This window comes from Paenibacillus sp. J14 (assembly GCF_000518465.1).
Taxonomy (GTDB): domain Bacteria; phylum Bacillota; class Bacilli; order Paenibacillales; family Paenibacillaceae; genus Fontibacillus; species Fontibacillus barengoltzii.
The window spans coordinates 1-57671 of sequence record NZ_JADQ01000010.1 but is presented as its reverse complement, the minus strand read 5'-3'; the positions used below and the strand labels follow the sequence as shown (position 1 = coordinate 57671).

Here is a 57671-nt window from a genome sequence, read left to right as displayed (position 1 = left end):
TCACGTTATTTCCGACGCTTAGCACATCATTTATCGTCATTAGTGCCGTGCTGGTAGCGATCGGGTGGGGGCTTATCATTAAAGGGAAACGGGAAGCTCACAAGAAGACGATGATTGCGGCGGCTGTGGCTGCGCTTCTGTTCTTCCTGATCTATATGTCGCGAACTGTATTTATCGGCAATACGTCGTGGGGCGGACCGGATAGCCTCAAAGGCTATTATCAGACGTTCCTCACCTTCCATATCGTTCTAGCGACCGTTGCAGCCGTATTTGGCATCACCACATTGGTGCTTGGCTTTAAGGAGAAGTACGCCAAACACCGCAAATGGGGACGGGTCACCTCGGTCATCTGGTTTTGCACGGCGATTACGGGGGTTGTCGTTTATGTGCTGCTGTATTTGCTGTATCCAGGCGGCCATACGAAGCCGGTATGGGAAGTTATTTTGGGTATGTAAATCATCGTAAGTATACTGGATCTATCTACGGCCAATGGCCGATTCGTAAAGAATCGCGCTGTTGGCTTTTTTTTGTGGATGAAAGAAGCATTGACATCGAAATAAGCAAAGATTATACTGTGTATAAAGATATAAACAGTAAGCACAGTGGCCATCACAGCCTGTCGATGATCGAAGGACGAAGATGGGAATGAAAGAGGTTGATGAACGATGGATAATTGGAAAGGCGCTTGGGTGATCTTCAGAAGAGATTTGCAAAGCGATCGAATGTATCTCATTTGGAATGTCATCTTTATGCTGTACATTGCGCTGATGCTCGGCATCTTTATTGGAACACAAGAGCATGTCCAGTACGTGATAAATCCAATGAGCGACTTCCTGATGTTGATCATGGTTCCTTTCACAGGGTTCTTTTTTACTCGGCGCTCATTTAACTATATTCGGGAAAATTCGTATACCCAAATGCTGCGATATTATCGCGTGTTGCCAATTTCGGTGAAGACGGTGCTGAGAAGCAGGCTGATTCAACTGGGAGCGGCGATGCTGCTCAACGGGATTCTGTTCTACGGCGGTCTTTATCTGGTCACGTATCTGATGAATAGTATGGTGTGGGAATTTGGAGCCTTTCTTGTGTTTTGCTTCACCTGGACGGGATACAGCTTACTGATTAACGGATTGTTTATTTATTGCGAGCTTCTGATGAGCGGCAAAGTATATTTAGGGTTAACATTCCTGCTCATGCTGTTGCTGGCGGGAGCCGCTTTTGTCATGAATTGGCTTGACGTCAACCTGCTGGCGTTCATCTTGGAAAACTCCCGGCGTTACACCATACTCTCACCAATGATGTGGTGCTCCATAGCTGTCGGCGGTCTCGGGTTCACTTACCTGTTATCGCTGACGCGGCGAAGACTAATGAAGCGGGATTTGACTTAAGGATGGCAGAGAAATACGGGAGTAAGGCGGAGGTGAGCAAGAAAGGTGTGGATTCCCATTCAAATCAACGAAAATAGTGCAGCGCCGCTGTATCATCAAATTGAGTCGCAGCTTCGCTCCCTAATCGTCAGCGGCCAGATCGCAGAAGGTACGTTGTTACCTTCGATTCGGGAATTCGCCGGCGCCTTAAACTGCAGCGTCATTACCGTCCGCCGGGTCTATCAAGATTTGGAGGCGGAGGGACTGCTTCGGACGCGGCAGGGAACAGGAACGTTTGTCGCCAAGGTCGGCGCGGACGAACGGGATGAATACCGCACCGCTGTAGTGAAGGAAGCGTTGGAGAAGGCGGTAGATACCGGAAAATCGATGCAATACGGGGCGGAAGAGTTGAAGCAGCTATTTTTGCAGGTTATGCAACAGAAATATAACTCAAATCCAGACAAGGAGGGGACGGATGAATGACACAACCGATGGCGATTGAGCTGATTGGAGCGCTGAAACGGGGACGCCGTAAAACGATCGGGCCGTTACATTTGCAAGTGCCGAAGGGGTATATCGTGGCTCTCGTAGGGCCTAACGGCTCTGGCAAAAGCACGATGATGCAATTAATTCAGCAAATGCTGCAGCCAGATGCGGGGGAAATTCGTTGGTTCGGCCAGTCGTGCTCCGGTGAGTTGTCCCTTGAGCTGCGCCAACAAATCGGATATGTCTCGGAAGCGCCCGAACCGGAAGAAAATTATATGACCGCCGAGCGCGCAGCGGAGTTCCGATCACAATGGTATCCAACTTGGGATCAGCAGCTCTTTGAGGATCTCATGAACCGGTTTGACGTCCCGAGAAATGAACGGTTAAACCGGATGTCCAAGGGGGAGCGGCGGAAATACGAGATCGCGGCAGCGTTGGCTGCCCGGCCGAAGCTGCTATTGCTCGACGAGCCCTCCTCAGGGCTGGATCCCTTCGCATGGAAGGGCATGATCGACGAGCTCCGGGACTTTATGGAGGGCGAGGACATGACGATCTTGATCGCGACCCATATCGTGGAGGAAGTGAAGCGGCTGGCTGACTACATTGCTTTGATTCACCAGGGGAAGATACTCGGAATGGCCGAGAAGGATCAGTTATTTAGCAGCTGGAAGGAGATTTGGATCCGCAGCAGCGATTGCTCGCCGGGCGACCTGCCCGAGGGAACGATTCTTCGCGTAGATGGACCGCAGGTGACGAAGCTGATCGTTCAAGAGCAGTACGAAGGAGAACTGCAGCAGAGTCTAGCCGCCAAAGGCCTGCAGGTGATGCAAACCCGCAGCCTCGAGTTAGATGAGATTTTGCAGTTGTGGATTCAAGGGCATTCACCGGCGAAGCTGGTAACCCCATCCACGGCGACATTGGTTTAATCGCATCAATTATTTTGTAGCGAAGAAGGAGAGGGAATATGGCGAAACCATTGGTACTGGACAATGTCATGAAGCAGTTTGGCGAGAAAACGGCGGTCAACAACATTTCGCTTCAGGTAGAGGAAGGCGAGATTTACGGTTTGCTGGGCGCCAACGGTGCCGGGAAGACGACAACGATGCGGATGGTGCTGGGGTTGATCTATCCGGACGGCGGACAAATTCTGTACAACGGCAAGCCTTACAGCCGGGAGCTGCAATCGCAAATGGGGTATTTGCCGGAGGAACGCGGGTTGTATCCAAAGGTGAAGGTCAGCGACCAAATCATCTACCTGGCCCGCTTGCGCGGCATGTCTGCAGCAGAGGCTGACAAGAGCCTGAAATACTGGCTCGAGCGATTTGAAGTGCCGGAATACTACGATAAGAAAATTGAGGAGCTGTCCAAAGGCAATCAGCAAAAAATGGGCTTTATCGCCGCGGTTGTTCATAAACCTAAAATTGTTATTATGGACGAAGCGTTTAGCGGCTTGGACCCGGTTAACGTCGAGCTGCTGAAGGCGACGGTGAAGGAGCTGCGCGATCAAGGCACCAGCATTCTGTTCTCCACTCACCGGATGGAGCATGTGGAGGAGCTGTGCCGGAACATCACGATTTTGCACCGTTCAAATACCGTGCTGCAGGGCAATCTGCAAGAGATCAAAAAACGTTATCCTCGCGAAGAAGTGCTCCTGCATACAGCCGGAGAAGTAACAGGGCTCGAGCGGATCGCAGGCGTGGAGAAGGTGGAGCGGAAAGAACGCGGCTATCTGGTACGGATCTCGCAGGTATCGGCAGCACAAGAGATTTTGCGTAGAGCGATGGAGGTCAGCGAAGTAGAGCATTTTGAAATTAAGGAGCCTACGCTGAATCAGATCTTTATTAAAGAGGTAGGTGAATCCAATGAATAAAATGGGGACGGTCGTTGGCTTTACGTTCATGAATAAAGTGCGTACAAAATCTTTTATCATTACGACGCTGGTCTTGGCGCTGCTGGTGACGATCGGGCTGCATGTGCCTTATTTTATCGATAAATTTACCGGCGGGGATGATCAACCAACGAAGATTGGCCTTGTGTACGAAGGGCAACCGGAGTTGGCGAAGTCGCTGGAAGTCTATACAGAGAAGCAGCCGGCAGCAGGCTACACGTTGGTTCCTTACGAGCAAGCGGACAAAGCCAAGCTGCAAGCGGCAATTGAAGCCGGGGAGATCGATGGGTATCTGCAGTTTGCTGAAGGAGACGGCGGTGTCTTCCCAGCAGTAACCTACACCTCGAAGAAAGACAGTTTGGGAATGGGGCTGCAAAATGCGCTGCAAGCGGCACTCCAGAACGTCAAGGCGGAGTATATCACGAAAGGCATGCTGACAGAAGAGCAAATCGCTGCGTTAAGCACGCCGATCCAAATCAATGCGGTGAAGGCTTCACCGGATTCTGGTGCGGGTGAAAGCGGCAATCCGACGGAAGCGATGGGGGCAATTAATTACGTTATCGTATATGTACTCATCATCCTGTTCTTCATGACCATAATGATGACGGGGAATATGATCTCGGCGGAAGTCACTGCAGAGAAAAGCTCGCGCATTATGGAGATTCTTATCACCAGCGTATCGCCGCTCGCGCAAATGTTCGGGAAGATTATTGGGATGTTTTTTATCGGGCTGCTGCAAATTGCTGTTTTTGCCGCAGTGATTGCGATTAATATCTCGCTGCCGTACAACCAGCCGGTGTTGGCGGATTTCAATCTGCATCTGTCTGATATCCGCGTGGAAGTATTAGTGCTTGGCCTAGTATTCTATATCTTGGGTTACTTCTTGTATGCTACACTGTTTGCCGCGGTCGGCTCGCTGGTCAGCCGGACCGAAGAGCTGGGGCAAGCGGTGATGCCGATTACGATGCTGTCGCTGGCGGCATTCTATATCGGGATCTTCAGCTTGGGCACGCCTAACTCGCTGCTCATGAAGGTCAGCTCCTTCATCCCGTTCGTTTCACCGGTGTCGATGATCGTACGGATTGGCCTCGGGGAGCCGCCAATTTGGGAAATTGCGGCTTCGCTGATCGTCCTGGCTATTGCGATCTTCGTGTTCGGCTGGCTGTCGGCGAAGATTTACCGCACCGGTGTCCTGCTGTACGGTAAGCGTCCAACCTTCAAAGAGCTGCGCAAAGCAATGAAAGCCTATAAGATCTAGTTCATAAGTGCAATAAGCCTTGGTAGACTTACGTTCGTCTATCAAGGCTTTTCTTTTAAGCAAAGTTATGTGGTGCAAGGCACATCAGATGCTGAACCGTCATTATTTGGGGAAAATCGCTTTACAGGTTGGTGAAGACTTCACAGCCTGATTGTCAATGTTAGATAGAAAACCAATGCATAGAACTAACGGGATACCTGAGCAGAGGCTTTCTGCGATCAGCGGAGCGCCTCTTTTTTTTTCTTGGTCACGTCAAGTTCACACGGCAGACACATCACTGCTTTATACTTGGTTTTGCAAGGAGAAATGGAGGTGTCGACCGAGTTCATAGAAGGGGAATGAATAGGCTAGAATAGGAGCAAGGTGATGTCGGGATGAAACGAAGTATATTGCTGGTGGAAGACGACGCACTGATGCGTGAGTTTATCACCGATTATTTTAAAAAAGAACAATGGGAAGTCCACGAAGCCGAGAACGGCCGCATCGCGCTGGACATTTTCGAGCAGACCCCTGTTGATCTGGTCGTGCTGGACATCATGATGCCTGAAATGGACGGTTGGTCCGTCTGCCGGCGAATTCGCGGCAAATCGGATGTACCGATCATCATTATGACGGCTCGAACCGAGGACGACGATCAGCTGCTCGGATTCGAGCTGGGCGCCGACGAATATGTGACAAAGCCGCTGAGCCCCCGGGTGCTCGTCGCCCGCGCCACGGCCTTGATGAAACGAAAGGAAGGCACGGTTGGCCGGGCCAGCGAGGTGCAAGTGTTCGGCGACTTGTCGATCAATCGCGAAGCACATGTCGTGGCCGTCAAAGGGACCGCGGTGAATTTAACGCCCAAGGAGTATGAGTTGCTGATCTTTCTGGTCAAGCATGCTGGCAAGGTGTTAACCCGGGAGGCCATTTTGGATGCGGTCTGGGGATACGATTATTTGGGCGACTCACGTACCGTGGATACCCATATCAAAAAATTAAGAGCCAAGCTGGGAGACGAAGGTCGGTACATCGTTACCGTGATCCGGTCAGGCTATAAATTCGATGTGAACATATGAGAAGGCATAGCGTTGTTTTTAAGTTGTTCATTGTCACTTCGGTGCTGGTGTTATTGGCCTTCTCGGTCGTCATGGTGGCTGAAGGCATGTTCTTCGAGCGCTTCTATCGGGAGACCAAAATCAACCGGTTGGTCGAGAGCATGCGGAGCTTTGCCAAGCAGTTCAGCGAGCATCCCAACGATGACCAGCAAGTCTCCCGGCTGTTAGGCGAATACATGAACCGGCACGACGCCAGTATCGCTATATTAAGTCGAGAATTTGTGCAGCTTCACTATGAACCTTATTATATCGATTTGCAGACGTTAAGCGGGAAGAAGATCAAGGTCGTCATTCCGACGGAAGGGACAACCTGGGAAGAGATTCCGAAATTTGTGAAAGGCGATCAGCTGACGGTCGACGGGATGTTTATGGATCAGCTGGATACGATTATGAATCCCGTGGAGATTCATTTGTCGGCAGAAGCGAGTCGTGAGCCTGATCTCGGGCTGGTGCGGGTGGAAGGCAAGGTAGAGGATCTGTTGCTGCCGGAGCCCCATTCTCGCTCATATAATCCGTTTTATCAGGATTCGTTGATCGATGATGCGGTTCAAGCTTGGAGAGAGCAAATTTACAGAACTAATTCCTCCGAAACGGAGCTGCTTCAAGAGGGACTCGTTCGATTCGAATGGCGGGATCCGTGGAGCGGTGTCGAGTACGCTGTACTGCTTCAGCCGCTCGCCAACGAAGAGCAGAGGGGTCCGCATTACATGATCGCATTAAGCTCATTGCAGCCGGTTGGAGAAGCCGTGGACATTCTTCAAAATTATGTGATTGTGCTGGCTCCGCTGATCCTTGTGCTGGTCGTTCTGCTGTCCCTGATCTTTTCGCGGCTGGTGTCCCGTCCGTTGCTTGCCTTGAATCGTACGGCTGCCCGCCTGGCGGAGTTGGATTTCTCTGTAGTGCCGGAAGCTCGGTCCAAGGACGAGTTCGGCGAGCTGTCCCGCAATCTGGCCCGGCTGTCGCGCAATTTGGACGAAGCGTTGAAGGAGCTGACCCTGGCTAATCGTCAATTGCAGCAGGATGTAGAGGAGAAGCGGAAAGCAGAGGAGCTGCGCAAAGAGCTCGTCGCCAACATATCTCACGAGCTGAAAACACCTCTAGGCATCGTTAAGGGGTTTGCGGAAGGGCTGCAGGACGGAGTGGCAGACGACAAAAAAGAGCGTTATCTGGCATTGATCGTCAGCGAAACCGATCGAATGAACGCCTTGATTATGGATATGCTGGAGCTGTCCAAATTTGAGGTGAAGAAGATCCAACTGCAACCGCGCAGCTTCTCCTTGTCCCGCCTCGTCAAGCGGGTAGCCGAGTCCTTTGATCAGCAGCTGGAAGCCAAGGGGCTTCAAATCAAGTTGACACTTAGTTATGAGAAAAGCGGACTGCATTCATCCCATGTGGAGGAGATGACGGTTTGGGCCGATCCGAGACGGATTGAGCAGGTAGTCCTGAACTTACTAAGCAACGCCGTTCGCCACGCCCGGGAGGAAAGCATCATCTGCATTGAACTGCATCGGGAAGTGAATGGAAAGATCACGGCGACGATCGAAAATGTAGGCCCCACGATTCCTGAGGCGGATCTGGCCCGGATTTGGGACCAATTTTACCGGGCAGAACGTTCGAGGGACCGCAAATCCGGCGGGACCGGGCTGGGGCTGGCGATCGTGAAGCATATTTTGGAGCTGCATGGCAGTGAATACGGTGCTCGGAATACGGAGCAAGGTGTAGCGTTCTATTTTACCTTAGCCCATCAAGATCACATAAACGGAGGAGAAACTCATGATGAAAAATAAAACACTGGTACTTTTGATGGCAGCTCTGACTGCGGTATTGATGCTGAGCGCATGCGGGAATAAATCATTAAGTGGAGCGCCGCAAGAGCCAACAACAAACGACAATTCTGCCAATACGTCTGATGATAACGCCAGCACGGAGAATGCGGCCAACGGCGACATTCTGATCGTCATCGATCAAACCCCGAAACCGCTGGCTGAAGGGGGAAGCTTTGACTTCACGGTCAAAAAAGCACCGGAAGGCTACATGCTGAAGGAGATCCATTGGACATCCGAGAAAAACAACATCGTAAATACGTTGGAGGAAGCCATTAAGCATGGTCAAGAAGGCGGAAACGGATTCTATATCAGCGGTAACGGACAGTTTATGGGCTTCATTTATCCTGACGAAATGAAAGACGAAACTGGCAAGGTCACCTTTGTTTTCGCGAATGATCAAGGTAAGGAAGTGACCTGGGAGAAAGAAATTACGTTAAAATAAAAAGAAGACCCAAGCCATCATTGGAATGAATGGAGGCTTGGGTCTTCTTTTTGGAAAAGCACAACGGTGTACCGTTCGGCTTAAGCCTTGACAGCTCCTTGCGTAATCCCGCTAATGATCCATTTCTGAAGGAACAGATAAACGATAACCATCGGCAACAGCGCCAGTAAATAGGAGGCGAAGGCCAGATTATAGTCCGTGCTGAATTGGCCTTGGAACACGTATTGCACGAGCGGCAGTGTATATTGAGTTGGATCAGCCAGCAAAATGAGCGGCAACAGGAAGTCGTTCCACGTTGACAGGCAGGACAGAATCGCAACCGTAGCACTGATTGGCGCCAGCAGCGGGAAGATGATCCGCCAGAAGGTCCCCCAGGTAGACGTCCCGTCGACTGTCGCTGCTTCCTCCAGCTCAATAGGTATGGAGCGGATGTAACCGACATACACGAAGACGTTAAACGGCAGACCATAAACGATGTACAGGATGATCAGACCGGGAATGTTATTCATGCTTAAGTCAGTTGTTACTTTAACGACAGGCAGCATAATAATTTGAAACGGAATGAACATCGCACTGATAAAGTAAAGGTACAGCCCTTTGAAGAACCTGCGGTTCATGTTCCGGGCGATCGCATAAGAAACTAGCGAGTTGGTCAATAGAATAAAAACAACCGATACGGCAGTAATGACAAAGCTATTGCCGAGGGCTTGAAAGAAATTGGTGGCTTCGATAGCCCGTTTAAAATTGCTGAAATGGAGGCCTGTCGGCAACGAGAATATTGAGCCAGCCATTTCCTCCGGATTTTTCAAAGCGATGCTCACGGTCATATATAGCGGGAACAAAATGAAAAGGGAGCCAAGCGCAATGAGTATCGTTGCGAGCCAATTGGTTTTCTTAGTCATAGTTGATCCAACTCCCGTCTTTGTAGAACTTTAATTTGGAACAGAGAAATGGCGACGATCACGATAAAGTAGATGACCGCATTTGCTGATTGATAAGCGAATTCACCGCCAGTAAAGCCACCTTGGTAAATCAATAACGCGATTGATCGGGTGGCTGTACCCGGTCCGCCTCCGGTTAATGCAACGATTTGGTCAAAGACCATTAACCCGCCCTTCATAGCCAGGACCATGTTGATGGTGAAGAACGAGGCCAGCATTGGAAAAGTGATTTTCCAGAACTCCTTCCATTTGGAGGCACCATCGAGACTCGAAGCCTCATACAGGTCGGCAGGAATCGTCTGCAAGCCGGCCAAGTAAAGAATCGTATTGTAGGCTATGGCTTGCCAGACCCCGACGATGACGACACCAACCCAGGCCCAGTCCGGTTTCCCAAGAAGGTTGGTCGAGAGAAAATCAATGCCTAACTTCTCACCTAAGATCGGGAAGGCGTTGGAGAACAGGTAGTTAAAGATATAACCGATGATCAAAACACCAAGGACGTTGGGCAGAAAATAGAAGGCGCGAAAGAAATTTTTAGCCTTAATTTTTGCATTTAACCCCAGTGCAATCAACAGGCTGAGTACGTTAATAAGGATCGTGGCTGTAATCGCATATTTGAACGTAAAGATATATGAATCCAGGACATTCGAATCTTTAAATACATTAATAAAATTCTTCAGACCGATGAAATCATAACTTTTGCTGAAGCCGTCCCAGTTTGTGAAAGCATAGAAAATGCCTTGAAGCGCTGGGTAGGTGTGAAAAGCAAAAAACAACACGAGAGCGGGTAAAGTCATCCAATAAAAGGCCGTACGGCGTTTCGTCATGTTTATTCCTCCTTAAAAAATGCTTGAATCCTTAGTTGCTAGTAAACGTTTACGTACCCTTGAAAAAAAGAACGTGAGCGAGCACTTAGATCATTGACCATCAGGCTATCGCTTACGTTTTTGGATTATGGATATCCCGCTTGTCATGGGAGCTAATCGCCCGTACCGTCTGTCTTTCGACGATGGAATGGGCTACGATGCAGCTGCTTTCGGCTTTCCCCGTTTTGATCATGTGAATCAGTTTCTGAGAGGCTAGATTGCCCATATCGTACAATGGTTGTCGTACGGTAGTCAAAGGGGGAACCGACATCTGGGCCAGCTTCAGATCATCGTATCCGATAATGGACAACTCATCAGGCACCTTAATTCCATACTTGGCAGCTACAGAGATTGCAGCAATTGCCATCTCGTCGCTCGCCGCAAAGATGGCGGTGATATCAGGGGCCCGGCTTAAGAGTTCTTCCATCGCTTTATAGCTTACGTCGAATAAGAAATCTCCATAGGCGATATAAGATTCGTTAATCGGTATGCCGTGGTTCTCAAGGGCTTTCTTGTAACCTTCAATTCTTGGAATCCCGGCGATCGTATCGTGCTTAGTACCGCTCAGCAAAGCGATTTTGCGATGGCCGAATCGAATCAAATACTCTACGGCATCATAAGCGGCCTGAAAATCGTTGACCTTGATATACGGTACATGATCATAGCCGGATTCCGTCGAGACGAGGACATAAGGAATTCGCATTTGCTGAAGTGTCTGATAGTATTCTTCTTTCAGGACTTCGCTGGAAAAGATCAAACCATCAACCTGCTTCTCACGCAATACCTGTAAGTATTTGAGAGTCCGCTTTCCGTCTGAATCGGTATTGCATACCATAACGCTGTATCCGTTATCCTGAGCAAAGTCCTCCACACCGTGGAGAATCTCAGAAGAGAACAGGCTTGATACAGTCGGAAACATCACGCCGATCGTCTGGGTTTTCTTATTGATCAGTCCCCGGGCGATGGCGTTAGGCTGATATCCGATTTCCTCGATGGCTCGGTATACTTTGGCTTTCGTTTGCTCCGAATAGCCTTGCAAATTATTGAGTACACGGGATACGGTAGCTATGGATACATTGGCCTTTTTGGCAACATCTTTGATGGTAGGGTTCATGATATTACCCGCCTCATTCGTTTCAATATGGTTCTACTCTGATAGTAGACAACGTAAACGCTTACTCGATTTTAGAACTTGTGCTCCTATTTGTCAACGATATTTTTAGGGGAGAGGGGGAATTGTCTTGTAGGATCGAAGGCGAAAAAAATGCTTGATCAAAATTATTGACAAACCTATCACACAGGGATATATTTAGGTAAGCGTTTACGTTTCCGAGCGTTTGATTTGAAATGAGCGCAAATGGAAGAACTAATGGCTTTCATTGTCTCAGTTCGTAAACGTTTACCTTGCAGAGATGAAACCAACGCAAAGAGGTGAAGTCCGGAACTAGGTGAAGTCAACGAAGGATTCATGGTTACTCACGAGAAGGGGCTTAAGTAGTGGCTGAATGGGTACATATTGAGTAAAAAGTAAACGTTTACGTATCCTGATAACCTCTATTTTCTGTCCTACGCCAACAGTGAAAATTTTACGATCAGGGGGATAAAACATGATGAAAAAAATCATAGCACCCGTATTAGCAGGGTTGTTAGCTGCTTCGATGCTTAGCGCTTGCGGTAATGGTGGAGGAAATAACGCAGGAACGGCATCCAACAACGGATCAACTGCCACTTCCGACAAGCAAGTTGAAATCGAATTTTTCCAAAATAAAACGGAAGCGAAGGATACCTTCGACAAGCTGATTGCGAAGTTTAACGAAGCGAATCCTAATATCAAGGTGACGCAAGTAAACCCGCCTGACGCGGAAACCGTATTGAAGACAAGAGCGGCAAAGGATGAAATTCCGGATGTTATTGGTATGGGGGCAACGGATACTTACAAGTCGTTGGCTGCCGGAGGGGTGTTCAAAGACTTCACAGGTGATGCAATTCTCTCCTCGATTCAACCAGCTTATATTCAAATGATGAACGATTTGACCGGATCGGATGTAGTGAACGGCATCCCATTCTCGGCGAACGCCAGCGGCGTGATTTATAACAAAGCGATCTTTGCCGAAGCCGGCGTAGAAGTACCAAAAACCTGGGATGAGTTTATTGCTGCGGCAGAGACGTTCAAATCTCAAGGGATAAATCCTTTTTATCTGACCTATAAAGATGCATGGACCGTGTTAGTGCCGTTCAATGCTTTGGAACCAAGTATCGTGGGTACGGAAATCTTCAAACAACGCCAAGAGGGTTCGGTGAAGTTTGCTGACGCCTTTAAAGAAGTGGCTGAGAAACAGTTGAAGCTTCTGGACTACGGGCAAAAAGACATTTTTGGCAAAGGTTATAATGATGGAAATGCCGGGTTCGCTAAAGGCGAGTCTGCAATGTATATGCAAGGGGTATGGGCAATTCCGGAAATTCAGAAGGCGAACCCTTCCATCGAGTTGGGCGTGTTCCCGATGCCGGCCACCAATGACCCGACGAAGAACAAAGTCATTTCCGGCGTGGATACGCTGTTGACGGTTGCTAAAAATACCAAACATCCGGAAGAAGCTATGAAGTTTGTCCAATTCTTGCTGGAACCGGAAAATGTACAACAATATATCGATGAACAAAAAGCGTTCCCGGCGATCACCGGCGTATCGCAAAGTGATCCAATTATGGACGGTTTCAAAGAAGCCTTTGCAGCTGGACAAATCTCTGATTTTGCAGATCACTATATTCCAAGTGCCATGAAGCTTGACGCTTTGGTTCAAGAGTTCCTGCTTAAGAAGGATGTCAATGCATTCCTGAAAAACTTGGATACGGAATGGGATAAAGTTGCCAATCGGAAATAAGCCGAATATGTAATCATGCTGAAGGGCGGAGATTAGTCTCCGCCCTTTTTGTATTTCGCTCACCGTGCAAGGTTGACGAGGGGGTGACTTTCATCTATCATGTATACCCGTGGGGGTATCCACTTGAACGAGATGTCAGGCACGATGAATGATGGAAAGGAGTGCAGGACATGGCTGAGGAACATCTCTATGCGGAAGAAGTCAAACGGAGATTGAAACGAATCGAAGGTCAGGTGCGCGGAGTGCTTCGTATGATGGAGGAAGGGAAGCCCTGCAAGGAAGTGGTAGTTCAGCTTTCTGCAGTGCGGAGTGCTACGGATAAGGCTTTGGCCCAGATCGTTGCGGATAACTTGCAGCAGTGTATCTTGGAGGAGCAGGCTCAAGGGGGCGACACCGCCCATTTGGTGAAGGAAGCGGTAGAGCTGCTGGTCAAGAGCCGGTAATTTGAAAAGGAGACGATAACGATGGCGTTTCAGCCACAGAAGGAAATAACCCCGGACGAGCTGGCCGCGCGGTTGAAGCGGGGCGAGCAGGTCCATGTGCTGGATGTGCGTGAGCCATTGGAGTGGGCTGAAGGCCACATTCCAGGGGCTAAGCATATTCCGTTGGGACAGCTGCTAGAGCGGTTAGCAGAGCTGGATCCGGAGGAAGAGGTAATCGTCGTCTGCCGCAGCGGCGGGCGGAGCAGTCTGGCCTGTGAGCTGCTTAGTGAGAGAGGCTACCGTGTAGTCAACATGACCGGCGGAATGCTGACTTGGCAGGATGAAGTGGAGTGAGTGACATGCTGATCACGGCAGGAGGATTGTTGCTTGCCGCCTGGATAAGCGGATATGTACTTCGGTTGGTATGGCCTGTCCCGGGCCTAAAGTTCGTAGGGGAGAAGGGCTTACGCGGGTTCGACCTGCCGCCGCAGACGAAGATGCTGGATGTCCGGGACGCGTCTTATTATGAAGAATGCCATCTGGATGGAGCGATTAACATTTCGTTAGGTCGATTGCCGTTTCTATGGCATAAGGAGTTATCGCCATCTTGTCCTGTTCTGATCATTGCAAACCGTCGATCTGCGGTGTTAAAAGCAGCACGAATTTTACGCAGACGAGGCTTCAAGCAGCTCTACGCCTTGCGCGGAGAAGCTTGCCGGGAAGGATCTTCGCGGAAGCCTTGCTTAGAGAAGGGCCCCGCCTGTTGATGCAGGCGGGTTTTTGGTGTACAGTGAAGCGATCATGGTTCTCACGCGCTCGAGTGTGAGGTTGAAACTTTCAGACTAATATGAACGTTTATTGTACAGCAAGTATATTAGAGAGCAGGGGAGAGACAAGCATCATGCCAACGCCTACATTACCCAGCCGCGCGAGCCGGACAAGCCGGACAGGCCGCGCGTCGGCCAAGCGGGGAACGGGGGCTAAGAAGCGTACGTCCGCTAAGAAACGGCGGAAGCGTGGTTTTTTCTATCTGATGTCCCGGCTGATCATCGCGATGATGCTGATCGGGACGGTGGCCTTATTCTGGTTGTTCTTTACCCCGTCAGGGAACAATATGCGCTATTTAATGGCCGATACGCTGATTACGACGCAGCATCGCCATTGGGCCAAATATATCATCGGACAAGCCGAGCTGGACAAACGGGTCGCCGCTTACCAGGCGCAATTCGAGCAGATGGGAACGGAGAAGGACACCCATACGATTGATTTGCCCGACCCGGAGGATCAAGAAGACACACAAGCGGAGAAGCCGCTCATTGAAATTGAAGAGGTCTCCGGCAAAAGCTATCACGGGTACGTGCTTACTGTAAACGACCCGACCAAAATCCGTTTGGGGGTTCCAGCGAAACGGGGCAAAGGGGAGAAGGTCTCCAGCATGGTCGCGCGGACCGGTGCCATAGCCGGCGTGAACGGCGGCGGCTTTGCCGACCCGAACTGGAAAGGCAACGGCTTCAAGCCGATTGGGGTGGTCATTTCCCAAGGGAAGCTGTATTACAACGGCATTAGTTCAGGGGCATCGACGCAGATCGTGGGCCTGGACAAGAAGGGCAAGATGATCGCCGGTAAATATACGCTGGAGGAATTGAACAAGCTGGGGATTCAGGAAGCGGTGACGTTTCAGCCGCGAATTATCGTAAACGGCAAAGGACAGATCCGCAGTCAAAAAGAAGGCTGGGGCATCGCGCCGCGGACGGCCATGGGGCAACGCGAAGACGGCGCGATCCTGTTCGTTGTCATCGACGGGCGTCAGCCGGGCTACAGCATCGGCGCCAGCCTGTACGATGTTCAGCAGATTATGCTGGAACGCGGCGCCGTGATCGCCGCCAATTTGGACGGCGGGTCGTCTACCGTATTGGTGAAAGAAGGCGGGGAGATCGTGAACAAGCCTTCGTCCGAATACGGAGAGCGGTATTTGCCAACCGCGTTTCTCGTCTTTGAGGATCCGTCCAAGGTGAACATCCCGAACATTTGGGAAGGCTTGCGTCCACAGGACATTGATCCCGGGAAGAAGTGAGGCGGCAGAAGCAGAGGCCGAGCAGAGGGGAGTATCCCTTTTGCCCGGCCTCTTTGTTATGTAGTAAATCCGTTAGTCCTTGCTCCAAGTAAAGCGCTGACGATATTTTCGCGGGGACATGCCTTCGGTCTTGCTGAAGCAAGCGGTGAAATATGCGGCCTGGTTAAATCCCACTTGTTCGGCGATCCGTTCGATGGTCAGATCGGTTTGCACAAGCAGCAGCTTAGCCTGCTGGATGCGCAGCCGTTGCAAGTAGACGGCAGGCGAACAGCCGAACACCTTCTGCATACAGCGGGCGATATAGACCGGATGGAAATTGATACTCTCCCCAAGCTTTTGCGCGGAGAAGGGTTCGTTATAATGCTCGCGCAAATAGGAGGCTGCCTTCTCGGCGCAGGCTGACTGCGGAGAGAGTCTGGCATTGGATGAGGAGGCCGACAGTTCGACGATTACATCTTGAAATAGGGACTGCTGGCGCAATCGGACGCTGTCCAAATGGAGATCTCGATTCAAATCCGTCAGTTCCTTCAGCAGCGCGATCATTTTCTGCGGCTGGGCCAGCTTCGCGTATTGGGGCAGAGGGACGGTATACGATGTCGCCGTGAACGGAGGCAGTGAAATTGAACCAGGGGTGCCCTGATCCGTTAGGCTGCATCTGCAATGCTGGTAATCTTCCTCCTCAACGACGCGCCATTCGCCCAAGAGTTGAAAATGCAGCCAATGGTGCAGCGTATCCTCCCGACAGCCTTCCAGCGCATAGTGGTAACAGTCCGGGCGGAGGATGAGCGAGTGTCCGGCGGGCACTTCGTAATCGCGGCCTTCTTCGCTGATATATAAACATCCGTACTCGACGACCAGCAGGTCGAAGGCGCCGATATTTTGCCGGCTGGGATGCTTGCCGCCGACCGGGATCACCGCTGAGCCGCTGACGATGTAGTGGGGAAGTGGCGGCGCGGTAAATTCAATGATGGGAGGCAAAGGATACCCACTCCTCTTAGGTTGGAATATTGAAAAATCGAGTTGATTCAATGATACATCAAAACGAAATTACCATCTATAATGTGTTTCATGCTAACACGATGACAGGGAATCCGCGGGATTCTCCGAACTTCAGGAGGTTGTAATAATGAAAAGTAACAAGGGCGGCGAGAAGAATAAATTCTCTCTCTGGCTGCTCGCATGGCCTATATTTATCGAGTTGTTTCTGCAAATCTTGCTGGGAACCGTCGATACGCTGATGGTCAGTCGTATTTCCGACAATGCGGTGGCGGTCGTGGGTTTCTCCAACCAGTTGTTTAATGCGCTGACAACGCTGTTTGCTACCGTCGCTAGCGGGGCGGGGATTGTAATCGCCCAGAAGATCGGTTCAGGCCGCGAAGAGGATGCGCGGACCGTTGCGATCATCGCCTTCAAAGTGACGGCAGGAATTGGTCTTTTTCTCAGTATTTTACTGATCGCTGTTCCTGGTCCCATCGCTACGATATTGCAGCTTCCGAATGAACTGCTGCCGCTAGCGAAAATCTACATCTCCATTGTTGGCGGAGGGATGATTCTAACCGCGATGATTTCCCTGCTTGGCACTGCGATCCGCAACACTGGAAATACGAAAGGCCCGATGTACACGGCGGTAGGCATGAACGTTTTGCATATCCTGATGAACTATTGCTTTATCTTTGGAGCGTTTGGATTTCCGCAATGGGGGCTGACTGGCGTGGCAATTTCAACGGTAATCAGCCGCTTCGTTGCTACGATTGTGTTGTTGTTCATTTTCCTCGGTACGTTTCAGCGTCGAATCGGATTTAAGGACATGTCTGTCTACGATGGCAAGCTGTTTAAGGAGGTGCTGGTCATCGGCTGGCCGCTGGGGGTCAATTCGGCGAGCTGGGTGTTCTCGCAGCTGGCGATTTTCTCCTTCCTGGCGATGCTTGGCGCAACCGAGTTGGCCGCCAGAACCTATATGAATACGCTGGAGTCGTTCTGCTTTATGCTGGGCTTCTCGCTGGCGATGGCGGCGCAGATCCAGATCGCTCACCTGTACGGTGCAGGCAAAACCAAAGAAGCTTACCGTGCCGTATACCGCGTGCTGGCCTTTGGGCTGCCGCTCGTGATCGTCAACGCATTTATCCTTGTGCTGTTTGGTCCGAAGCTGTTGGGGCTGTTTACGCAGGATCCCGAGATTTTAACCCTCTGCGCGGCCTTGCTCTGGCTCAATCTGTTGCTGCAGCCGGGCAAAATGATCAACATGGCCCTCGGCAACTCGTTAAATGCAGTCGGGGATACGCGGTACACGATGATCATTTCCTTGATCTTTATGTCGGTTGTCGCAACCGGCTGCTCGTATTTGTTTGGCGTTTCGATTGGCTGGGGCATTATCGCCATTTACGCTTGCATGATCAGCGACGAATATATTCGCGGCGTCTTTTCGTTCTTCCGTTGGAGAGGGCGTAAGTACCTGCGCAGAAAAGAGCAGGAGCTGCTGCAAGAACGGGGATGGGCCCAGGAAGACCAAGGACAGGGGCAAGGGAATCAGACGATGGATGGCGTTGCTCCTTCGGCATTATAGAATGTGCAAATAAAAAAAAGAGTCGCAGGGCGGCCCGGAAGGGCGCCTGCGGCTCTTTCTGTTTTTGTGCGAACTCCTACTCTTTCTCTCGATCAGGCAGCTGTTTGACGTAACTGTCGCTGAGGCGGAGCAATTCAAGCGCACGGTTATACTCGCTTTCCGTTGTTAACGCTTGGGTCACGCCATCCTTAGGGAGCGGATACTTCGTCCCGTCATCATACCATACCCCAGGGATAAACAGCGCCTGGTCATTGATGAACGATCCAGAAGGCAGATAGTAACGCTGCGGTAACAGGTTGTAAGAGGTTTGGTTCAGCAGATCCTCACCAAAGTGAATATGGTTATCGAGATTGATCCCAAACAGATTGGCTACCGTCGGCAGGATATCGACTTGACCGCCTACATTGTCCATGACCTCAGGCAATTCGGTACCCGGCACATGAAGGAGCATAGGGATATTGATCATATCAATGTAGCTGTAATCCCGTCCGTAAATTTCTTTCATCAGTTCAAGTCCATGTTTATCCAGCGAATACATCGGCAAGCCGAGATGGTCCCCATAAATGACAACCACACTGTTGTCCCAGATGCCTCTTTGCTTCAAATCCTCAATAAATTGGCCGAGGGCGTAATCCGCATAGCTTTGCGCCCGCAAATAATCGCCAACCATATTGTCTTGGTAACGCTCAGGCAGCTGAATTTTATCCTTGTCATGCGGTGTTGTAAACGGATGGTGCGCCGTCATCGAGATCACTTGAGTGTAGAACGGCTGTCCCGTTTGCTGCATGCGATCCAACTCTTCAATGGTCTTCTTGTAGAGCACTTCATCCGAAGGTCCAAAGAAGACGGTATCTTCGGTACCAAACCATTTCTGGTCATAATAGCGGTTGAAGCCAATCGCTTTGTACAATTCCCCGCGGTTCCAGAAATCAACGACATTCGTATGGAACGTTGCCGTATCATACCCTTGATCACGCATCAGCTTCGGCAAGCTTGGCAGATCTTTGTCCGGGTAGTTTTGCGTTGCGGCCTCATTGTACGGGATGTAGAACGAGGTGTTCACCACAAACTCGGCATCTGAGGTATTTCCTTGTCCGACCATTTGATAGAAATGGCTGAAATAGGTGTTTTCCTTAACCAGTTTATTCATATTTGGCGTAACTTCCTGACCATCGATCTTCAGGCCAATCAGGAAGTTCTGGAACGATTCCATCTGAATGATGATTAGATTCTTGCCTTTGGCCGCACCAAAATATTTCGGTTCAGCCGGAGGGGTAATGCCTTTCAAGTTATTGATTTTCGCCTGGGAGATCTCGTCCTTGTCAACCAGCTCTTCCTTCTTGGCGCTGGAGAAAATCGTGTACGTTTCATAGTTCAGGATGCCCATTTGCTCAGCCTGCTTGATCTCATTCATGCTGGCCCGGTTCGGCCATACATTAAAGATACACAGCAGCAGGGAGAAAGCGAAAATCCCGGTAATGACGCCGGTGCTGGCTTTTCTTAGATTAAATAAAGCTTTCAACTTCTCTGCGCGTTTCTTCCGGAACAACCAGAAGCCGATCACCACGATATCCACAAAGATCAGCAGATAATAAGGGGCGAGCAGCGAGAACACGCTGTTCTTCACCGCGGTAACCTGATTCACCTGCTGCAGGGCCGTGTAGTTCACGATAACCCCATAATATTTATGGTACATAACAGCGGCGAAGAATACGGCTGTAACGATGAGATTGACGGTTAAATAAAGGCCGATCTTACGTTTGGAGGAGAACCATTCAATCAAGCAGAACAAAATCCAGATAAACGGGATTTCCTTCAACAATGGCCCCCAAGCGGGTACTACATCAAAGATAGCCGTCCAGACAAGATAAATCTTGAAGATCATGATGACAGAGAAGAAGACAAACGGCTTGATGCTGGCGAGCCGGATGCGATTGAACTGTGACACTTCGTTTCCTTCCTTTCCGTAAAAACTCCTTAGTTAGAATTAATGCCGAGTTTACAATTTTAACACCTCATATATAATACATGAAATAGCCGCAAGAATAAAATTAATCAATTCACTCAATTAGCAAGATATTCCACTTAAAGTGAGACGCAACGCGTCGAAAGCCGTATTATTGACGGATAACGCCCCTTTTTGGTAAATTAAAGGTAATCTTTCTTTTCGGAAATGTTGCTTCGTGATCGAAAGATGACTTTTAGAACCACCCGATTTAATGAAAGTTCTAAAAGTCAGGTTTGGAGCACCGAGAAGGTTGAATGAAGCTAGGGACTGAGTAGCAGAGCGTAGCTGGAAGCTACGTGAGCAACGGAAGGCCCGGGTGAATTCAAGATTCGATGTCGAGTAAACTTCGATGAGTTAGCTTCGTGATCGAAAGATGACTTTTAGAACAACCTCTAAAGAGGAGAGATATTGATGTCGGTGAAGGTTCTTAACTAGTAATCTCATAGAGACGGTTACACAGGGTACAGAACGTGCCGCTTGAGCTATAAGCGTGCATGTATTTTCCCGTACGCTTGTTTCGGTCTATGAAGTAGTTAAGAACACACACGAAAGCATCTTGCAGCTCATCCGAGTAGCTGCCGTTATCTGTATAACGATGAAGCCGTGCTGTTTTCAGCACGGCTTTTTTGATTATTTAGATCGGCAGCGAGCGGGAGGAGTATAGGCAAAGGATGGCATACGTGCGTCCTTTGCCTTTTTTATTTCCGAAAAGAAGGAAGATTAACCCCATTTGAAGGAGGCTTTCCCTTGGAAAGATTTTCACTAAGCACATTGGAATATGAAAGCATCAAACAGGAATTGCTGAGATATGCAGTATCTTATGCTGGTCGAAAACGCATCGAAGAGCTCGCACCGATGATGGAGAAGCGGGCCGTCGAGCGGGCGATGGCGGAAACGGCGGAGGCGCTTGCCCTGTATGAAAAAGGAGCCAGTGTCCCGCTGCCTTCGCTGGAAGGGATCGAGCAGGTCGTCTCTTTGCTGGGCACAGGCTATCTGTTCACAGAGCAGGATTTGACGGCGGTGCAGATGTTCCTGCACAGCTGCGGGCAGCTTAAGAAATATATGGCCGCCAAAGGCGAGCTGGCCTGGAGAATCGGCGTCTATGCGGCGGATTTGCAGGACTTGCCTGCTCTGCAGCAGGAGATTCTCCGCTGCATCCGGCACGGAGTGATTATGGATGACGCCAGCCGGGAGCTGGAGAAGGTACGCAAAAAAATCAGCATCGTCAAAGAGCGGATCCAGAAGCGGATTCAGGCCGTCATGGCTCGGCATGCTTCGATTTTGCAGGAGAACATCGTCAGCGTGCGCGGCGGCAGATATGTGATTCCGGTGAAAAAAGACTACTACAAGCAAGTTAACGGCCGGATGCTGGACCAATCGACCAGCGGGCAGACCGCGTTCATCGAACCGCAGGAGGTTGCTGCCTTGCAAGGCGAGCTGGAGCTGCTTCAAGGCGAAGAGGCGCGGGAGGAAGCGAAAATCCTCGGATACCTTGCCGGATTGGTCGAACGGGAAGCGGCTGATCTGATCCGGAATATCGAGATTACAGGGTTGTATGACTTTATTTTTGCCAAGGCGAAATACGCGGCGGCGATCGGCGGGATCGAGGTGCAGCTCAGCGAGACCGGAGAGACGGTGATTTGCGGGGCCAAGCATCCGAAGCTGCTGCAATCGATGGTTCCCCTGGATATGGCGATCGGAAGAGAGTACCGGACGCTGATTATCACCGGCCCCAATACCGGCGGGAAGACGGTCGTTCTTAAGACGTTTGGCCTGCTGACGTTGATGGTGCAGTCGGGGCTGCTGGTACCGGTATCACCGGGCAGCCGCTTTGCGGTGTACCAGGGCATTCGCGCTGTCATCGGGGACGGTCAGAACCTGGAACAGTCGCTCAGCACGTTCTCCGCTCAGATTGGCGCACTGGTGCAAATTCTGAAGGAGGCGGGGCCTGCAACCCTGGTGCTGGTCGATGAGCTGGCGGCGGGGACCGATCCCGGCGAAGGGATCGCCTTGTCGATCGCGATTCTGGAAGAGTTCGCCCGGAAAGGGTCAACGGTTATGGTCACGACCCATTTCAACGAACTCAAGACGTTCGCCTCCCGGGCGGAAGGATTTGAGAACGCGCGGATGGAATTCGACGCCGAGACGTTGCGTCCGCTGTACCGGCTGACCATCGGGCAATCCGGCCGCAGTTATGCGATCGAAATTGCCCGCAAGCTCGGGATGTCCGGCGGGATCATCGAACGCTCGCAGCATATCGTCAGCCGCCAGCAATCCCCCGATGGCTCTGGCAGCGGCGGTCTGCGCTGGGATGAGATCGTTCCGGCGAAGCCGGCAGCAGAAGCGAGAGATGGGCGAGGCAAGGCGTCTTCTGTGCCCTGGAGCTCGCGAGAAACGGGACAGCGGGAGAAGGAGGCGGGAGTGACGGCACAACCGGAAGCCTTGCGAGCAGGCTTGAACGGTCAAAGAAAGGAGGACGGAGGGGGCGCAGGTCAACCTGCTGACGCCGGGGCGTTAACCGGAGAAGCAGCCCTTTCGCTTCCCCGTAAGTTTGAGGTGGGTGACGCCGTTCTCGTCACCTCCATCGGGAAGATTGGCATCGTCGTGGAACCGCCGGATTTTCGCGGTATGGCGTTAGTTCAGGTCCAGAAGCAGAAAATCAAGGTGAACCATAAACGCTTAAAGCCATATCTCAAGAGCGAGTCTCTGTATCCGGAGGATTACGACTTGGACATCGTCTTCGATTCGAAGGAAAACCGGAAAAAGCGCAAGCTGATGAGCAAACGGCACGTGGAAGGATTAATGATCATTAAGAAACCGGGGGAGGATGGACTTTGAACGGGAATTAGCCGGCGTCGGCGTCGGGTATAGGTGAAAAAGCGCGAGCTTAGATGGCCGTTTCGTTTGGCCCTAGGCTCGCGCTTTCGTTTACTTGTGGCGGGGAAAAAACTGCAAAAGTGCAGGCTTTTTCTGCTCATTCCCGGAAATTTGGCGTTTTGAGCGAGAAAAACTGCACTTTTGCAGGAATCGTAACCTGGCGCAGTCAGTGTAAGCTTCGGTTATCCGTCTTTAAGCGGGAACTGGCAGCTGTTGAACCAGCGTCGCCACGAATTGCTCAAGGAACGCTTGGTCTTCCGCGTCAAACCGACCTTTCCGCGGACTATCGATGTCCAGAACGCCGATCAGCTGGTCCTCCTTCACGATGGGCACGACGATCTCGCTGTTGGATGCTGCATCACAGGCAATGTGGCCTGGGAAAGCGTGGACATCCTCCACCCGCAGCGTTTCGCGGCGTTCTGCACTGGTGCCGCAGACTCCTTTGCCAAGCGGGATCCGAATGCAGGCCGGTAGGCCCTGAAACGGTCCGAGCACGAGCTCGTTGCCGTCGTATAAGTAAAAGCCCACCCAGTTGATATCGTCCAGGTAATGGTTCAACAGGGCAGCCGCATTAGCTAAATTGGCTACCTGGTTCGTTTCTCCGCTGATGAGCGCTTGAAGCTGCGACAAGACAGCTTGCTGCTGCTCTTTGCGGGTACCGCTATATTCATTGGCATGAAACATGCATCATTCCCTCCTTAAAACTGACGGCGTGATCAGGTTGCCGGCAGCGATAGGTCTATTATAAAGGAGTTTTTTGTCGAGTGATAGCACCCAGATGGAAAGGGAACGTTAAAATCTTACAAAGTCCGACACTGAGTGCTATTTTTTATCAAATTTGCAAAATATGTTTTTTGGCATCATGCGATAAAATAGGGACAAGATTAATGAAAAGGTGATTTTTATGGTACCTCAATCTCTCCGAAGCGCAAGCTGTACCAATAATAAAATCAGCAACGACTTGAAGGCAACCATCGAGCATCTGCGTATGGAGTTGATGAATGCCGCTACCCAAGATGACTTCAGCAGCGGCACCATTCTGGAATTAAGCCAGCGTCTGGATCAGTATATCGTGATGGCCCAAAGTCAAATGCTTGGCAAATAAGCGGTCGCCTCAGGCATTTCTGCGCCAAGAGCCTTCTCGATGAAGGCATGGACCACCTCGGTATACCGCTTCGGATTGATGCCGTATGCATTGGCATGAACCGCGCCTTCCACGAGCAGCAGTTCTTTAGGTTCAGGCTTCACTTGATACATCTCCCGGCTCATATAAGTGGGAACGTAGTTGTCCTCCGTCCCGTGGATAAACAACACCGGCAGCGTGCTGTTCTCAACGGCTTTAATCGGGCTGACCTGATGCAGACGGAAGCCGGCTTTGCGATGCAGCAACTTATCGACCAGCGGCAAGAGCGGTTTGGCTGGAAGCTTGTTCAGCTTGCTGATCTGATGTCGAATGAGCTCTGTCAAATCCGAGTAAGGGCAGTCCGCGATCACAAATCTCACGTTTGGATGGGCGATGGTAAGATACTCCAGCACCGTTCCACCCCCCAACGATTGGCCATGCAGGCCGATCACACTCTTTTCCCCGTAATTCTCCAAAATCCAGTTGACCCAGGCTTGGACATCGTATTTTTCCTGATATCCATAGGTCGTGTAATCCCCCTCGCTGCCGCCATGTCGACGTTGATCGACCAGCAGAATGTTAAACCCTGCCTTCCGGAACACGTCAATGTATTGCGTGGAAGCGAGCAAGGAAACCGTATAGCCGTGGACGATGATCATCCAGCGTTGGCTTCCCGGAAACAGTTCCAGAACATACCCGTTAAGCTTCAGCCCATCTCGGGATCGGACTTGAACTTGTCGTTTCGGCAGCCGTTCGAATTGGTCGCGCGTAAATACCCCGGTTCGTTCCAAATACTCGTAGATGCTCTCGTTCGTCTGCAGTCGCATCTGGGTGATTTGGCGCACCGCAAAACGCGGCAGACCAGTTACGAATGCCAAAACAATCAGCATGAAAAACAAAATAACGATCGTAAATACCATGTTGCTGGTTCCTCCTTGCGAGCCTATCCATGAAGCTCTCTTACGCTTTTATAGTATCACCGAAAAGTTGGAAGGAAAATCGCCGTAGGGAAAATTTCTCCTGTCCCTTTGACGTGCCCATTCCGATATGATTAGCTAGTTAAAGATGCTGCGATCCATGACCACAAGTGGAAAGGGAGGAAGGCGAACGTGTACAAATGCGGCGGAGACATACCTGTGCTGGAAAGCGAACGGCTGCGGCTGCGGCGGATGGAGCGAAGCGATGCCGAGGTGATGTTTCGGTATTGGAGCGATCCGGAAGTCACTAAGTATATGAATGTTCCACCGTTTGCTTCGGTGGAGGATGCTTGGGAAATGATTAACCTGCTGAACGGTTTATCCGAGAGCGAGGATGCGCTCCGTTTCGGTATTGAGCTGAAGGAAGAACAGAAGCTGATCGGCAGCTGCGGTTATAATGTTTGGGAGCTGGCCGGGGCTTATCGCGGGGAAATCGGCTATGACCTGGGCCGCGAATATTGGGGGCACGGGTATATGTCGGAGGCGCTGCGAATGTTGCTTGCGTACGGCTACGAGACGATGGGACTGAACCGGATTGAAGCGCTGGTCGATCCGCGCAACGACGCTTCCCGTAAATTGCTGAAAGGATTTGGGTTTGTGGAAGAGGGGTTGCTTCGGGAATATCAGAAGACGGAGAAAGGTTTTGTGGATTTGTTGATGTATTCTTTGTTGAAGAAAGAGTATTACTCGGGAGGAGCAACTTAAGCGATGAGGAAGTCTGAGCAGAAATATAGCGGCGGCCTGCTGCACCGCTTGGATCCGCTAAGCAAGCTGGTCGCGTTAGCTTGTATTGCTACGCTTGCCATGCATTGGGACGAGCTGGAGCGGCAGGTGATCTTGTTGCTGGCATTGGCAGCGGGGGCCAAGCTGGGGGCCGGAATCGGCTGGGGGCGGTTATTGCGGCGTATCGCCTGGATTTTGGGCTTTGGCCTGCCGTTATTTGTGGTTACTGCGCTGGCGGTGCAGCTTCAAGAGGGAGGTGCCGGAGGCGGAGGAATCCTGCCGATTTCAGGCCGTGCGCTGGAGGACGCTGCCGCCGTGACGTTACGGCTGGTGAATTTATTTTTGTCCTCGCTGGCGTATATTGAATCCACGAATCCCAAGGATTTTGTTGTGATGATGTCGACTCGTTTAAAGCTGCCTTACCGGTTCGTATTTGGCGTATCGCTGGCAATGACGTTCTTGCCGTTGCTTGCGGAGGAAGGAAGACAGGCGGCCGCCGCCCGTAAACTTCGGTTGGGTCGCAAACCGCGGGGGATTGCCGAACGGCTAGCGCAGTGGCGGGGCCAGTTGGTCACGGTGTTCACCGGGGCGATCCGCCGTGTGGAACAAACCGCAGGAGCGATGGATGTGAAGGGATTTGGTGCGTATCGGGAGCGTACGTTTTTGCGGGATGTACCGCTGAAGGCGGCGGGGGTATGGACGATGCTGGCAAGCTTGGTGCTGACGGCGGGCCTGTGGATGCTGTAACAGAGTTTGACTCGTTGAAGGGTGGTTTTTACAGGCATGCAGGCCCTGAGGGTAAGGGCAGTTCCGACTTTAATTTGAAAAAAGGACTTGACGCGAGCTAATTGTTAACCTAGATTATTAATTGTGGTTAACAATTATCGCGCTGAATAGGGGAATTGCCTGGGGGCGCGCAAATATGTATGAAATTTCGAATACAATTCGCCCGAAAGTTGTGAAACAGGCGAAATGTATATGATTTTTCGAATACATTGGGCTGTAATGGGGGGATACGCCTGTAATGTATTCGATTTTTCATATAGAATTTGGGGAATTGCCTGGGGAGTGTGCAAATATGTATGAAATTTCGAATACAATTCGCCCCAAAGGTAGTAAAACGCAGAAATGTAGTGTGATTTTTCGAATGGATGAGAGGATGGTTCAAGTGAAAGAGAGAAGTTCCGGCAAAGTGCTTCAGCGCTTTACGACGCTTGATATTGTACTTATGGCGATGCTGGCCGCGGCGAATGCGGTCATGACGGTGTTTCTGTCGCCGGTGAACCAAGCGCTGAATGGGCTGGGGGGACCGATCCTCACCTCAACGATTACCGGTTTGTATATGATTTATGGCTTGCTGGCGTATTATATTATCCGCAAACCGGGGACAGCTCTGATCACTTATGGGATCGGTGCGGTTGTCCAAGCGTTTATGGGAACGGCCTATGGCATTTTATCTTGTTTTGTGGCCGCGGCTTGTTATTTGGTGATTGTGGAAGCCGCTTTTGCCCTTGTTCGTTATAAAAATTGGAGCTTGCCAATGCTGCTCATTACCGGCGGGGCGATGGTGCCGTTGTGGTTCTTTTTTGCGGCGCAAATGTATGGTTACACGAAGTGGGGCATAGATGTCCTGCTGATCGCCCTCGTCGTTCGGGTACTCAGCGGCATGATTCTATGCGGGCTGTTGGTCAAGCTGCTCGGCGATGCGCTGGCGAGCAGCGGGCTGCTGCGCCGCTTCGCGGTCGGCGGCCGGGCGGAGGCGTAACATGCCGCAACCGGCATTGGAGCTGGCGAACGTCAGCTATGCTTTTGAGCCAGGCGGCGCCCCGGCGCTGCGCGACGTGACGCTCACCGTGGAACGCGGGGAGTGGGTGGCCGTTGTCGGCGCGAGCGGCAGCGGCAAATCGGCCCTGGCGCAGCTGATCAGCGGTTATCTCCCCCGTGCCGGGGGAGGAAGCCGGTCGGGCCGAGTGCGCGTGGACGGCGTCGATCCCGCAGAAGCGGCGATCGGCGAGGTGGCTCGGCGCGTCGGGGTCGTGTTCCAGGACCCCGACGCGCAGCTCGTGCAGGGCCGGGTCGAAGACGAAGTTGCCTTCGGCCCGGAGAACCTGCGCGTGCCCGCCGCTGATCTGGAACGGCGGGTCGCGGACGCGCTGGCGGCGGTGGCGTTGACGCCGCGCCGCTTGGAGGCCGTGCACGCGCTGTCCGGCGGCGGCCGACAGCGCACGGCGATCGCGGCGGTGCTGGCGCTGGAGCCGCCGCTGCTCGTGCTCGACGAGGCGGCGGCCAGCCTCGACGCCGCCTCGCGCCGGCGGCTGCTGGCGTTGCTGCGCCGCCTGCACGGCGAAGGCCGGACCATCGTCACGATGTCCGGCCGGATGGACGAGCTCGCGCTGGCTGCGCCGCGGCTCGTCGTGTTGGACGCCGGAACCGTCGCATTGGACGGTCCGGCGGAGCGCATCCGCCGCGGCGCGAGCGCGCGGCTGGAAGCGCTGGGCCTGCTGCCGGCCGGCAAGGCGTCGGCGGCGGCAGCAGGCCCGGGCCCAAGCGGCGGCGGCCCGGAGGGGCCTGCCGCCGCAAGCGAGGGCGGGGCCCCGCAGGGCAGCCCCGCCTCGGGTGCGCGGCGCGCTGCCGCGGCCCTTGCCGAGTCGCCGGCGGAGCCTGCCTCACCGCCGGCTCCAGCTTCGGCTCCCGCGACTGCCGCGCCGCGCCGCACGCCCCTGCTCGAGGTGCGCGGGCTCAGCTACGCCTTCGCCCGCGAGGCCGAGCCGGTGCTGCGAGATATCCGCCTCACGCTGTACCCCGGTGAATGGCGGCTGCTGTGCGGGGACAACGGCTCCGGCAAAACGACGTTGTCCCGCCTGCTGATGGGCCTTCTGCGCCCGCCCAAAGGGACGGTGTTCTGGCAGGGCCAGGATACCGCTCGCCGGACGCTATACGATCTGGCGTCCGAGATCGGTTATGTGTTCCAGCAGCCGGAACAGCAATTTGTCGCTTCGACGGTGCTGGACGAGCTGCTGTACAGCCCGCGCGCCGAACTGGGACTGCGGCCGCGGGACCCGGTCCCGGAGGAAGTGCGGCAGCGCGCGGAACGGATGCTGGAGGCGATCGGCTTAAGCGGCAAAATGAACGAATCGCCCTATTACTTAAGCGGCGGGGAGAAGCGGCTCCTAAGTGCCGCCTCGGTCATGATCTGCCCCAAGAAGCTGTATATCCTTGATGAGCCTACGGCGGGCATCGATTACATCGGCGTCCGCTTGTTGACGGTGTTATGCCGTGAGGCGCTGGATCAAGGGGCCGCGCTGATCATGATCACCCATGAGCCGGAGTTGTTTGAAGGCCAGCCCATCCAGCGTTGGCGAATCGCGGAAGGGCAGATTCACTAAACGAATTAATATACTTCCATTGCGGATGACAAACCAGAAGAAGAAGGTTCTGGTTTGGTCATCCGCTTTCTTTTTTCAGAGGGTTCAACTATAATGAGAGTTTATGGAATCCTTGCCCGGTATGGAAAGAAAGGAAGTTTTATTTCATCATGAAACCAATGCAATTGAAACGGAATTATATTTTGACGGGCTTGCTGCTGTCTACGTTTTTAGCGGCGATCGAAGGCACCGTCATCGGTCCGGCCGGACCGCGGATCGTGGGGGATCTGGGCGGCGCGCGGCTGCTGAGCTGGGTGTTTACCGCCTATTTGCTGACCATGTCCGTCACAACGCCAATCTTTGGCAAAATCAGTGACTTGTACGGCCGCAAGCTGGTGTTTGTGATCAGTTCCCTGCTGTTCTTGGCGGGTTCGGTCCTGTCCGGTACGGCTCACAGCATGGGTCAGCTGATCGGGTTCCGCGCCCTGCAGGGCATCGGAGCCGGCGGCCTGCTGCCGGTGACATTTACGATTATCGGCGACATTTATTCAATTGAGGAACGCTCCAAAATTCAGGGATGGATCAGCTCGGTGTGGGGCATCTCTTCTTTGATTGGACCGTTGCTGGGCGGATATGTCGTGGATTCGTTGAATTGGCGCTGGGCATTCTATTTTAATGTACCGTTTGGCCTATTGTCGCTCTATTTCATCATCGTCTATTTACATGAACAGATCGAGAAACGGAAGGTGAAGGTGGACTATCTGGGGGCCGTCACCTTTACGATTGGGGTCTCCGCTTTGCTGATTGGGCTGGCGACGGGCGGGCAGCAGTTGGCTTGGGCCTCGCCTTGGCTGATCGGGATGTTTGCCGTGGCCGCCGGTTTCCTGGTGCTCTTCTTCATCGTCGAGCAACGGGCCGAGGAGCCGCTGGTGCCGCTGAAGCTGTTCCGAATCCGGGATATCGCCTTCTCCAATATCACCAGTTTGTTGGCGAGTGCCCTGCTCATCGGATTAACCTCGTACTTGCCGCTCTGGATTCAAGGGGTGAAAGGGCAAAATGCGACGACCTCCGGGCTGGTACTCGCCCCAATGTCCATCGGCTGGATGTTGGGCTCCGTGCTGGGCGGCCGTTGGATCATCACCCGCGGCTGCCGTCAAACTTCGCTGATCGGGATGGTGATTATCGCCCTCGGGGCGGTAGGATTAGCTACGATCCATGACAGCACGCCAATTTGGCCGCTGTTGATTTATAATGCGCTGTATGGGGTCGGATTTGGCTTTTCGTTTACCGTATTTACGATTATCTCCCAATCCTCCGTGGGCTATAGCTTGCGCGGGGCTTCGACAGCGCTGAACTCCTTCGTCAAATCGATAGGGCAGACGATCGGAGTCACTGCCTTTGGGACTTTGATAAATCTGCAGATTGTCGCCCGGACGAAGAACGGCACGGCATCAGGGATTCCAATCTCCCAGGATGATATCGACCAGCTGCTGTCCCCGGAAAAAGTTCATTTGCTCTCTCCCGATCTGTGGACTGAACTGAAGGAAGTGCTGGCGCAAAGCCTGGATACGCTGTTTATCGTCATGGCTGTGCTTGCGATCGTGGGCATCTTATTCGCTTTCGGGCTGCGCAACCAAGCACCGGAGCAAGAGGAGGACGTTGAGGCGGGGGAACCCTCCATCGATCTCGATAGAGCTTAAATTTATGTGATTGCTGCGGGCGGTCTCTGAAATGGGGACGGCCCGTTTGGCTTTCCAGCGACCTTTGAGTGGACCTCGTTTGGCTGTATCTTTTACATGAAACGGTATAAAAAAGCCTGCCTCTCCGCACCTTAAGAGGAAAGGGGAGGTGTAACTATGAACAAGGTCATGAATGTGGACCAACACACGCTCGTCAACGCTTGGCAGAAGCAGCTGCCGGAATATTTGAACCCGGGAGACTCCGTGCAGGTGCAAGCTGATGAGGCGGACCCCCAGGGGCTGCGGATTCATATTAATGCGGCGGGACATCAGCTTTATTCCTTCGATTTTCAATGCTCTTATATGGACCCGCGCGAGGTTCGTGTCGAGCTGGTAGATGTGGAGCGGGATGGGCAGACGATTGCCGAGAACAGCGAGGAAATTCAGGAGTTAACCGGAGACTATGTCCGTCATATTCATGAATGCGCGCAAGCCTTAGCGCCGCTGACGAACCCTTAACAACGAGAAAGCGAGGACTTAGGCTTATGTCACGAAGCAAATCGGGAATCGATAAAAATTTGACGAATGTCGTAGAGGATCTGGACCAAACGCCGGTCAACGCCCATCATGCCCAACAGATGCAACAAAAGGTGAATGACCGACGGCACACCAATATGGAAAACCGCGATCACAACAAGGATATGGACCCGACCCATTAAGGGTTGGAGCAACCATAAAAAATCACCTTATCGGGCCCATAGCTCCTAAGAATAAGGTGATTTCATCACTGTATTTTTATGTAAGGAAATTCTCAGGGATATGCCGAAGCAGGCTGTGTCCAGGTTCATCATGCCGATGAGCCATGGATACAGCCTATTTGTTATCTTACTTCCGCAGCAACGGGGCAAGCTTCTCAGCTTCACGGCCCATTTTCTTCAGCAATTCAATCATGACCTTCTTCTCCTCATCGGTCAGCCCGCTCAGCGCGTGGTCAATCCGCTCCGCATACTCCGGATACAGTTGGTCCATCAGCTCTTTGCCCTTAGGCGTCAGATTAGCATAAATTACGCGCCGATCGCGTGGGCAAGGCGTGCGGTGCAGCAAGCCGGCTGCTTCCAGCTTATCGATGACATACGTTACGTTTCCGCTTTGCAGCAGCAGCTTCGCGCCAATTTGTTGAATCGGTTGAGAGCCTTTGTAATACAGGACCTCCAGAACGGCAAAGGCCGTCGGATTAAATCCTTGGATTTTGCTCCCCATAACTGCATGTTCGTTGACACTCTTAAATGATTTGGCAAAAACCCGGTACAAATGCAGTGACAAATCCGTTCCGCGTTGTTCGGTGGTCATCATGTGCATCCCGCCCTTATTTTATATTTGTGAATCTTTGAACTTGATCGAGTACTTGTAATCTTAAACCACCTGAGATTTAAAAAAAATATAATTTATCACAATTTGCGTCTTTTTGTATGGAAATAAATGTAACTCGCTCTGCCTTCAGACCGCAAAAATTTCATTCTGCGGCGCAGGGACGGAATCGGCCCCGAGACGGATGGAAACCCCTTTCCGATTCATTAAGATAACTTCATAAAATCAAAGCGGAGTAGGGGATGACGAAGATGCGAAGATTCGGGAAAGGTTTAGCCGGCCGGGAGGGCTCCGGTATTTTGCAAAACCGTGCATATTTGGCGCTGTTATCGGCGCAGTTGGTATCCAATATCGGCGACTGGTTGTATTTGCTCGCCTTGCTGACGATGGTTGGCTTGAAATGGCATGCCACGCCTTGGGAAATCACAATGGTCTCGCTTTGTATGGTGCTGCCGGTCTTGTTGGGCGGCCCGTTGGCGGGGATGCTGGCAGATCGTTTTGAACGCAAAAAGTTGATGGTTATCTCCGACCTCGTTCGGTTTGGAGTACTGCTCGGCTTTGTGTTCGTCACCGCGATTTGGCAAGTGTACGTCCTGTTAATCGCCAAGGGATTTTTGGACGTCATCTTCTCCCCGGCGAAGAACGGAAAAATTAAGGAGATCGTGCCGCATGAGCAACTGGAGCAGGCGGTTTCCTACAGTGCAATTATTGAGCAAGGCACTAAAATCATTGGCCCGGCTTTGGGCGGAATGCTGACGGCGGCATTTAGCGTAACCGTATGTTTTGTGGTAGACGCAGGAACTTTTCTTATTTCGGCGCTCTTGCTTACCAAGGTGCCTGGAAAATTGCGGAGCGCGGCGTCGACACCGGCGGAAGGGGAAGCCGGGCAAGCGACAGCGTCCCGGAAACTGAAGCGGGGATTTTGGACCGAAATGGCGGCTGGCATCAAAATTATCGGCGGCATTCCGTTGCTTGCCGTTGCCACGTTGACTTTGTGCGCGTGTTTGCTTGTTCTGCAAATCGCTGATTCGCAAGCTGTGGTCTTGTTCCGGGAGATCCCCGGGGTGCCCGACGATTTGCTGGGGTGGTGCATCACGTTTAGCGGGGTTGGGACCTTAACTGCAGCGTGGCTCACGAGGCATCTTAAACTTACGCCGCTGTATAAAATGGGGATCGGCGGAGCCATGCTGGGGTTGGTGTTCGCGGCAGCGGGCTTTATCGTAAGCCAGGTCACGTTTACCGAAGGAGTGATGGCGTTGATGCTGGCACTGTTCGCCTTCGCCGGGTTAGGCGCGGGGATGACGTTTATCCCGTTTCAGGTCACGTTGCAGCAGCGGACCCCGGAAGCGGTGACCGGACGCGTATTCGGTACGGTATCGAGCTTGACCTCGACCGCAACGCTGATTGGACCGCTGTTTGGCGGCTCACTGGTGACCGCCTTTGGGCCGGAGCCCGCCTTCATTTTATCGGGCAGCCTCATGGCCGTTATGGGCTTCCTGCTCTTGTCGATTGCTCCGGCCATTATGAAGCGGGATCGTGCCGCAGCTGTACCAGCGGTTTCGGGGGCGGAGGCTGTAGAGGCTGTGGAGGCGTAACGGAAGCAGCTTGATTTTCCTGGTTTCCGGTGCGACATGTACAAAAAGCCATCATGTCTTATAATGAAAGAAATGACTGGAGATTCGAGGAGATTCTTATTGGAACAAACACAAGCATGGTTGGAAGTGAATATTCATGAGGCGGGGTATGAGTCCGGAAAGGCCGCCATCAAGCAAATTTCACTCGAAGTGAAGCCCGGTGTTCTTACCGGGCTTATTGGGCCTAACGGAGCGGGGAAGAGCACCACGCTGAAGGCGATCCTTGGCCTGCTGCCGTTTGCAGACGCAGAGGTGACCTTTCATGGCGGGGCGAACCATTATGCTTATATTCCGGAGCAGCCGGTATTTTACGATACGCTGACGTTATGGGAGCATTTAGGGCTGGCTGCTGCCGTATATGGAATGGACGAGTCCACGTTTGAGCGGGAAGCTGCAGCGTTGCTGGAGAAGTTCCGCATGACTGACGCGCGCGACTTGTTGCCGGGAGGTTTCTCCAAAGGCATGCGGCAGAAAATGATGCTGATGATCGGGTTTCTTGGCCGTCCGGATGTATATATTGTGGACGAGCCGTTTATTGGGTTGGATCCGCGGGCGACCAAAGATTTTCTTGGCTTGCTGGAAGAAGAGCGCCGCCGCGGTGCCGGCGTGTTGATGTCCACGCACGTGTTGGATACAGCGGAACGGATTTGTGATGATTTTATTCTTGTTGCCGACGGACAGGTCAAAGCGGGCGGCTCGCTGGACGATATCCGTGCGGCTGCGGGGATGCCGGGGGCTTCCTTGTTTGATTGCTTCGATGCTTTAACTGTCAATGATTGATGAGAGCGGTGTCAATAAAAAAGAGGGAGCCCGGAAAACAGAGAGAGGGGGGCGCGGGTTGAGCAGCAAAACATCGATGACAACAATGACGCCTGCGGCATCCGCAGCATCAATGGTATCCATGACGGTGAGGCGCTTGTTCCTTCGGCGCTGGTGTGACCGGTTGCGGGAGAAGCTGGGCGTCTTGAAGTTTACGTTTGATTTGACGATCCTGTTATATCTTGGCATTCCCGGGTTGCTGTTAGGCGGTCGAGCGTATTACGGATTATGGCGGGAGGAGCTGCCGGCTTGGCTGGCCGGGCTGCCATACCCGATGATTCCGGTCCTGCTGCTGCTAGTTCTGTATAGCAGCGGCGGGATATCCTTCTATATCGAAGCGGCAGATGTTCTATTCTTGCGTCAGCGGCCCCATTGGATCAAGAGATTAATGCTTAGCGGACTGGTCGCATCAGCCGTGGTTCAAGCCGTGGTGCTGGCCCTTGCCATCGCTGTGCTAAGTCCACTGCTGGTTCGCGTTTATGGGATGAGTTGGGCAATGATTGGCGGCGTCTATGTCGTCGCGTGGGCCGCAAAAATCGTGCAGATGCTCATCCAGCAGTTACTTGGCGTATTAACCGCAGGCTGGCGTCTGCTGGTGCTGCGTTCGCTGGCCTATTCGGCTCTGGCGGCGGGCTTTGGGGCTTGGGCCGCTTGGGCCGCAACGTCGGCGGAAGCCGGGCGGCCAGCCGGGCTGGCGATTGGCATCGCCTTGCCGGTGCTGGCGCTGCTTGCCGGCGCGCTCGGCTGGTACCGCTTCCGCCTGCGGGGCCGATTTGATGCCGAGGTGCGCGAGGAGGAGCGGCAGCGTACGAGGCTGACCGCACTGCTCCTCGCTCCGGCGGTTGAGCGGCCCAAACCTCCGCGGCCCGGAGGCTCCAAGCCTTGGTTATTCCGCCGCCTGCGCCGACTAACGCGCTCACGCCAGCCGGAGGCTCGCATCGCCGAGGCGCTGGTCAAGGCGTTCTTTCGCGGCAGCGAGTGGAAGCTGTACGCCCAAATGACGTTGGCTGGATTAGCCGCCATCGTCTTGCCGCCATATCCCGCAGTGAATCTGATTGTGTATGCGGCATTGCTTGTGCTATTGGTCTACTGGCTGAATGGCCACCGGAAATCCTTCTTTGAGCGCGAGCTGATGTCGATTCTCCCGCTGGAGGAGTCGTTGGAATACCGCAGCGGGGCACCGGCCATGCAGCTGCTGTTGCTGCCCGCGGTCATCGTTTGGACAGCGGCGCTGGGCGCCAAGTTGTATCCCCCGGGGTTGGGCTTGCTGGCAGGAGCAATCCTTGGCGTGCTGCTCGCCCGATGGCTTGGCAGTTTTTCGCGTGGAATGGGCTTATCCTCCAGACGATGGAAATCGTAGGCGAGGGCGGCCCTCTATGAAATCATAAGATATAACGTAAAGCGCTTTACTAGATTATCGTAAAAACAGCTCGGGATCGTAAATCTGATACCGGGTTGTTTTATTTTTTGTTGTCCATGCTCGTCCCAATAACCACCGTTTCGACTTGATACCTCAGACATTCCCGATATATCGCAACCTTTGTCGAGATCGACCCAAGCCTAAAAAAATGATTGCGCTTACTTCAAATTTATAGTAAAAAGTTAATTAAGCGCTTTACTAAAATTCATTGCATCATTCGGTTAAAAATGAAAGCGTTGTATTTTTAAGCGATTAAAGAAAAGTGGGAGGGCAAAATGCGGACGATCCGGCTTACAATGGCACAAGCGTTGTTAAGGTTTCTGGACAATCAATACGTATCCGTCGACGGCGTTGAGACGAAGTTCGTAGCTGGAGTCATGGGTATCTTCGGCCATGGCAATGTAACGGGCATCGGCGAGGCGCTGGAGCGAAGCCCAGGCAAGCTAGTTTATGTGCAAGGCAAGAACGAGCAAGGTATGGCTCATGCAGCGATCGCGTTTGCGAAGCAATCGCGGCGCCGGAGCATCTACGCGTGTACGACCTCGATCGGTCCTGGCGCGTTGAACATGGTGACCGCAGCTGGGACGGCAACGGTCAACCGTATCCCGCTGCTGCTGTTGCCCGGCGACAATTTCGCCTCACGGCAGCCTGACCCGGTGTTGCAGCAACTGGAAGCCGGCTACGACTATACGATCGCAGCCACAGATTGCTTCAAACCGGTAAGCAAATATTGGGACCGCATCGTTCGTCCGGAGCAGCTGATGACCGCGGCGCTGAACGCGATGCGCGTGCTGACGGACCCGGCGGAGACGGGGACGGTGACGCTTGCGCTTCCGCAGGATGTGCAGGCGGAGGCTTATGATTATCCGGAGGCGTTTTTTAACAAGCGGGTGTATGTCATTGAACGGCATCGTCCATCTGAGGAGACCCTCCGCCGGGCAGCGGAAGCCATCTCCGCCAAGCGTCGTCCCATCATCGTTGCTGGCGGCGGTGTGCGTTATTCCGGGGCAGAGGCCGAGCTGGCAGCATTCGCTGAGCGCTTTGGCATTCCGGTGGCGGAGACGCAGGCGGGTAAAGGCGCCTTGCCTTGGAACCATCCGCTGAACGTCGGCGGCGTTGGGGTCACCGGCGGCCTTGCGGCAAACCGGCTCGCGCATCAGGCTGATCTTGTTATCGGCGTCGGCACGCGGTATTCCGACTTTACGACCGCATCCAAATCGGCGTACCGGGAAGACGCGCTGTTTGTGAATGTGAACGTCAGCCGCCTGGACGGCGTCAAGCTGGATGGTATCCCGCTTGCGGGAGATGCGAAGGCAACGTTGCCGGCGCTGGCGGACATGTTGGCGGCAGCGGGGTATGCGTCGGGTTACGGTGAGACAGAGATCAAAACGCTCAAGGCCGAGTGGGATCGGGAGGTCGACCGGTTGTATGGGCTGGAACGCGAAGATGGGCTGGCGCAGACACGCGCGCTTGGGGTGATCAACGAAGTGATCGGCAACGACGCGATTATCGTATGCGCATCGGGCAGTCTGCCTGGTGACCTGCAGCGGTTGTGGCGGACGTCCCGGCCGGATACCTACCATATGGAATACGGCTTCTCCTGTATGGGTTATGAAGTGAACGGAGCCTTTGGGGTGTCGCTGGCAGCACCGCAGCAGGAGGTTTACGCCCTGGTAGGGGACGGCGGCTATTTAATGCTTCATTCCGAGCTGATCACCAGCCTGCAGGAAGGCCGGAAAATGACGGTGCTGCTGTTTAATAACCACGGCTTCCAATGCATTCATAACCTGCAGCGCGAGCACGGAAGCGATGGCTTCGGCAATGAATTCCGTTATCGGGAGGCTGGCACAGGCCGCTATACGGGCGATGTGCTTCCGATTGACTTCGCTGCACACGCCCGCAGTCTTGGCGCGGCTTCGTACAAAGCTTCGAACGCGGAGGAACTGCGCGAGGCGCTTCGCTTGGCCCAGGCAGAGACGCGGACGACGCTGATCGAGATCGCGGTGCTGCCTGGCACCAATACGGAGGGCTATGAGTCCTGGTGGAACGTAGGCGTCCCTGCGGTCTCAACCGGCGAACGGGTTGTGAAGGCCCACGAAGCCATGAACGAGCGGATTCGGCAGGCAAGAGCTTATTAATTGAAACCGGCAACGGGGAGGGATGAGGATGGGTGGTTTTTCTTTTCGCTTAGGGGCGCATCCCATTAATTGGGTGGGGGAAGACGTCAAGGAGCATGGAGCGGACACCACGTACGAACAAATCCTGAATGATATCCAAGCGCTGGGTCTGACGGGAACAGAGATGGGGAGAAAATATCCAACCGAGATCGGCCTGTTGAAGCAGGAGTTGTCCAAACGCGGCATCCAGCTGGTCTCGCAATGGAAGTCGGTGCTCTTCTCCGACCCGGTTTATCGGGAGCAGGAACTGGAGGCATACCGGAAGCATGCCAAGTTTCTGAAAGAGATGGGAGCCGAGGTAATAAGCACGTGCGAAGTTGGCGGTTCCCTGCACTTTGATCCACGCCGCACACCCAACGAACGACAGGTAATTCCTTTGGATGATGCGGGGTGGAGCAGTTTGGTTGAGGGGCTGAATGCCGCTGGCCAGATCGCCCGCGAGTACGGGCTGAAGCTGACCTACCATCACCATGGCGGCACGGTTATCGAAGGGCCTGAAGAGATCGACAAGCTGATGGAACTGACCGATCCGGAATTGGTATGGCTGCTGTTTGATACCGGGCACGCGCTGTATGGCGGGGCGGACCCGCTGACTTTGCTTCGCAAACAATATGATCGCATCGCTTACGTGCATTTGAAAGACGTGCGCGACGACAGATTGCGCAAGCTGAAGGAAGCCGGTTCCGACTTCATCACCTGTATTCGGGAAGGCGTATTTACGGTTCCGGGCGACGGTTGCATCGATTTTGGGCCGATCATTGCTGAACTGGTCAGCCGCGGTTACGACGGTTGGGCCATGCTTGAGGGCGAGCAGGATCCTGCAGAGCATCCGCCGCGCGAATATGCAGCGAAGGCACTTGCCTATCTGCACTCGCTCATTCCGACTGAAGGAGGGAAGCCTTCATGACAACGTTGGTTTCGCTGTTCCCGGAGAACCGGAGGTTTGACCTTACGGCGCTTGGACGGCTATGTATTGACCTGAATGCGAACGAAATTAACCGTCCGATGGAGGAGACGGTGACATTCACCAAGTATGTTGGAGGTTCGCCCGCGAATATCGCCATCGGCATGAGCCGGCTTGGCCGACGTGTCGCCTTCATCGGTAAATTGGCTGATGATCAGATGGGGCGATTTATTCGAACGTACCTGCGGGAGAACGGTATCGACGACAGCGGCGTCTCGACGGATGACACCGGCGCTGTCACCGGGCTGGCTTTTACGGAAATCAAGAGCCCTACAGATTGCAGCATCCTGATGTATCGGGATAATGTGGCCGATCTGAAGCTGGGGCCGCTGGAGGTGAGCGAGCCGCTGATCGCGGACAGCAAAGCACTGTTGATCTCGGGAACAGCACTGGCCGCCAGTCCGTCCCGGGAGGCGGTATTCGTCGCTCTGGAATATGCACGGGCTTACGGGACGCCGGTCGCTTTTGATATCGACTATCGGCCTTATACCTGGAAATCGCCGGAGGAGACGGCGGTATACTGCCACCTTGTCGCCGAGAAGAGCGACATTATCCTTGGGACGCGTGAGGAATTCGATAGCATGGAGCGATTCGAGCAGAATGCCGACCGTAGTGACCGCTACACCGCTGCCAAGTGGTTCGAGCGCGGGGCGAAGCTCGTCGTCATCAAGCATGGCAAGGAAGGGTCGATCGCCTATACCCAAGATGGCCTGGAGCATCGCGCTCCGTCGTACCCGGCGAAGGTCATCAAGACGTTTGGGGCCGGCGATGCCTATGCTTCCGGCTTCCTCCACGGACTGATGTCTGGCTGGGACGTTGCTCGGAGCATGGCTTTTGGCGGGGCGGCAGCAAGTATTGTTATCTCGAGTCACAGCTGTTCGGACGCGATGCCCACTGCCGAAGCGGTGGAGGACTATATTCAGCGCTGCGAGCGCGGGGAAATTACAGCCGGTTAACTTGCGAGGCAAGCGGGCTGGCCTATAGAAACGGGGAGAACATGTGCTATGAACTCAACGACGCTAAACAACTGGATCGGCGGACAATGGGTGAAGTCCGCATCTGAAGTAACGGAGGATGTCTACAACCCAGCAACTGGCGAAGTATTGGCGAAGGTGCCGTTGTCTACGCAGGCAGAGGTGGATCAGGCGGTTTCCGCTGCAGCCGAAGCGTTTGCGACGTGGAGCCGGACGCCGGTTCCGCGCCGCGCACGGGTGTTGTTTAAGTACCAACAGCTGCTTGTTGAGCATTGGGAGGAATTAGCCCGCCTGATTACGCAGGAGAATGGCAAGAGCTTTAACGAGGCGCATGGTGAGGTGTTGCGCGGGATCGAATGCGTTGAGTTCGCCGCAGGCGCACCTTCGCTGATGATGGGGAAGCAGCTGCCGGATATTGCCTCGAACCTGGAATCCGGTATGTATCGGTATCCCCTTGGAGTTGTCGGCGGCATCACGCCGTTTAATTTTCCGATGATGGTGCCTTGCTGGATGTTTCCGCTCGCCATTGCATGCGGCAATACGTTTGTACTCAAGCCGTCCGAACGGACACCGCTGCTGGCGAACCGGCTGGCGGAACTGTTCCATGAGGCCGGCCTGCCGGCGGGTGTGCTGAACGTCGTCCACGGTGCGCACGATGTCGTAAACGGTTTGCTGCAGCATCCCGGCGTCAAGGCGATCTCGTTTGTGGGCTCACAGCCGGTGGCGGAATATGTCTACAAGACCGGTGCAGCTCACGGCAAACGCGTTCAGGCCTTGGCCGGAGCCAAAAACTACACGATCGTCATGCCGGACGCGGATTTGGACCTGGCCGTCAAGGAGATCATCAGCGCGGCGTTTGGCTCTGCGGGCGAGCGCTGCATGGCGTGTGCCGTTGTCGTTGCCGTTGGCGATGTCGCGGACGAACTTGTCGCCAGACTGTCTGCTGCAGCGGATCGGATCAAGATCGGCAACGGCCTTGACGAAGGTGTGCTCCTTGGTCCGGTCATTCGGCAGTCCCACAAGGAACGGACGATTGGCTACATCGAAAGCGGCATTACCGAAGGAGCTGTGCTCGTCCGGGATGGCCGTGAAGATGCGGCGGCGAGCGGCGAAGGCTTTTTCCTCGGACCCACGATCTTTGATCAGGTGAATGGCGAGATGGCGATTGGCCGAGATGAGATTTTTGCGCCGGTCTTGTCGGTCATGCGGGCGAAGACATTGGAGGAAGCGATCGAACTCGCCAACCGCTCGGAGTTCGCGAACGGTGCTTGTCTGTTCACAAGCAGCGGCGCCAACGTGCGGACCTTCCGCGAGACCATTGACGCCGGGATGCTGGGTATTAATTTGGGCGTGCCTGCCCCGATGGCGTTCTTCCCGTTCTCCGGTTACAAGAAGTCGTTCTACGGCGACTTGCATGCGAACGGCACAGACGGGGTCGAATTTTATACGCGCAAAAAAATGGTGACCGCTCGCTGGTTGTAACCAAGCTGAAGCTAAGTGGGAGGAACGACATGGATAAATTAAGAATCGGCGTCATCGGCGCCGGGAGAATCGGCAAAATTCACGCGGACAATCTCAAACGACTGCCGCAGGCAGAGGTCATTGCGATCAGCGACTTGTATGCGGACGCCGAATTGGAGAAATGGGCAAGGGAGAGAGAGATTCCGCTCGTCACAACAAGCAGCGACGCCATTATTCATCATCCCGACATCGACGCGGTATTCATCTGCTCGTCCACCGACAGCCATGTTCCACTCATCAAGAGCGCTGCGAGAAACGGTAAACATATTTTTTGTGAAAAGCCAATCAGCATGGATATCCGTCAGACGGAGGAGGCGCTGGAGGAAGTGCGCCGTGCCGGCGTGAAGCTGCAGGTCGGCTTCAACCGCCGCTTCGATCACAATTTTCGCCGCGTCCGCGAGCATGTCGAGTCAGGGGCCATCGGTGACGTACATCTCATTAAAATTACGTCCCGAGATCCGAGCCCACCTCCGGAAGCCTACATCGCAGTGTCCGGCGGCATTTTCATGGACATGATGATCCATGACTTCGACATGGCGCGCTATTTGTCCGGCAGCGAGGTGGTGGAGGTGTCCGCGCACGGCGGGGTGTTAATTGATCCCGCATTTGCGAAATACGACGATGTTGATACGGCGATCGTGACGTTGCGCTTCGCCAATGGGGCGCTGGGCGTGATCGACTGCAGCCGTCAAGCGGCGTACGGTTACGATCAACGTGCAGAAGCGTTTGGATCGCTGGGTGCGGCATTTGCTGACAACGACTACGCCAATACGGTGGTGTTGAGCACATCGTCAGGCGTGCAGAGCGATAAGCCGTTGTACTTCTTCCTCGAGCGGTACAACGAGGCGTACATTTTGGAGACGCAGCAATTTATTGACTGCGTGTTAAGCGGCACACCGGTTCCAGTTGACGGTGAGGACGGGTTGCAGGCGGAACGGATCGCTCGGGCGGCGAAGCTGTCGCTTCAGGAGCGCCGGATCGTCAAGCTGTCGGAGCTGGATCTTGCTGGATCGGTCCATGCTGAACGCGAAGGGAGATGAGAGGATGTCAAATCTAATCGTTCGTCCTGAGAAGGGAGGGCCGGGCCAGCATCCGCTGCTATCGGTGACGCCGGAATCCGCCGGTTGGAGCTATGTCGGGTTTGAGGTGTACCGGCTGAAGCCTGGGGAGACCATTGAACGGAGTACAGAGGATCGGGAATACTGCTTGGTGATTATAGAAGGGAAAGCCCATGTATCAACGGCGGAGACAAGGTGGGAGTCGGTTGGCGAGCGGTTGAGCGTATTTGAGCGGATTCCCCCGTATGCGGTCTATGTGCCGGGCGGCAACCGATACGAAGTTGAAGCGGTAACCGAGTTGGAGCTGGGGGTCTGCCATGCTCCGGATCGGAAGAGCGGTCATCCGGCCCGTTTGATTGGGCCAGAGGATATGGACAGCGAAGTCCGGGGAGAAGGGGCAACGCAGCGGTATATTCATCACATTTTGCCGGAACAGCAGCCTGCGGATAGCTTGCTCGTTGTTGAGGTGTTTACGCCTGCGGGACATTGGTCCAGCTATCCCCCGCACAAGCATGACCAGGATGCCTTGCCGGATGAAGCGCTGCTGGAGGAGACGTATTATTATCGGGTGAACCCGCCACAGGGGTTTGCCGTTCAACGTGTGTACACGGATGACCGGTCGCTTGATTCAACGATGGCGATAAGAAACGGCGAGACGGTGCTCGTACCAAAGGGCTATCATCCGGTGTCTGCACCTCCCGGTTACGATGTCTATTACCTCAACGTCATGGCTGGTCCCGTCCGAACCTGGAGGATCCGCAACGATCCGGAACACGCATGGACGCTTGAATCGGCAGGAATGCGCCAGACTCAACCCGATTGAACATTTGCAAAGGCAAATGAATCGTCGGATAATAGCTCCATAGAGAGCGGTAACGCTCGGACTACTATCCGATAATAAATGAGGTTGTTTATGAAAGGGACTACGATTTACGACGTTGCCAAAGAAGCGGGCGTGTCGATTGCGACGGTCTCCAACGTGATTAACGGCAAAGGCAACGTGGGCAAGAAGAAGCGGGAAGAAATCTTTAAGGTAATGGAGCGACTTCAATACAAGCCCAGCGTCATCGCATCCGCTTTGATGGGGAAGAAGACGTATACCCTGGGGCTGCTGATCCCGGATGTGTCGAACCCGTTCTTCTCCGAAATCGCCCGGGCTGTGGAAGATATGGCTCATGAGGAAGGGTACAGCGTCATTGTATGCAGCACCGATAATAACGACGAACGCATCGAGAAATACATCAAGCTGCTGGAGCAAAAAAGCGTGGACGGCCTGCTGATCGGCACCGGCGTTGAGAACGCCAACATTATTGCGCAACTGTCCGAAAATTCCGTTCCGATCGTAATGATCGCGCGGGAGGCGTCGGATATCAATGTGCATCGTGTGCTGACGGACGACTTTAAGGGCGGTTCGCTGGCGGCGGGGCATCTTCTGCAACTTGGCCATGAGCATGTTGCTATCTTGTCGGAGAGCACGAAGTTCAGCAGCAGTAAGGAGCGTGTGAGAGGGTTCCGATTTGCGTTGTTCGAGGCCGGAAAGACGCTGGACGACGAGCGGATCGTTGCCTGCCAATCCACGATCATGGACGGCAAGCGAGCAGCGACGACGCTGCTTACGGGGCCTAATCCGCCGACAGCGATCTTCTGCTGCAACGATATGCTGGCGATCGGTGCGCTGCAGGCAGCTAGGGAATGCGGTGTCCGCGTCCCGGAGCAGCTGTCGATCATCGGCTTCGACAACACGATTTTGTCAACGGTCACGAATCCGACGCTGACCACGATCGCCCAGCCGACGGACGAAATGGCGAAGCTGGCCTTTGGCTTGCTTCTCTCTTCGCCGGACGAAGGGAGCGAGGACATCAAGCAACGCATCGTGATGGAACCCAAGCTGATCGAACGGGAATCTACGGGACCTGTGCAACACGAAGCTGCCGGCTGTTAAGGCCGGCTCGCAGCATCGTGCCGCAGGTATGCCGCTTCTTTGCAACCGTATCGCAGTTCTTACCTACCAACGCTACCAACGCTTTAGTCATCCTTGTCCTAAAACTCCACATAACAAACGCATATAACCTATCCATCGTAATCATCACTCACCGTTGCATCTATCCAGATACCAGCACTACCTCCAAACACAGCTCTTACCGCCAAAAATCAGGACTCATCTTCGCAAGAAATTGAATAAAAAAACTCTTCAGATATGGGACCGATATACAACTGCAACTTCGGATTTCCAACTTTTTCATCCGAAACAATATTAAGCGCTTACAAAATGGAGGGGCGGAAATCTCGTGTCCATGGGTGATAGGCGCCATGGGAAGCCGCTGATTCTTGCGGGGGGGTGAGGCCGAGGCACTTGGAGTGCCAAATGACAGCCAGAAGGGCAGAACAGGATGCCAAATCATTAATGGAGGGGTTAATCGTGAAAAAGTCCGGAATGTTAGGGACGCTTCTTTTAACGATAGCTGTCATTTTCGCAGGATGCGACGGGAATAATGCGGCGGCGCCCGATGCAGCGAAGTCCAACAATTCATCGAAGGGCGAACAGTCGAAGCCCGTGGCAGGCGGAGTCAACACGGACAGCAAGGAAGCTCCCGAGCTCGCGAAACTCGTGGCAGAGGGCAAGCTGCCGAAGCTGGAAGAGAGACTCCCGAAGGCCGAGGACATCATGGTCGAGCCGGTCGTGGAGGAACTTGGTCAATACGGTGGAGACTGGACGATGGCCTGGACGGGGCCGGGCGATAAATGGGCTGTTGGGCAGCCGACAGAGGAGGCGTTGTTCCGCTTCAATGCGGACGGCACCGGGGTGGAGCCTAACGTAGCGAAGAGCTACGAAGTGAACGAGGACTCTACGGTGTTTACGATTCATCTGCGCGAAGGCATGAAATGGTCGGACGGCATGCCGTTTACGGCCGATGATGTGTTGTTTTATTGGGAGCACATGCTGACCAAAGAAACGTTTGGCAAAAAGATCTACGACGCCTATTACTCGGTTGATCCCGTCACAGGCGAAAGAGCGCTCGCTGAAGTGAAGAAGGTCGACGACTACACCTTCACAGTGACGCACAAGTATCCAAATGTACAGTTCCTTGAGCGGGTCGCGATTGATAATAAGTGGTTTTTTGCACCGGCGCACTTCCACAAGACGATCCTTCCGGAGTTTGTTGGCGAGGCAAAAACAGCCGAAATCGCCAGGGAGTGGGGCTATGAGGATGTGAAGGCGTTCCTGGTCGACACCGGCTACTATTATTGGCTGTATCCGCAAATTCCAACGCTGCGCCCTTGGGTTGCCGCCACGGATCCAAACAGCGACCAGTTCGTGATGGAGCGTAACCCCTATTATTGGAAAACTGACGCCGAAGGTCGTCAACTGCCATACTTGGATCGCATTGTCGTGACCAAGATTCAGGATCCGAGCCAGATTTTGCTTGGTACGCTGGCTGGCAACTACAATCTGGCAACCTTCGGGGCTAAAGACTTTACGATTCTGAAGGAAAACGAGAAGAAGGGCGATTTCCGCGTATTGCAATGGACCCAACCCAGCTGGACGAGTGCGGGGATTCAGCTCAATCAGACGACGAAAGATCCGAAGCTGCGCGAGCTGTTCCGGGATATTCGTTTCCGCGAGGCGCTGTCGATCGGGGTGGATCGCAACGAGATCACCGAAATCGTGACGAACGGCATCGCCGACCCGGTGCAAGCGTCCGTTCCTGAAGGAGTGTTCGGATACCAAGAGGGCTGGGCGCAGAAGTGGGCGGAGTATGATCCCGAGCGCGCGAACCAGTTGCTGGATGAAATCGGCCTAAAACGCGGCAAGGATGGCTTCCGCACGTTCCCGGACGGCTCGGATCTGACCTTAACGGACATCGAATCCAGTACAAACGCCGACTCCTTCTTGGAACTTTTGAAGAAGTATTTTGAGGATATGGGACTCAAGTTCAATGTGAAGGTTGTCGAATCCGGTGCATATAACGATCTGAAATATGCCAACGAGGTCCCGATAAACACGGAAGCGATTTCTGTCGTGAACATCTCGTTCCGCCCAGATACGCTTGTGCCGCTGCGTGTGATCACACCGTGGTTTGGTCATTACGGTCTGTATACGGAGTCCGGCGGCAAAGAGGGCTTTAAGCCGGAAGGGGATGTCGCCAAAATTTTGGATCTTTGGGCACAGCTCAAGGCTAGCAATTCCAAGGATGACATCAATCGCATTGCGAATGAAATCTACAAGGTTCATATGGATAATCAGTGGGTCATCGGTTACGCCGGACCAACGCCAGCGCTGGTTGTCGCCAGCAACAAGATGCGTAATGTTCCGGAGAAAGCGGTATGGGCCGACGAATTTCGTTCCTTAGGACACGGGCATCCGGCGCAGTTTTTCCTGAAGCAGTAACTCGGTAGGGAGTCGGCGGCGGGGAATGAAGGACTCCCCGTGCCGTTCTTCCATCCTGAAGGCACGCGTTAATCGCATTGGAGGGGACTGATGACAGATGCTTCAATATATACTCAAGCGGATTGTATTGGCCATTCCGGTCGTGATCCTGATTTCGTTCATCGTCTTCTATATTATTCAGCTTCCTCCCGGAGACTACGTGTCTACTTATGCGGCGCAAATGGCAGCCGCGGGCGACAACATGACGGCGGAGGAAATGGAGGAGATGAGGGAAAATCTGGGGCTTAGCGGACCCGTATACGAGCAGTATGCGGTCTGGATCAAAAAAATCGTGCTGCACGGTGATTTTGGCTTTTCCTTTAGCTACAACAAACCGGTGTTAGACGTGATTAAGCAGTATATGGGGCTGACGTTGGTGGTCTCGTTTGTTACGTTGTTTTTTCACTATATCGTTGCGATTCCGATTGGCATTTATACCGCGGTTAAACAGTATTCCGCCGGGGACTATTTCTTCTCAGGTCTCAGTTTTATCGGCATGGCGACTCCCAACTTCCTGCTGGCTATCATTCTGATGTTCTTCTCGTACAAATGGTTTGGGGACCCGCTGCTTGGACTGTTCTCGCCCGAGTACGTCAATGCGCCGTGGTCGATGGACAAAGTGGTGGATTTGATGAAGCATTTGATCATCCCTGTGATCGTCATCGGGATTGCGCATACCGCGGATTTGATCCGCGTCATGAGAGGCCAGATGCTCGATGAGCTGAACAAGCCGAGCATCGTCACCGCCCGCGCCAAGGGCGTATCCAATCTGAAAATCCTGTTCAAATACCCGACGCGCTCTGCCTTGAACCCAATCGTAAGCACGCTGGGCTGGTCATTGTCCTCGATTTTTACCGGTTCGACCATTACCGCGATCGTACTGAACCTGCCGATCCAGGGACCGGTCATGTACAAAGCGCTGCTGAGCCAAGATATGTACCTGGCCGGGACATGGCTGTTGTTTATGGCGCTGCTCACCGTGTTGGGGACGTTGATCTCGGATATTTTGCTGGCTTGGCTTGATCCGAAAATCCGTACAGAGTTCAGAGGTAATTGACTATGAACCCATCGACGATATTTAAGAAAAAAACTCCGACAAACAACAAAGTATCGAGGCCGGCGAAGCGGAAAAACAACATTGATCTGAACTACAGCTCGCAATGGAAGCTGATGTATCTGCGGTTTAAGAAGCACAAGCTGGCCCGGATCAGCCTGGTCATTCTCGGAGTTCTGTATCTTGTCGCGTTGTTCGCTCAATTTATTGCACCTTACAGTCTGCAAAGCTATGACAGTAAATACGTCAATGCGCCGCCGACGTTGCTGCGTTTCGTTGACGCCGAGGGTAAGTTCCATCTACGCCCGTTTGTCTATGAATTAAAGTCTGATCGGGACCCGGAGACGATGCGCAAAATCTTCGTGAACAACGAGGAGAAGACCTATCCGCTGCAGCTGTTCGTCAAAGGCGAAGAATACAAGTTCCTTGGATTGTTCCGTACCGACATTCACCTGCTGGGGGTGGAACAGCCGGGCCGGATCTTCCTGCTAGGCACGGATGGGATGGGGAGGGATTTATTTTCCCGTATCGTCCTGGGCAGTCAAATCTCGCTGTCGATCCCGCTGGTCGGGGTGGGGATCAGCTTCGTGATCGGCCTCATCCTGGGCGGCATCTCCGGTTACTTCGGCGGCTGGATTGATTCGCTAATCCAACGGATCATCGAGATTATCCGCTCATTCCCGACGCTTCCGCTGTGGATGGCGTTATCGGCGGCGATTCCGCCGCGCATTCCGGTGGTGACGATGTATTTTTACATCGTAATTATCTTTGCGTTGATCGGCTGGACCGATCTGGCACGCGTTGTCCGGGGCAAGTTCATCTCGCTGAAAAATGAAGATTACGTCATCGCCGCCAAAATTGCCGGAGTCAGCGACGCCAAAATCATTATCAAGCATTTGCTGCCCGGATTTATCAGCTATCTCGTTGTGGCGACGACGCTGGCGATTCCCGGCATGATTCTCTCCGAGACGGCCATGAGCTTCCTTGGGCTGGGTATCCGCTCTCCGGCGACTAGCTGGGGCGTATTGCTGCAGGAAGCCCAGCAGATTGAGAACGTCGCTTTGTATCCGTGGAAGTTGTTCCCGCTGGGGATCGTGATTCTTACCGTGCTGACTTACAACTTCCTAGGTGACGGGATGCGGGATGCCGCCGATCCGTACAAGAAATGATCTGACGATACTATGAAGTGAGCGAGGTGACCGTATGACGACACAAACCTTAGTCGAGCAGCCGCTGCTCTCGGTACGAAACTTGAAGATCCGCATCCAGATGGACAACGGCGTCATGCATGCTGTTGACGGGGTTGATTTTGATATCTATAAAGGGAAGACCTTAGGGCTCGTAGGTGAGTCCGGCTGCGGAAAAAGTCTTACCAGCCGCTCGCTCATCAACCTGAATCCGAAGGAATGCGAGACGACGGGCTCGATTGTCTACCGTCCAACCGACACCAAGGAGGGGAAGGAGGTTGACATCCTCTCCCTTGAACCCAATGGCAAGGCTGTCCGCTCCATTCGCGGCCGCCGCATCTCCATGATCTTTCAAGAGCCGATGACGGCCTTCTCTCCGATGTATACGATCGGTAATCAGATTGTGGAAGCGATTCGGATACACCGGACGAAGGATAAGAAGGAAGCCAAAAAAATCGCGCTCGAAATGCTATCCAAGGTCGGCATTTCGGACGAGGAGAAGCGGTTCGATCAATATCCGCACGAGTTTTCTGGAGGCATGCGGCAGCGCGCGATGATCTCGATGGCGCTGTCGTGCAACCCCGAGCTCTTGATCGCCGACGAGCCAACGACAGCGCTGGATGTGACGATTCAGGCGCAGGTGCTTGAACTGATGCGGGCGCTTCAGCAGGAATTTGGCATGTCGATCTTGCTCGTCACGCACGACCTTGGCATCATCGCTCAAATGTGTGACGAGGTCGCGGTGATGTACCTTGGCAAGATCGTCGAGCAGGCGCCGGTGAAGGAATTGTTCCGCAATCCCAAGCATCCGTACACCAAAGGCTTAATGCGATCGATGCCGCGGCTTGGGGGCGGCAAGGAGAAGCGCCTCGAGTCCATCGAAGGCTCGGTGCCGATGGCGATCGACATGCCGCCGATGTGCGGCTTCTATGAACGCTGCAAGGACCGCATCGAAGGGGTCTGTAATGCGGCCGCCGTGCCGATGACATCGATCTCTGAAGGGCATTCGGTCAGATGCTTCCTGTATTCGGAACCGCAAGGAGGCGAAACGCCATGACCAACGCGCTGCTTGACGTCGTCGGGTTAAACAAAGAATTTCAGGTTAAGCCGAAGTCAGCGAGGATCTTTGCGAAGCCAACAAAGGTCCAGGTCCTGAATGACATCTCGTTTGAGATGTACGAAGGGGAGACGCTAAGTATCGTTGGGGAATCAGGCTGCGGCAAAACGACGCTAGGTCGTTGTCTGGTCCGAGGGATTCCCGCTACCTCCGGGCAAGTCATTTACCGTACTGAGGAGGATGAACGCGTTGACTTCTTGAAGTTAAAGGGGAAGGAAGCCAAGCGGCTGCGCAGAGATATCCAGATGATTTTTCAGGATCCGTATTCTTCCCTTAGCCCGCGCATGAGCGTGTTCGATATTATTTCGGAGCCGCTCGTTGCGAACTTCAAGCTGAGTCGAGATGAAGTTGAGGAGAGAGTGAAGGATATCGCGGAAAAAGCTGGCCTCAACCCCAGTTACCTGCGCCGCTACCCGCACGCGTTCTCCGGCGGCCAACGGCAGCGGATCGCGATCGCTCGTGCACTGATCATGAAGCCGCGGCTCATTGTCTGCGATGAGGCGGTGTCCGCGCTGGACGTGTCCATCCAAGCGCAGATCATTAATCTGCTTAAGGATCTGCAGGAACAGTTCAAGATTACGTACTTATTTATCTCGCACGACTTGTCCATTGTGCAGAACATATCAGATCGTGTGGCCGTCATGCACTTGGGACGTATTGTGGAGTTGGCGCCAACCAAGGAGCTGTTCGAGGCTCCCAAGCATCCATATACGGAAGCCTTGATGTCGGCCGTGCCGCAGCCTGATCCGGAAGCGAACCATAGCCGGATCATTTTGGAAGGAGAGGTGCCAAATCCGGCCCATCCGCCAAGCGGCTGCCATTTCCATCCGCGTTGTGCTTACCGGACCGAGAAGTGTATGCAGCAATCGCCGGAACTGCGAGAGATTAACAGCAACCATTCCGTGGCCTGCCACTATGCAGAACAATTAAACTTAAGAGGTGTAACGATATGATTGTTGAACATGCCCCAGCAAATCCGAATCCGAGAAAGCTCATTATTTTCCTGGATTGCGGGGATACGATTATTGACGAAAGCTCGGAGACTCGAGACGAGGAGGGCATCGTACTGGACGGCCGGGTCATTCCCGGCGCGAACGTGATGGTCAAGACATTGGCGGAGCGGGGATTTCGGCTGGCTATCGTCGCCGACGGCGCCGCGCAGTCCTTCAAAAACCTGCTGACCCGAAACGGGATCTATGAATGCTTCGAGACGCTGATCTATTCCGAGAACATCCGGGCCACGAAACCCAGCCCAAGGATGTTCAAGGCCGCGATGGGCGCCATGGAGTTGGAGGAAGCCGATATCCCCCGAATCATTATGGTCGGCAACAACCTCAGCCGCGACGTGAAAGGAGCGAACGCACTCGGCATTACGAGCGTGTTCCTCAGCTGGACGCCGCGTTATCCGAAGACGCCAGCAGACGATTCGGAGATTCCGCGTTACACGATTGAGACTCCACTTGAGCTGATCGAGCTGGCAGAAAAATTGGATAGACAACTATCCTCGTGATGAAAAAAGCGGGACGCAGCGGAGCTATTCCGCTGCGTCCCGTTTTTGGTTTTAACGATCGGTTTAGTGGCCCGCACTCAACGCAGCGTTGCGGCCGGCCGTATATCCGGTTGAGAAAGCTGCCGTAATGTTATATCCGCCGGTATAGCCGTGAACGTCCAGAATTTCTCCGCAGAAATAAAGTCCTGGCATCAGCTTCGATTGCATCGTTCTAGGATCGATTTCTTTTATATTCACACCGCCGCCCGTTACGAAGGCTTCTTCAATCGATAACGTTCCGTAGACCCGAATCGGGAAACGTTTAACCAACTGGGCAAATTGCAGCCACTTTTGCTTTGGAATATTCGCGTAAGTCAGGAGAGGGTCTAATTCGGCTTTTTGCAACAGGATCGGGATGATTTTCTCTGGCAAATACGCTTTTAATACGTTTTTAATTGATTTTTTGGGATCTTGTTCAGCAAGCTTCAGCGTTTCGTTGTAGACTTCATTCTTCGTTTTATCAGGAGTAAAGTCAATGGAAACTTCAATATTGCCAGTGCCAAACTGCTTTAGCGCTTTGACGACGAACTGGCTGCACCGTAAAGCAATTGGTCCTGATATCCCGAAGTGTGTAAACAGCATATCGCCATAGTGCTCGATCGGCTTCTTGCCCTTAGGGTTCCATACGGAAAGGGAGACGTTTCTTAAGGACAGCCCTTGCAGCTCCTTGCTTTGGATAAAAGGTTCATTCGAAGTAAGCGGAACTTCGGTCGGGAACAGTTCAGTAATCGTGTGACCGGCTTTTTCGGCCCAAGCATATCCGTCACCGGTCGACCCGGTATGCGGGACGGATTTGCCTCCTACAGCGATAATCACCGCATGGCTCTCCAGCACTTCTCCGGTTTTTAGCTTGACGCCCACAGTTTGACCATTGTCGTAGAGCACTTCTGCGACGGGGCTGTTGACCCGGATTTGTACGCCTTGCGAGCGCACTTGGTTGATCAGCGCATCGACCACGGTTTTGGCTTTATCAGAGACAGGGAACATTCGCCCGTTATCTTCCTCTTTGAGCTTGATTCCAAGTCCTTCAAAGAAAGCGATGATCTCTTTATTGCCGAACGTGCTTAAAGCACTGTAGAGGAAACGGCCGTTACCGGGAATAAACTGGATGAGCTCATCCAGCTCCTTGTTATTGGTGACATTACATCTTCCGCCGCCGGAGATGCCTAATTTCCGTCCTAACTTGTCTCCCTTGTCCACTAAAAGAACCTTTGCACCCTGCTCACTTGCCGCGATGGCGGCCATCAGACCGGAGGGGCCGCCGCCGATGACGATGACATCTGCTTTTTTCATGTAGATATCCTCTCTATTTGTACTATTCTTACTATTTAATAAATCATGAATTATTGTAAAACTTTGTCGGCTATGATTTAATCGAAACTAGAGTCGTATTCTTGTATTCTTCCGCCAGAGGAGGGAGAACGTGGATGTTGTTAAAGAGATCCTGCTTCAAGTCCTGATCGCCAGTTTGCCTGCATTTCTATTTCCGTTGACGTTTGAGAAAACGAATTGCTGCTGGCCTCATAACAACCGTAGCACTGAGGGACATTCATACGCCGTTGGCTTAATGTATACCTGCTTGTCCAGCATGCTGCTTTGCGATATCTTTGCCTCACGGTTATGGGAAGTTATCCCATTAAATTTCGGGATATTGCCCCTTTTTGCTCTCATGCTGTATGGTCGGTTCCGGGACGGGGTTGCTTTAGCTCTGCTGCAGATCATACTTCATCCTCTGTTTGCAGTAAATTACACCCTTATCGGGTTTATCATGGAGACGGGAATTCTCCTGTATCCATTTGTTCTACTCACTTCCCGTTATTTCAAAAGAACCGGTCGCCAGGGCAAAGTGGCCATCCTCTCTCTTTACTTTATGGGCGGAGAGACGATGATTGGCATGTCTCCATTTTTGACCGGAAGTCTATCATTTAATTCAGACCTTAACGCTTTAACGAATGGATTCATTAATGTGTTGGTCACGATGGTAGTTGGCAGCTTGTTCGTTTACATGATCGAAAGCACCATGGAGAAGGAGAAGCTGCGCGACCAAGTGATGGAGCTGTCGCGCGAATATTTCCGTGAAGCGGAGAAGCTTCAACAAATGATGGACGCTGCTCCATTAGGTATCGTTCTGTTGGATCAACAAGGTTATATTATATCGATAAATGAAACGTTTCTCCAACTCTATCGGACGTACCAAAAAGAGCCGAACGAATCGCGACGCGAGGATCTGCTGCTGCGCCGGTTGAGCGATGTGCTCAGCGGCGTGCCGATTGAGTCCATCGCCTCCCGAGTCGAGCAGTCGCTCGAAGGGCAAACGAAAGTGACCGACTTGATCAAAGCGGATAATCATATTTATTTTACCAGTACGTCTCCGATTCAAAAAAGCAAATCCAACGAAGTGATCGGTGCAGTAGCTATCGTTCAGGATATCACCGAACTGGAAACGTTGCGGATGGAGCTGAATCATGTAGAGCGTCTGAGTCTGGTGGGGCAGATGGCTGCTGGGATCACGCACGAAATCCGCAATCCGATGGCAGTGGTACGGGGCTTCCTGCAGCTCATGCGCGAGAAAAGCCCGCCAACGTTGGATCATTACTACCGCATCGTGATGGAGGAGCTCGATCGGGCCAATGGCATCATCAATGACTTTCTTTCCCTGGCGCAGAATCGTCCGGTTGAAAGCGAGAAATGCCATCTCCACGATATCATTAAGGAACTGACGCCGTTGCTTTGGGCAGATGCGAACCTCCGCGGTCAAACGATTGAGGTCAAGCTGGATGATTCCATGCCGGAATTGTTGCTGAATGCCAAAGAGATCAAGCAGCTGATCTTAAATCTGTCGCGTAATGCGATGGAGGCGATGACCGAAAAAGGGCAGCTCACTATAGAGACCCGCGTTACTAATCAGGGGGGCCTCCTGATGGTCAGCGACACAGGGCCTGGGATTCCTTCCGGGCAGCGAGAGAAGCTGTTTGAGCCATTTTTTACGACGAAAGCGAAGGGAACAGGGCTGGGGCTGGCGTTATGCCTTAGCATCGTCGAACGCCACGGCGGCAAAATTACCGTCGATTCAACAGAGGGTCAAGGCACAACCTTTACCGTTCTTTTCCCACTCTCTTAAGTCGGGGTTGGGTCATTTGACGTCGATCAGCAGAGTTGCTTTCCTTCCCTATGAATGTATAATTAAATTAATCTGGCTAAGAGCGAGGCGAGTGCGAGAGCTCAAAATAGAGCCATATGATTATGCATAAGGAGTGATGGGTAATGTCGATGTCATTTGATCAATATATGAGAGACATGGTACAACCGATGAGAGACGAATTAACCGTGCTGGGGATTCAAGAACTGCGTACGCCGGAGGAAGTCGAAGAACAGTTGCCTAATGCGAAAGGCACTGCGCTGGTCGTTGTCAATTCCGTTTGCGGATGCGCAGCGGGACAATGCCGCCCGGGCGTAGCAAAGGCGTTGCAGCATGATGTGACACCGGACCACTTGTTTACCGTGTTTGCCGGTCAAGATAAAGAAGCTACGGCGAAAGCACGCGAATATTTCGCACCGTATCCGCCGTCTTCGCCTTCGATCGCTTTGATGAAGGACGGCGAGCTCGTCCATTTCATCGAACGTCACCAAATTGAAGACCGTTCGGCTGAAGAAATCGCCGCTGATCTGACCAGCGCGTTCGACCGCTTCTGCCGATAAGCTGTAGCGGCCGTTAATCAGTCGCTTTCGCCCCGCCATCCAGCTTGTCTGGATGGTTTGGGGCGTTTTTCGATTTAGGGCATACTACTGACATGAAATGTTATATCTTGGATGTGGAGGGATTTAAGATGAGTTTGCAGCAGGAAATCATTAAACGGCTTGGGGTTAAACCTGTCATTGATGTGGATGAGGAAATTCGCCGTCGGGTTGACTTTTTGAAGGAGCAGGTCAAAGCGGCACGCACGACCGGTTTATTAATCGCGATCAGCGGCGGGATTGATAGTGCAGTAACCACGGGCTTGTGTAAACGGGCAACGGACGAGCTGACGCAGGAGACCGGCCAACCATACATGACACTGGGCGTATTCCAGCCTTACGGGAAGCAGGAGGACATCGAGCACAGCTACGAGGTGGCCAAGGCGTTTGGCCTTGAACATACCGTGGAGACGAATATTGAGGAAGCTGTAGATGAAATCGCCCTCGAAGTCGAGCACAGCCTGAAAAATATCGGGCAATCCCGTCACCTCAGCCCGCAAGGCAAAGGTAACGTGAAAGCACGGACCCGGATGGTCATGCAATATGCGCTGGCTTTTGAGCTGAACCTGCTCGTTGTGGGTACCGACCATGCTTCTGAAGCAATTACCGGCTTTTACACCAAATGGGGGGATGGAGCCGTTGACGTGACGCCGCTCAGCTCACTGAACAAACGTCAAGTTCGTCAGCTTGCCGTCCGCCTCGGCGTACCGCAAAGCGTAATCGACAAGGCGCCAACCGCTGGTCTGTGGGAAGGACAAACGGACGAGAAGGAGCTCGGAATCAGCTACGAAGATAACAGCGATTATCTGGAAGGCAAGCAGATCGATCCAGCCGTCCAAGAGCGCCTAGAGGCCTTCTACCGCAAGACTGAGCATAAACGCAGCCCAATCCCAGGCATTTAATTCAACATAGGCGCAGGAGTGTCGTTGTGTGATAGGCATGGACTCAAACGGCACGCCATCGCCAATTAAAGTTATCGCCACCCTCAACGCGTTACGCGGGCCCGGGCGCTATTGCCCGGAGCCCGCTTTTTTTCAGGAAAAGTGTACGCAGCTAGTATTCCGGCCGCCCTCTTTCAGTGATTATCCCGTTGCCTCAGGCGGTGAGTGAAACAAAGTAGCAGATCTGCACGGCAGTAGTTATTACTAGCAAGGGAAATTGGTAGCAATAAGAAATTGCAAGAAAATCAATGGGTTGAGATCGTTTCAACAGGGGGACTCTGGCCTCTTCTCTCTCCGCCACCCTCTTTTGATGATTATCCCGTTGAGTCAGTTAGTGGAATGGAAGAAAGAGAAGGGATGGGAGTAGACGCGCCAGTACTTCCATTAGTATCATTAGTAACTCACTCGTATACAATAAGCATCGAGCAAGTATTTAAGAATCAGTTAGAACAAGCATCGAATAAACATCGAATAAATATCGAACAAGTACTAGCAAGCACTACCAAGCACTAGTAAGTATCTAATAAGTATCTAAATTAAGTATCTAAATAAGTATAGTATCTAAATGAGTGTTTTGCATAATTCCGTTTCAGAGAAGAAGCGATAGCATATTCACTGTCGTTAAGGGGTAATTTTCGAAAATGGTATTATATGGATGAAGAAAAGGGCAGACTTGCAGAATTTTAGAACAGCTCGTTTTTTAAGCGGCAGCCCGTTTTGAATGATGAGAAACGGCGAGCGCAGATGCAAGCAGAACAATGGCATTCAAATACTGGTGAGTTGTGACTTTCTGAATGCCCCGGACATGTGCGGCGTCTGCCGTCAAATAGGTTTTCAATCGGGAGTTGCAGCGTTCTACGCTGGTT

At 53.0% G+C, this 57671-nt stretch carries 52 protein-coding genes and 1 pseudogene (1 of these 53 running past the window's edge); 43 read left to right on the top strand and 10 right to left on the bottom strand.

The window, feature by feature from the left end:
- The 9 genes from M891_RS0105185 to M891_RS0105145 all read left to right on the top strand — a co-directional run.
- Window positions 1-455, top strand: partial view of a DUF420 domain-containing protein gene (locus M891_RS0105185; protein ID WP_016313612.1) — the 3' portion only. Its footprint begins 10 nt before the window's first position; the window shows 455 of its 465 coding nt (coding positions 11-465); its start codon lies beyond the left edge, outside the window; it ends in the stop codon at window positions 453-455.
- A 210-nt stretch (window positions 456-665) separates the two neighbouring features.
- On the top strand, window positions 666-1388 hold the full coding sequence (locus M891_RS0105180; RefSeq protein WP_028538075.1) for a hypothetical protein: 723 nt from the start codon (window positions 666-668) through the stop codon (window positions 1386-1388).
- A 45-nt stretch (window positions 1389-1433) separates the two neighbouring features.
- Window positions 1434-1850 (top strand): GntR family transcriptional regulator, encoded by a 417-nt coding sequence (locus M891_RS0105175; protein ID WP_016313610.1) that lies wholly within the window; start codon window positions 1434-1436, stop codon window positions 1848-1850.
- A complete protein-coding gene (locus M891_RS0105170) occupies window positions 1847-2779 on the top strand; it encodes an ABC transporter ATP-binding protein (RefSeq protein WP_028538074.1) in 933 nt (310 codons plus the stop codon). Before M891_RS0105175 ends, M891_RS0105170 begins: the two co-directional genes overlap by 4 nt.
- A 38-nt stretch (window positions 2780-2817) precedes the next feature.
- Window positions 2818-3723 (top strand): ABC transporter ATP-binding protein, encoded by a 906-nt coding sequence (locus tag M891_RS0105165; RefSeq protein WP_009224066.1) that lies wholly within the window; start codon window positions 2818-2820, stop codon window positions 3721-3723.
- Window positions 3716-4999, top strand: a complete 1284-nt coding sequence (locus M891_RS0105160) for an ABC transporter permease (protein ID WP_028538073.1) — start codon at window positions 3716-3718, stop codon at window positions 4997-4999. The genes M891_RS0105165 and M891_RS0105160 overlap by 8 nt, the downstream gene beginning before the upstream one ends.
- A gap of 374 nt (window positions 5000-5373) precedes the next feature.
- Window positions 5374-6054, top strand: a complete 681-nt coding sequence (locus M891_RS0105155) for a response regulator transcription factor (RefSeq protein ID WP_028538072.1) — start codon at window positions 5374-5376, stop codon at window positions 6052-6054.
- Entirely contained in the window at window positions 6051-7880 is a 1830-nt protein-coding gene (locus tag M891_RS0105150; protein WP_028538071.1) for a sensor histidine kinase, read from the top strand. The genes M891_RS0105155 and M891_RS0105150 overlap by 4 nt, the downstream gene beginning before the upstream one ends.
- Entirely contained in the window at window positions 7870-8361 is a 492-nt protein-coding gene (locus tag M891_RS0105145) for a hypothetical protein (protein WP_028538070.1), read from the top strand. Before M891_RS0105150 ends, M891_RS0105145 begins: the two co-directional genes overlap by 11 nt.
- An 80-nt stretch (window positions 8362-8441) precedes the next feature.
- Here M891_RS0105145 and M891_RS0105140 read toward each other — a convergent pair whose 3' ends face one another.
- The 3 genes from M891_RS0105140 to M891_RS23355 all read right to left on the bottom strand — a co-directional run bounded on the left by M891_RS0105140 (window position 8442) and on the right by M891_RS23355 (window position 11282).
- Window positions 8442-9263: a carbohydrate ABC transporter permease gene (locus M891_RS0105140; protein ID WP_028538069.1), complete on the bottom strand. Its 822-nt coding sequence runs from the start codon at window positions 9261-9263 to the stop codon at window positions 8442-8444.
- A complete protein-coding gene (locus M891_RS0105135; RefSeq protein ID WP_028538068.1) occupies window positions 9260-10129 on the bottom strand; it encodes a carbohydrate ABC transporter permease in 870 nt (289 codons plus the stop codon). The genes M891_RS0105140 and M891_RS0105135 overlap by 4 nt, the downstream gene beginning before the upstream one ends.
- Before the next feature lie 112 nt (window positions 10130-10241).
- Window positions 10242-11282 carry a LacI family DNA-binding transcriptional regulator gene (locus tag M891_RS23355; RefSeq protein ID WP_051416841.1) on the bottom strand — a complete coding sequence of 347 codons (1041 nt, stop codon included), beginning with the start codon at window positions 11280-11282 and terminating at the stop codon, window positions 10242-10244.
- Window positions 11283-11778: 496 nt separating this feature from the next.
- On the opposite strand from M891_RS23355, the gene M891_RS0105125 reads away from it, so the two are divergent.
- The 5 genes from M891_RS0105125 (at window position 11779) to M891_RS0105105 (ending at window position 15543) form a co-directional block, all read left to right on the top strand.
- Window positions 11779-13047: an ABC transporter substrate-binding protein gene (locus M891_RS0105125; RefSeq protein ID WP_232228290.1), complete on the top strand. Its 1269-nt coding sequence runs from the start codon at window positions 11779-11781 to the stop codon at window positions 13045-13047.
- A 170-nt stretch (window positions 13048-13217) separates the two neighbouring features.
- Window positions 13218-13490, top strand: coding sequence for a metal-sensitive transcriptional regulator (locus M891_RS0105120; protein WP_036699430.1), 273 nt, complete (start codon window positions 13218-13220; stop codon window positions 13488-13490).
- Window positions 13491-13511: 21 nt separating this feature from the next.
- Window positions 13512-13823 (top strand): rhodanese-like domain-containing protein, encoded by a 312-nt coding sequence (locus M891_RS0105115; RefSeq protein ID WP_028538065.1) that lies wholly within the window; start codon window positions 13512-13514, stop codon window positions 13821-13823.
- 5 nt (window positions 13824-13828) lie between these two features.
- Window positions 13829-14236 carry a rhodanese-like domain-containing protein gene (locus M891_RS23350; protein ID WP_051416840.1) on the top strand — a complete coding sequence of 136 codons (408 nt, stop codon included), beginning with the start codon at window positions 13829-13831 and terminating at the stop codon, window positions 14234-14236.
- Window positions 14237-14502: 266 nt separating this feature from the next.
- A complete protein-coding gene (locus tag M891_RS0105105; protein ID WP_232228293.1) occupies window positions 14503-15543 on the top strand; it encodes a phosphodiester glycosidase family protein in 1041 nt (346 codons plus the stop codon).
- A 72-nt stretch (window positions 15544-15615) separates the two neighbouring features.
- On the opposite strand, the gene M891_RS0105100 is transcribed toward M891_RS0105105, so the two are convergent.
- Complete coding sequence (locus M891_RS0105100; RefSeq protein WP_028538063.1) at window positions 15616-16521, bottom strand: helix-turn-helix domain-containing protein; 906 nt, start codon at window positions 16519-16521, stop codon at window positions 15616-15618.
- Window positions 16522-16669: 148 nt separating this feature from the next.
- Between M891_RS0105100 and M891_RS0105095 the strand changes: the two genes are divergently transcribed.
- Window positions 16670-18106 carry an MATE family efflux transporter gene (locus tag M891_RS0105095; RefSeq protein WP_016313594.1) on the top strand — a complete coding sequence of 479 codons (1437 nt, stop codon included), beginning with the start codon at window positions 16670-16672 and terminating at the stop codon, window positions 18104-18106.
- Between the two features lie 76 nt (window positions 18107-18182).
- Here M891_RS0105095 and M891_RS0105090 read toward each other — a convergent pair whose 3' ends face one another.
- Window positions 18183-20054 carry an LTA synthase family protein gene (locus M891_RS0105090; protein ID WP_028538062.1) on the bottom strand — a complete coding sequence of 624 codons (1872 nt, stop codon included), beginning with the start codon at window positions 20052-20054 and terminating at the stop codon, window positions 18183-18185.
- Between the two features lie 807 nt (window positions 20055-20861).
- Between M891_RS0105090 and M891_RS0105085 the strand changes: the two genes are divergently transcribed.
- On the top strand, window positions 20862-22952 hold the full coding sequence (locus tag M891_RS0105085; RefSeq protein ID WP_028538061.1) for an endonuclease MutS2: 2091 nt from the start codon (window positions 20862-20864) through the stop codon (window positions 22950-22952).
- Between the two features lie 231 nt (window positions 22953-23183).
- Here the strand turns inward: M891_RS0105085 and M891_RS0105080 are convergent, their stop codons facing one another.
- The gene (locus tag M891_RS0105080) at window positions 23184-23675 is read right to left on the bottom strand and encodes a GAF domain-containing protein (protein WP_028538060.1); all 492 of its coding nucleotides are present in this window, start codon (window positions 23673-23675) and stop codon (window positions 23184-23186) included.
- A 220-nt stretch (window positions 23676-23895) separates the two neighbouring features.
- On the opposite strand from M891_RS0105080, the gene M891_RS0105075 reads away from it, so the two are divergent.
- A complete protein-coding gene (locus M891_RS0105075; RefSeq protein ID WP_028538059.1) occupies window positions 23896-24096 on the top strand; it encodes an aspartyl-phosphate phosphatase Spo0E family protein in 201 nt (66 codons plus the stop codon).
- On the opposite strand, the gene M891_RS23345 is transcribed toward M891_RS0105075, so the two are convergent.
- A complete protein-coding gene (locus M891_RS23345; protein WP_051416839.1) occupies window positions 24078-25034 on the bottom strand; it encodes an alpha/beta hydrolase in 957 nt (318 codons plus the stop codon). The two genes, M891_RS0105075 and M891_RS23345, sit on opposite strands and share 19 nt — an antisense overlap.
- A gap of 249 nt (window positions 25035-25283) precedes the next feature.
- Here M891_RS23345 and M891_RS0105065 point away from each other — a divergent pair, with 249 nt between their 5' ends.
- From M891_RS0105065 to M891_RS25510, 7 genes are all read left to right on the top strand, one after another.
- Window positions 25284-25796: a GNAT family N-acetyltransferase gene (locus tag M891_RS0105065; protein WP_232228292.1), complete on the top strand. Its 513-nt coding sequence runs from the start codon at window positions 25284-25286 to the stop codon at window positions 25794-25796.
- A 3-nt stretch (window positions 25797-25799) separates the two neighbouring features.
- Window positions 25800-26561, top strand: a complete 762-nt coding sequence (locus M891_RS0105060; RefSeq protein ID WP_028538057.1) for an energy-coupling factor transporter transmembrane component T family protein — start codon at window positions 25800-25802, stop codon at window positions 26559-26561.
- A 412-nt stretch (window positions 26562-26973) separates the two neighbouring features.
- Complete coding sequence (locus M891_RS0105055) at window positions 26974-27579, top strand: ECF transporter S component (protein WP_051416847.1); 606 nt, start codon at window positions 26974-26976, stop codon at window positions 27577-27579.
- 1 nt (window position 27580) lies between these two features.
- Window positions 27581-29200 (top strand): ABC transporter ATP-binding protein, encoded by a 1620-nt coding sequence (locus M891_RS23340; protein WP_051416838.1) that lies wholly within the window; start codon window positions 27581-27583, stop codon window positions 29198-29200.
- A 149-nt stretch (window positions 29201-29349) separates the two neighbouring features.
- The gene (locus tag M891_RS0105045) at window positions 29350-30879 is read left to right on the top strand and encodes an MDR family MFS transporter (protein WP_036699427.1); all 1530 of its coding nucleotides are present in this window, start codon (window positions 29350-29352) and stop codon (window positions 30877-30879) included.
- Between the two features lie 156 nt (window positions 30880-31035).
- On the top strand, window positions 31036-31377 hold the full coding sequence (locus tag M891_RS0105040) for a hypothetical protein (protein WP_016313582.1): 342 nt from the start codon (window positions 31036-31038) through the stop codon (window positions 31375-31377).
- A 26-nt stretch (window positions 31378-31403) separates the two neighbouring features.
- A complete protein-coding gene (locus M891_RS25510; RefSeq protein ID WP_016313581.1) occupies window positions 31404-31577 on the top strand; it encodes a hypothetical protein in 174 nt (57 codons plus the stop codon).
- Between the two features lie 166 nt (window positions 31578-31743).
- Here the strand turns inward: M891_RS25510 and M891_RS0105030 are convergent, their stop codons facing one another.
- Complete coding sequence (locus tag M891_RS0105030; protein ID WP_028538054.1) at window positions 31744-32211, bottom strand: MarR family winged helix-turn-helix transcriptional regulator; 468 nt, start codon at window positions 32209-32211, stop codon at window positions 31744-31746.
- 266 nt (window positions 32212-32477) lie between these two features.
- On the opposite strand from M891_RS0105030, the gene M891_RS0105025 reads away from it, so the two are divergent.
- The 16 genes from M891_RS0105025 to M891_RS0104950 all read left to right on the top strand — a co-directional run bounded on the left by M891_RS0105025 (window position 32478) and on the right by M891_RS0104950 (window position 52090).
- Entirely contained in the window at window positions 32478-33821 is a 1344-nt protein-coding gene (locus M891_RS0105025) for an MFS transporter (RefSeq protein ID WP_232228289.1), read from the top strand.
- A 99-nt stretch (window positions 33822-33920) separates the two neighbouring features.
- Window positions 33921-34640 (top strand): ABC transporter ATP-binding protein, encoded by a 720-nt coding sequence (locus M891_RS0105020; RefSeq protein WP_016313578.1) that lies wholly within the window; start codon window positions 33921-33923, stop codon window positions 34638-34640.
- Between the two features lie 58 nt (window positions 34641-34698).
- The gene (locus tag M891_RS0105015; RefSeq protein WP_028538053.1) at window positions 34699-36039 is read left to right on the top strand and encodes an ABC transporter permease; all 1341 of its coding nucleotides are present in this window, start codon (window positions 34699-34701) and stop codon (window positions 36037-36039) included.
- 335 nt (window positions 36040-36374) lie between these two features.
- Entirely contained in the window at window positions 36375-38237 is a 1863-nt protein-coding gene (iolD, locus tag M891_RS0105010) for a 3D-(3,5/4)-trihydroxycyclohexane-1,2-dione acylhydrolase (decyclizing) (RefSeq protein WP_028538052.1), read from the top strand.
- 28 nt (window positions 38238-38265) lie between these two features.
- The gene (gene iolE, locus M891_RS0105005; protein ID WP_028538051.1) at window positions 38266-39183 is read left to right on the top strand and encodes a myo-inosose-2 dehydratase; all 918 of its coding nucleotides are present in this window, start codon (window positions 38266-38268) and stop codon (window positions 39181-39183) included.
- Window positions 39180-40196 (top strand): 5-dehydro-2-deoxygluconokinase, encoded by a 1017-nt coding sequence (gene iolC, locus M891_RS0105000; protein WP_028538050.1) that lies wholly within the window; start codon window positions 39180-39182, stop codon window positions 40194-40196. Before iolE ends, iolC begins: the two co-directional genes overlap by 4 nt.
- A 48-nt stretch (window positions 40197-40244) precedes the next feature.
- Window positions 40245-41696: a CoA-acylating methylmalonate-semialdehyde dehydrogenase gene (locus M891_RS0104995; protein WP_028538049.1), complete on the top strand. Its 1452-nt coding sequence runs from the start codon at window positions 40245-40247 to the stop codon at window positions 41694-41696.
- Between the two features lie 29 nt (window positions 41697-41725).
- Window positions 41726-42775 carry an inositol 2-dehydrogenase gene (iolG, locus tag M891_RS0104990; RefSeq protein ID WP_028538048.1) on the top strand — a complete coding sequence of 350 codons (1050 nt, stop codon included), beginning with the start codon at window positions 41726-41728 and terminating at the stop codon, window positions 42773-42775.
- A 4-nt stretch (window positions 42776-42779) separates the two neighbouring features.
- Window positions 42780-43616, top strand: a complete 837-nt coding sequence (gene iolB / locus M891_RS0104985; RefSeq protein ID WP_028538047.1) for a 5-deoxy-glucuronate isomerase — start codon at window positions 42780-42782, stop codon at window positions 43614-43616.
- A gap of 90 nt (window positions 43617-43706) precedes the next feature.
- The gene (locus M891_RS0104980) at window positions 43707-44735 is read left to right on the top strand and encodes a LacI family DNA-binding transcriptional regulator (RefSeq protein WP_016313570.1); all 1029 of its coding nucleotides are present in this window, start codon (window positions 43707-43709) and stop codon (window positions 44733-44735) included.
- 477 nt (window positions 44736-45212) lie between these two features.
- Window positions 45213-47183 carry an ABC transporter substrate-binding protein gene (locus tag M891_RS23335; RefSeq protein WP_232228288.1) on the top strand — a complete coding sequence of 657 codons (1971 nt, stop codon included), beginning with the start codon at window positions 45213-45215 and terminating at the stop codon, window positions 47181-47183.
- A gap of 97 nt (window positions 47184-47280) precedes the next feature.
- Window positions 47281-48279 carry an ABC transporter permease gene (locus M891_RS0104970; RefSeq protein WP_016313568.1) on the top strand — a complete coding sequence of 333 codons (999 nt, stop codon included), beginning with the start codon at window positions 47281-47283 and terminating at the stop codon, window positions 48277-48279.
- Window positions 48280-48281: 2 nt separating this feature from the next.
- Window positions 48282-49445 carry an ABC transporter permease gene (locus M891_RS0104965; protein WP_084628816.1) on the top strand — a complete coding sequence of 388 codons (1164 nt, stop codon included), beginning with the start codon at window positions 48282-48284 and terminating at the stop codon, window positions 49443-49445.
- Between the two features lie 34 nt (window positions 49446-49479).
- Entirely contained in the window at window positions 49480-50520 is a 1041-nt protein-coding gene (locus M891_RS0104960; protein ID WP_036699424.1) for an ABC transporter ATP-binding protein, read from the top strand.
- The gene (locus tag M891_RS0104955; protein WP_028538043.1) at window positions 50517-51533 is read left to right on the top strand and encodes an ABC transporter ATP-binding protein; all 1017 of its coding nucleotides are present in this window, start codon (window positions 50517-50519) and stop codon (window positions 51531-51533) included. The genes M891_RS0104960 and M891_RS0104955 overlap by 4 nt, the downstream gene beginning before the upstream one ends.
- Window positions 51530-52090 carry an HAD family hydrolase gene (locus M891_RS0104950; protein WP_051416837.1) on the top strand — a complete coding sequence of 187 codons (561 nt, stop codon included), beginning with the start codon at window positions 51530-51532 and terminating at the stop codon, window positions 52088-52090. Before M891_RS0104955 ends, M891_RS0104950 begins: the two co-directional genes overlap by 4 nt.
- A gap of 63 nt (window positions 52091-52153) precedes the next feature.
- Here the strand turns inward: M891_RS0104950 and M891_RS0104945 are convergent, their stop codons facing one another.
- Entirely contained in the window at window positions 52154-53422 is a 1269-nt protein-coding gene (locus M891_RS0104945; RefSeq protein ID WP_028538041.1) for an NAD(P)/FAD-dependent oxidoreductase, read from the bottom strand.
- Between the two features lie 130 nt (window positions 53423-53552).
- Here M891_RS0104945 and M891_RS0104940 point away from each other — a divergent pair, with 130 nt between their 5' ends.
- The 3 genes from M891_RS0104940 to nadE all read left to right on the top strand — a co-directional run bounded on the left by M891_RS0104940 (window position 53553) and on the right by nadE (window position 56766).
- On the top strand, window positions 53553-55250 hold the full coding sequence (locus M891_RS0104940; RefSeq protein WP_028538040.1) for a two-component system sensor histidine kinase NtrB: 1698 nt from the start codon (window positions 53553-53555) through the stop codon (window positions 55248-55250).
- Between the two features lie 143 nt (window positions 55251-55393).
- Window positions 55394-55828, top strand: a complete 435-nt coding sequence (locus tag M891_RS0104935; RefSeq protein WP_016313561.1) for a BrxA/BrxB family bacilliredoxin — start codon at window positions 55394-55396, stop codon at window positions 55826-55828.
- 128 nt (window positions 55829-55956) lie between these two features.
- A complete protein-coding gene (gene nadE / locus M891_RS0104930) occupies window positions 55957-56766 on the top strand; it encodes an ammonia-dependent NAD(+) synthetase (RefSeq protein ID WP_016313560.1) in 810 nt (269 codons plus the stop codon).
- Window positions 56767-57505: 739 nt separating this feature from the next.
- Here nadE and M891_RS25725 read toward each other — a convergent pair.
- Window positions 57506-57671, bottom strand: a pseudogene (locus M891_RS25725) (transposase); the annotation flags it as partial.

What these genes read in the sequence shown, in the direction of transcription:
- M891_RS23340 (WP_051416838.1), top strand. Translation starts at nt 27,581, where the DNA reads ATGCCGCAACCGGCATTGGAGCTGGCGAACGTCAGCTATGCTTTTGAG.
- M891_RS0105055 (WP_051416847.1), top strand. Translation starts at nt 26,974, where the DNA reads ATGGTTCAAGTGAAAGAGAGAAGTTCCGGCAAAGTGCTTCAGCGCTTT.
- M891_RS23345 (WP_051416839.1), bottom strand. Translation starts at nt 25,034, where the DNA reads ATGGTATTTACGATCGTTATTTTGTTTTTCATGCTGATTGTTTTGGCA.
- M891_RS0105170 (WP_028538074.1), top strand. Translation starts at nt 1,847, where the DNA reads ATGACACAACCGATGGCGATTGAGCTGATTGGAGCGCTGAAACGGGGA.
- M891_RS0104995 (WP_028538049.1), top strand. Translation starts at nt 40,245, where the DNA reads ATGAACTCAACGACGCTAAACAACTGGATCGGCGGACAATGGGTGAAG.
- M891_RS0104970 (WP_016313568.1), top strand. Translation starts at nt 47,281, where the DNA reads ATGCTTCAATATATACTCAAGCGGATTGTATTGGCCATTCCGGTCGTG.
- M891_RS25510 (WP_016313581.1), top strand. Translation starts at nt 31,404, where the DNA reads ATGTCACGAAGCAAATCGGGAATCGATAAAAATTTGACGAATGTCGTA.
- M891_RS0105115 (WP_028538065.1), top strand. Translation starts at nt 13,512, where the DNA reads ATGGCGTTTCAGCCACAGAAGGAAATAACCCCGGACGAGCTGGCCGCG.
- M891_RS0105080 (WP_028538060.1), bottom strand. Translation starts at nt 23,675, where the DNA reads ATGTTTCATGCCAATGAATATAGCGGTACCCGCAAAGAGCAGCAGCAA.
- iolC (WP_028538050.1), top strand. Translation starts at nt 39,180, where the DNA reads ATGACAACGTTGGTTTCGCTGTTCCCGGAGAACCGGAGGTTTGACCTT.
- M891_RS0105135 (WP_028538068.1), bottom strand. Translation starts at nt 10,129, where the DNA reads ATGACGAAACGCCGTACGGCCTTTTATTGGATGACTTTACCCGCTCTC.
- M891_RS0105120 (WP_036699430.1), top strand. Translation starts at nt 13,218, where the DNA reads ATGGCTGAGGAACATCTCTATGCGGAAGAAGTCAAACGGAGATTGAAA.
- M891_RS23350 (WP_051416840.1), top strand. Translation starts at nt 13,829, where the DNA reads ATGCTGATCACGGCAGGAGGATTGTTGCTTGCCGCCTGGATAAGCGGA.
- M891_RS0105180 (WP_028538075.1), top strand. Translation starts at nt 666, where the DNA reads ATGGATAATTGGAAAGGCGCTTGGGTGATCTTCAGAAGAGATTTGCAA.
- M891_RS0105150 (WP_028538071.1), top strand. Translation starts at nt 6,051, where the DNA reads ATGAGAAGGCATAGCGTTGTTTTTAAGTTGTTCATTGTCACTTCGGTG.
- M891_RS0105155 (WP_028538072.1), top strand. Translation starts at nt 5,374, where the DNA reads ATGAAACGAAGTATATTGCTGGTGGAAGACGACGCACTGATGCGTGAG.
- M891_RS0104965 (WP_084628816.1), top strand. Translation starts at nt 48,282, where the DNA reads ATGAACCCATCGACGATATTTAAGAAAAAAACTCCGACAAACAACAAA.
- M891_RS0104955 (WP_028538043.1), top strand. Translation starts at nt 50,517, where the DNA reads ATGACCAACGCGCTGCTTGACGTCGTCGGGTTAAACAAAGAATTTCAG.
- iolB (WP_028538047.1), top strand. Translation starts at nt 42,780, where the DNA reads ATGTCAAATCTAATCGTTCGTCCTGAGAAGGGAGGGCCGGGCCAGCAT.
- iolD (WP_028538052.1), top strand. Translation starts at nt 36,375, where the DNA reads ATGCGGACGATCCGGCTTACAATGGCACAAGCGTTGTTAAGGTTTCTG.
- M891_RS0105045 (WP_036699427.1), top strand. Translation starts at nt 29,350, where the DNA reads ATGAAACCAATGCAATTGAAACGGAATTATATTTTGACGGGCTTGCTG.
- iolG (WP_028538048.1), top strand. Translation starts at nt 41,726, where the DNA reads ATGGATAAATTAAGAATCGGCGTCATCGGCGCCGGGAGAATCGGCAAA.
- M891_RS0105040 (WP_016313582.1), top strand. Translation starts at nt 31,036, where the DNA reads ATGAACAAGGTCATGAATGTGGACCAACACACGCTCGTCAACGCTTGG.
- M891_RS0105065 (WP_232228292.1), top strand. Translation starts at nt 25,284, where the DNA reads ATGGAGCGAAGCGATGCCGAGGTGATGTTTCGGTATTGGAGCGATCCG.
- M891_RS0104960 (WP_036699424.1), top strand. Translation starts at nt 49,480, where the DNA reads ATGACGACACAAACCTTAGTCGAGCAGCCGCTGCTCTCGGTACGAAAC.
- M891_RS0104980 (WP_016313570.1), top strand. Translation starts at nt 43,707, where the DNA reads ATGAAAGGGACTACGATTTACGACGTTGCCAAAGAAGCGGGCGTGTCG.
- M891_RS0105105 (WP_232228293.1), top strand. Translation starts at nt 14,503, where the DNA reads ATGTCCCGGCTGATCATCGCGATGATGCTGATCGGGACGGTGGCCTTA.
- M891_RS0104935 (WP_016313561.1), top strand. Translation starts at nt 55,394, where the DNA reads ATGTCGATGTCATTTGATCAATATATGAGAGACATGGTACAACCGATG.
- iolE (WP_028538051.1), top strand. Translation starts at nt 38,266, where the DNA reads ATGGGTGGTTTTTCTTTTCGCTTAGGGGCGCATCCCATTAATTGGGTG.
- M891_RS0105075 (WP_028538059.1), top strand. Translation starts at nt 23,896, where the DNA reads ATGGTACCTCAATCTCTCCGAAGCGCAAGCTGTACCAATAATAAAATC.
- M891_RS23355 (WP_051416841.1), bottom strand. Translation starts at nt 11,282, where the DNA reads ATGAACCCTACCATCAAAGATGTTGCCAAAAAGGCCAATGTATCCATA.
- M891_RS0105025 (WP_232228289.1), top strand. Translation starts at nt 32,478, where the DNA reads ATGCGAAGATTCGGGAAAGGTTTAGCCGGCCGGGAGGGCTCCGGTATT.
- M891_RS0105160 (WP_028538073.1), top strand. Translation starts at nt 3,716, where the DNA reads ATGAATAAAATGGGGACGGTCGTTGGCTTTACGTTCATGAATAAAGTG.
- M891_RS0105140 (WP_028538069.1), bottom strand. Translation starts at nt 9,263, where the DNA reads ATGACTAAGAAAACCAATTGGCTCGCAACGATACTCATTGCGCTTGGC.
- M891_RS0105095 (WP_016313594.1), top strand. Translation starts at nt 16,670, where the DNA reads ATGAAAAGTAACAAGGGCGGCGAGAAGAATAAATTCTCTCTCTGGCTG.
- M891_RS0105165 (WP_009224066.1), top strand. Translation starts at nt 2,818, where the DNA reads ATGGCGAAACCATTGGTACTGGACAATGTCATGAAGCAGTTTGGCGAG.
- M891_RS0105145 (WP_028538070.1), top strand. Translation starts at nt 7,870, where the DNA reads ATGAAAAATAAAACACTGGTACTTTTGATGGCAGCTCTGACTGCGGTA.
- M891_RS0105060 (WP_028538057.1), top strand. Translation starts at nt 25,800, where the DNA reads ATGAGGAAGTCTGAGCAGAAATATAGCGGCGGCCTGCTGCACCGCTTG.
- M891_RS0105125 (WP_232228290.1), top strand. Translation starts at nt 11,779, where the DNA reads ATGAAAAAAATCATAGCACCCGTATTAGCAGGGTTGTTAGCTGCTTCG.
- nadE (WP_016313560.1), top strand. Translation starts at nt 55,957, where the DNA reads ATGAGTTTGCAGCAGGAAATCATTAAACGGCTTGGGGTTAAACCTGTC.
- M891_RS0105030 (WP_028538054.1), bottom strand. Translation starts at nt 32,211, where the DNA reads ATGATGACCACCGAACAACGCGGAACGGATTTGTCACTGCATTTGTAC.
- M891_RS0104945 (WP_028538041.1), bottom strand. Translation starts at nt 53,422, where the DNA reads ATGAAAAAAGCAGATGTCATCGTCATCGGCGGCGGCCCCTCCGGTCTG.
- M891_RS0104950 (WP_051416837.1), top strand. Translation starts at nt 51,530, where the DNA reads ATGATTGTTGAACATGCCCCAGCAAATCCGAATCCGAGAAAGCTCATT.